The organism is Phenylobacterium sp., assembly GCF_044371015.1.
In the GTDB taxonomy this organism is placed as follows: Bacteria; Pseudomonadota; Alphaproteobacteria; order Caulobacterales; family Caulobacteraceae; genus Phenylobacterium.
Genome location: NZ_JBILUK010000002.1, coordinates 1 through 40,840, shown reverse-complemented (window position 1 = coordinate 40,840; position 40,840 = coordinate 1). Strand labels below are relative to the sequence as shown.

Annotated in this window: 38 protein-coding genes; 15 read left to right on the top strand and 23 right to left on the bottom strand. The window is 68.7% G+C overall.

Annotation, left to right across the window (positions count from 1 at the left end; translation table 11 throughout):
• Both ACIQ3R_RS00465 and ACIQ3R_RS00460 read left to right on the top strand, forming a co-directional pair.
• The coding region (locus ACIQ3R_RS00465; protein WP_397413816.1) for a BamA/TamA family outer membrane protein at nucleotides 1-284 on the top strand (284 nt) is incomplete at its 5' end.
• Nucleotides 285-358: 74 nt separating this feature from the next.
• Nucleotides 359-4,429 carry a translocation/assembly module TamB domain-containing protein gene (locus ACIQ3R_RS00460; RefSeq protein WP_397413814.1) on the top strand — a complete coding sequence of 1,357 codons (4,071 nt, stop codon included), beginning with the start codon at nucleotides 359-361 and terminating at the stop codon, nucleotides 4,427-4,429.
• On the opposite strand, the gene phhA is transcribed toward ACIQ3R_RS00460, so the two are convergent.
• Both phhA and hspQ read right to left on the bottom strand, forming a co-directional pair.
• Entirely contained in the window at nucleotides 4,423-5,256 is an 834-nt protein-coding gene (gene phhA / locus ACIQ3R_RS00455) for a phenylalanine 4-monooxygenase (RefSeq protein ID WP_397413811.1), read from the bottom strand. The genes ACIQ3R_RS00460 and phhA overlap by 7 nt on opposite strands.
• Nucleotides 5,257-5,352: 96 nt before the next feature.
• Entirely contained in the window at nucleotides 5,353-5,682 is a 330-nt protein-coding gene (hspQ, locus tag ACIQ3R_RS00450) for a heat shock protein HspQ (protein ID WP_397413809.1), read from the bottom strand.
• 158 nt (nucleotides 5,683-5,840) lie between these two features.
• Here hspQ and ACIQ3R_RS00445 point away from each other — a divergent pair, with 158 nt between their 5' ends.
• The 5 genes from ACIQ3R_RS00445 (at nucleotide 5,841) to guaA (ending at nucleotide 12,056) form a co-directional block, all read left to right on the top strand.
• On the top strand, nucleotides 5,841-6,920 hold the full coding sequence (locus tag ACIQ3R_RS00445) for a Ppx/GppA phosphatase family protein (RefSeq protein WP_397413807.1): 1,080 nt from the start codon (nucleotides 5,841-5,843) through the stop codon (nucleotides 6,918-6,920).
• A gap of 20 nt (nucleotides 6,921-6,940) precedes the next feature.
• Entirely contained in the window at nucleotides 6,941-7,621 is a 681-nt protein-coding gene (locus ACIQ3R_RS00440) for an RlmE family RNA methyltransferase (protein ID WP_397413818.1), read from the top strand.
• A gap of 119 nt (nucleotides 7,622-7,740) precedes the next feature.
• Entirely contained in the window at nucleotides 7,741-9,204 is a 1,464-nt protein-coding gene (guaB, locus tag ACIQ3R_RS00435) for an IMP dehydrogenase (protein WP_397413805.1), read from the top strand.
• A 15-nt stretch (nucleotides 9,205-9,219) separates the two neighbouring features.
• On the top strand, nucleotides 9,220-10,497 hold the full coding sequence (locus ACIQ3R_RS00430; RefSeq protein ID WP_397413802.1) for an RsmB/NOP family class I SAM-dependent RNA methyltransferase: 1,278 nt from the start codon (nucleotides 9,220-9,222) through the stop codon (nucleotides 10,495-10,497).
• Nucleotides 10,494-12,056, top strand: coding sequence for a glutamine-hydrolyzing GMP synthase (gene guaA / locus ACIQ3R_RS00425; protein ID WP_397413799.1), 1,563 nt, complete (start codon nucleotides 10,494-10,496; stop codon nucleotides 12,054-12,056). The genes ACIQ3R_RS00430 and guaA overlap by 4 nt, the downstream gene beginning before the upstream one ends.
• Nucleotides 12,057-12,091: 35 nt before the next feature.
• Here guaA and ACIQ3R_RS00420 read toward each other — a convergent pair whose 3' ends face one another.
• From ACIQ3R_RS00420 to ACIQ3R_RS00410, 3 genes are all read right to left on the bottom strand, one after another.
• On the bottom strand, nucleotides 12,092-13,561 hold the full coding sequence (locus ACIQ3R_RS00420; RefSeq protein ID WP_397413797.1) for a serine hydrolase domain-containing protein: 1,470 nt from the start codon (nucleotides 13,559-13,561) through the stop codon (nucleotides 12,092-12,094).
• Nucleotides 13,562-13,644: 83 nt separating this feature from the next.
• A complete protein-coding gene (locus ACIQ3R_RS00415; protein WP_397413795.1) occupies nucleotides 13,645-14,139 on the bottom strand; it encodes an MGMT family protein in 495 nt (164 codons plus the stop codon).
• 85 nt (nucleotides 14,140-14,224) lie between these two features.
• Nucleotides 14,225-14,473, bottom strand: coding sequence for a DUF2164 domain-containing protein (locus tag ACIQ3R_RS00410; RefSeq protein WP_397413793.1), 249 nt, complete (start codon nucleotides 14,471-14,473; stop codon nucleotides 14,225-14,227).
• A gap of 12 nt (nucleotides 14,474-14,485) precedes the next feature.
• On the opposite strand from ACIQ3R_RS00410, the gene ACIQ3R_RS00405 reads away from it, so the two are divergent.
• The 7 genes from ACIQ3R_RS00405 to der all read left to right on the top strand — a co-directional run bounded on the left by ACIQ3R_RS00405 (nucleotide 14,486) and on the right by der (nucleotide 20,130).
• Nucleotides 14,486-14,833 carry an ArsC family reductase gene (locus ACIQ3R_RS00405; protein WP_397413791.1) on the top strand — a complete coding sequence of 116 codons (348 nt, stop codon included), beginning with the start codon at nucleotides 14,486-14,488 and terminating at the stop codon, nucleotides 14,831-14,833.
• Nucleotides 14,834-14,954: 121 nt separating this feature from the next.
• The gene (locus tag ACIQ3R_RS00400) at nucleotides 14,955-15,335 is read left to right on the top strand and encodes a DUF6249 domain-containing protein (RefSeq protein ID WP_397413789.1); all 381 of its coding nucleotides are present in this window, start codon (nucleotides 14,955-14,957) and stop codon (nucleotides 15,333-15,335) included.
• Nucleotides 15,336-15,362: 27 nt separating this feature from the next.
• On the top strand, nucleotides 15,363-15,941 hold the full coding sequence (locus ACIQ3R_RS00395; protein ID WP_397413787.1) for an RNA polymerase sigma factor: 579 nt from the start codon (nucleotides 15,363-15,365) through the stop codon (nucleotides 15,939-15,941).
• Nucleotides 15,934-16,308, top strand: coding sequence for a hypothetical protein (locus ACIQ3R_RS00390; RefSeq protein ID WP_397413785.1), 375 nt, complete (start codon nucleotides 15,934-15,936; stop codon nucleotides 16,306-16,308). The genes ACIQ3R_RS00395 and ACIQ3R_RS00390 overlap by 8 nt, the downstream gene beginning before the upstream one ends.
• Nucleotides 16,309-16,431: 123 nt before the next feature.
• A complete protein-coding gene (locus ACIQ3R_RS00385; RefSeq protein WP_397413783.1) occupies nucleotides 16,432-17,184 on the top strand; it encodes a tetratricopeptide repeat protein in 753 nt (250 codons plus the stop codon).
• On the top strand, nucleotides 17,181-18,566 hold the full coding sequence (locus ACIQ3R_RS00380; RefSeq protein WP_397413780.1) for a PQQ-binding-like beta-propeller repeat protein: 1,386 nt from the start codon (nucleotides 17,181-17,183) through the stop codon (nucleotides 18,564-18,566). Before ACIQ3R_RS00385 ends, ACIQ3R_RS00380 begins: the two co-directional genes overlap by 4 nt.
• A gap of 22 nt (nucleotides 18,567-18,588) precedes the next feature.
• The gene (gene der, locus ACIQ3R_RS00375; RefSeq protein WP_397413778.1) at nucleotides 18,589-20,130 is read left to right on the top strand and encodes a ribosome biogenesis GTPase Der; all 1,542 of its coding nucleotides are present in this window, start codon (nucleotides 18,589-18,591) and stop codon (nucleotides 20,128-20,130) included.
• Here der and ACIQ3R_RS00370 read toward each other — a convergent pair.
• The 5 genes from ACIQ3R_RS00370 to radA are packed head-to-tail and all read right to left on the bottom strand — an operon-like array spanning nucleotide 20,078 to nucleotide 25,315.
• Nucleotides 20,078-20,827, bottom strand: a complete 750-nt coding sequence (locus ACIQ3R_RS00370; protein ID WP_397413776.1) for an SDR family NAD(P)-dependent oxidoreductase — start codon at nucleotides 20,825-20,827, stop codon at nucleotides 20,078-20,080. The two genes, der and ACIQ3R_RS00370, sit on opposite strands and share 53 nt — an antisense overlap.
• 10 nt (nucleotides 20,828-20,837) lie before the next feature.
• On the bottom strand, nucleotides 20,838-21,815 hold the full coding sequence (locus tag ACIQ3R_RS00365; RefSeq protein WP_397413774.1) for a bile acid:sodium symporter family protein: 978 nt from the start codon (nucleotides 21,813-21,815) through the stop codon (nucleotides 20,838-20,840).
• A 46-nt stretch (nucleotides 21,816-21,861) separates the two neighbouring features.
• Entirely contained in the window at nucleotides 21,862-23,349 is a 1,488-nt protein-coding gene (purF, locus tag ACIQ3R_RS00360; RefSeq protein WP_397413772.1) for an amidophosphoribosyltransferase, read from the bottom strand.
• The gene (locus tag ACIQ3R_RS00355) at nucleotides 23,346-23,951 is read right to left on the bottom strand and encodes a CvpA family protein (protein ID WP_397413770.1); all 606 of its coding nucleotides are present in this window, start codon (nucleotides 23,949-23,951) and stop codon (nucleotides 23,346-23,348) included. The genes purF and ACIQ3R_RS00355 overlap by 4 nt, the downstream gene beginning before the upstream one ends.
• The gene (gene radA / locus ACIQ3R_RS00350) at nucleotides 23,948-25,315 is read right to left on the bottom strand and encodes a DNA repair protein RadA (RefSeq protein ID WP_397413767.1); all 1,368 of its coding nucleotides are present in this window, start codon (nucleotides 25,313-25,315) and stop codon (nucleotides 23,948-23,950) included. Before radA ends, ACIQ3R_RS00355 begins: the two co-directional genes overlap by 4 nt.
• A 156-nt stretch (nucleotides 25,316-25,471) precedes the next feature.
• Between radA and ACIQ3R_RS00345 the strand changes: the two genes are divergently transcribed.
• Entirely contained in the window at nucleotides 25,472-26,656 is a 1,185-nt protein-coding gene (locus tag ACIQ3R_RS00345; RefSeq protein ID WP_397413765.1) for a Yip1 family protein, read from the top strand.
• Nucleotides 26,657-26,664: 8 nt separating this feature from the next.
• Here ACIQ3R_RS00345 and ACIQ3R_RS00340 read toward each other — a convergent pair whose 3' ends face one another.
• From ACIQ3R_RS00340 to ACIQ3R_RS00280, 13 genes are all read right to left on the bottom strand, one after another.
• Nucleotides 26,665-27,492 carry an FkbM family methyltransferase gene (locus tag ACIQ3R_RS00340; protein WP_397413762.1) on the bottom strand — a complete coding sequence of 276 codons (828 nt, stop codon included), beginning with the start codon at nucleotides 27,490-27,492 and terminating at the stop codon, nucleotides 26,665-26,667.
• Nucleotides 27,493-27,519: 27 nt separating this feature from the next.
• The gene (gene alr / locus ACIQ3R_RS00335; protein WP_397413760.1) at nucleotides 27,520-28,656 is read right to left on the bottom strand and encodes an alanine racemase; all 1,137 of its coding nucleotides are present in this window, start codon (nucleotides 28,654-28,656) and stop codon (nucleotides 27,520-27,522) included.
• Nucleotides 28,628-30,121 carry a replicative DNA helicase gene (locus ACIQ3R_RS00330; protein WP_397413758.1) on the bottom strand — a complete coding sequence of 498 codons (1,494 nt, stop codon included), beginning with the start codon at nucleotides 30,119-30,121 and terminating at the stop codon, nucleotides 28,628-28,630. The genes alr and ACIQ3R_RS00330 overlap by 29 nt, the downstream gene beginning before the upstream one ends.
• 113 nt (nucleotides 30,122-30,234) lie before the next feature.
• The gene (locus tag ACIQ3R_RS00325; protein WP_397413755.1) at nucleotides 30,235-32,709 is read right to left on the bottom strand and encodes a TonB-dependent receptor plug domain-containing protein; all 2,475 of its coding nucleotides are present in this window, start codon (nucleotides 32,707-32,709) and stop codon (nucleotides 30,235-30,237) included.
• 168 nt (nucleotides 32,710-32,877) lie between these two features.
• Nucleotides 32,878-33,462: a 50S ribosomal protein L9 gene (gene rplI, locus ACIQ3R_RS00320; protein ID WP_397413753.1), complete on the bottom strand. Its 585-nt coding sequence runs from the start codon at nucleotides 33,460-33,462 to the stop codon at nucleotides 32,878-32,880.
• A 13-nt stretch (nucleotides 33,463-33,475) separates the two neighbouring features.
• A complete protein-coding gene (gene rpsR, locus ACIQ3R_RS00315) occupies nucleotides 33,476-33,748 on the bottom strand; it encodes a 30S ribosomal protein S18 (protein WP_397413750.1) in 273 nt (90 codons plus the stop codon).
• Nucleotides 33,749-33,766: 18 nt separating this feature from the next.
• Nucleotides 33,767-34,129: a 30S ribosomal protein S6 gene (gene rpsF, locus ACIQ3R_RS00310; protein WP_397413748.1), complete on the bottom strand. Its 363-nt coding sequence runs from the start codon at nucleotides 34,127-34,129 to the stop codon at nucleotides 33,767-33,769.
• A 273-nt stretch (nucleotides 34,130-34,402) separates the two neighbouring features.
• Nucleotides 34,403-34,945, bottom strand: coding sequence for a peroxiredoxin (locus ACIQ3R_RS00305; protein ID WP_397413745.1), 543 nt, complete (start codon nucleotides 34,943-34,945; stop codon nucleotides 34,403-34,405).
• A 68-nt stretch (nucleotides 34,946-35,013) separates the two neighbouring features.
• Nucleotides 35,014-36,006, bottom strand: coding sequence for a DUF4402 domain-containing protein (locus tag ACIQ3R_RS00300; protein WP_397413742.1), 993 nt, complete (start codon nucleotides 36,004-36,006; stop codon nucleotides 35,014-35,016).
• The gene (locus ACIQ3R_RS00295) at nucleotides 36,003-38,714 is read right to left on the bottom strand and encodes a hypothetical protein (RefSeq protein WP_397413740.1); all 2,712 of its coding nucleotides are present in this window, start codon (nucleotides 38,712-38,714) and stop codon (nucleotides 36,003-36,005) included. The genes ACIQ3R_RS00300 and ACIQ3R_RS00295 overlap by 4 nt, the downstream gene beginning before the upstream one ends.
• Nucleotides 38,715-38,739: 25 nt before the next feature.
• On the bottom strand, nucleotides 38,740-39,651 hold the full coding sequence (locus tag ACIQ3R_RS00290) for a hypothetical protein (RefSeq protein WP_397413738.1): 912 nt from the start codon (nucleotides 39,649-39,651) through the stop codon (nucleotides 38,740-38,742).
• Nucleotides 39,651-40,127, bottom strand: coding sequence for a hypothetical protein (locus ACIQ3R_RS00285; RefSeq protein WP_397413736.1), 477 nt, complete (start codon nucleotides 40,125-40,127; stop codon nucleotides 39,651-39,653). The genes ACIQ3R_RS00290 and ACIQ3R_RS00285 overlap by 1 nt, the downstream gene beginning before the upstream one ends.
• A gap of 7 nt (nucleotides 40,128-40,134) precedes the next feature.
• Complete coding sequence (locus tag ACIQ3R_RS00280; protein ID WP_397413733.1) at nucleotides 40,135-40,656, bottom strand: DUF4402 domain-containing protein; 522 nt, start codon at nucleotides 40,654-40,656, stop codon at nucleotides 40,135-40,137.
• Nucleotides 40,657-40,840: the final 184 nt, after the last annotated feature.

Below are 40,840 nucleotides of genomic sequence, written 5' to 3'. Positions count from 1 at the left end.
GGCTCTCCGACAATACGCCCCGGGGCGGAGTCTTCCTGTTCGAGTCCGCCTTCGAGGTCCGGCGCGACCTGACCGAGCGTTGGGGCTTCGCGGCGTTTGTCGACGCCGGGGCCGTGGGCTCCAGCGGTGCGGTGGACTTCGGCGACCTGGCGGTCGGGGCCGGCGTGGGCGTGCGCTATAACCTGGGCTTCGCGCCCATCCGCATCGATGTCGCCACGCCGGTGAAACGGCGGCGCGGCGAGCCCCCCTTCCAGCTCTATCTCAGTATCGGCCAGAGCTTTTGAGCGCGGCGGAGACCAAACCGGCCCCCAGGCCGCCTCGCCGCAGAACCTGGCGATGGATCGGCGTGTGGGTTGCGTTGAGCCTCGCCTTGGCGGGTGTTGGGATCCGGTTCGGCGTGCAACTGCCGCCGGTGCGCAGCGCCATCGAGGCCGGTCTGGACGGTCTGAAGCTGGGGCGGTTTGGGCGGCTTGGCGTCGAAGGTCTGACCGGAGATCCCTGGACCGCGCCTCGGGCGCGTCGTCTGACACTGAGCGACGACAAAGGCGTTTGGGTCGAGGCGCGGGATGTTTCGATGCGCTGGCGGCCACTGGCGTTGCTGGGCCGCCGGTTTGAGGCGGGCCGGATCGAGGCGGCGTCGCTGCGCGTGCTGCGCCGGCCGCAACTGGGACCACGCCGGCCCGGCATCCCGCCGGTCTCGACGCGGATCGGAACCGTGCGGACGACCCTGGTCCTGGAGCCGGCTTTCGCGGTGCGGCGCGGCGTCTATGCGGCCACCGCCAGTTTCGACATCGCGCGGGTCGGCCTCAGATCCGGACAGGTGACGGCGATTAGCCAACTGCATCCGGGGGATCGTCTGGATGTCAGGTTCGCTGTCGGAGGCCCGCGGCCGATGCGCTTGCGCGTCGATGGCCTGGAGGCGCAGGGCGGAGCGATCGCGGGGTCGCTGGGGCTGGCGGCGGATCGGCCGTTCCGGCTGTCCGTGGCCGCGGACGGCGAGCGCGGCGGCGGTCGTTTCCTGGCTCTGGCGACCAGCGGTTCGGCGCGGCCGTTGGACGCATCGGGTCGCTGGACGTCGGCCGGGGGGTCGACCCGGGGCCGGATTGATCTTGCGGCCTCAAGCCACACGGCGCCCTGGGCCGAGCGACTGGGGCCGGAACTGCAGTTTGAAGGGACCGGGCGTCCTGTGGCGGGTGGCGGCTACCGGCTCGTCGGGGTGCTGGCCACGGAAGCGCTGACCGTGCGGCTGGATGGCGAGGGCGATCCCGTGGCCCAACGGACGGGCGCCGGGGGCCTCAGGGTGAGCGCCCGGGCCCCGGCGTTGGCGCGAATCCTCGGTCTGGAAGCCGCGCAGGCCGGACCCGCAGGCTACGATGGGGTTCTGCGGGGCGACGGCCGGAACTGGACACTCGATGGGCGCCTTGCCGCCAATGCGCTGGGGGTGGGCGACGGCTACCGGCTGGCGAGCGCCACAGGGCCGCTGATGCTGGCCTGGCGCGGACGCGAGATGGTCCTCAAGAGCGACCTGACCGGCGCGGGCGGGGCCGGGCAGGGGTTCACGGCGACGCTGCTGGGCGCTGCACCGCGACTGAATGTGGAGGGGGCCAGATCATCGGCCGGGCAGCTGCAGTTGCGCGCGCTGACCTTGGCGGGACGCGGCCTCGAGGTGACGGCGAAGGGCTCGCGCGGCCTGCTCGGCGGGTTCGCCCTGTCCGGCGAGGCGCAGGCGCGTCGGCTGGAGGAGGCGCGGGTCGGGGCCAGCGGCGGGGCGCGGGCGACCTGGCGGGCGGATCAGGCCAGCGCGGGCGCGCCCTGGCGGCTCTCGGTCGAGGCGCGCGGCGAGAATCTGGCGCTGGGCTATGTGGAGCTGGACCGGTTGCTGGGCGCGAGCCCGAGACTCGATCTGGCGGGAACCTGGGGCGCCGGCGCCCTGGCGCTGTCGCGGGCGGATCTGGATGGCGCGGCGCTGGACGCCAGGGGCCAGGGGGGCATGACGCGCGACGGGAGCCTGGCCCTCCGGGCGGACTGGTCGGCGCAAGGGCCGTTCCGCGCGGGGCCGGTGGAGGTGACAGGCGCGGCGCAAGGCGAGGGGAAAATCTCGGGGCCCATCGGTTCACCCAGGGTCGAACTCACGGCGCGGATCGAGGCGCTGGACATTCCGCGGCTCCCGCTGCGCGACGGACGCCTGGCGCTGGTGTTCCAGCGGCAGCCGGACGGTGGGGCGGGTACGGCGAGCCTGGAGGCGCTTAGCGGCTACGGGCCGGCCCGCGGACGCACGGACTTCGCCTTCGCGCGCGGCGGGCTGGATCTGGACGCGCTGGACCTCGATGCGGGGGGCCTCAAGGCCAGGGGCGCTGTCTCCCTGCGGCGCGGCGCGGCGTCGCGCGCCGACCTGACGCTGGATGTGGGACCGGGGGCGTTTCTCGACGCCGGTCGCGCGAACGGGTCACTGCGGATCGTCGATGGCGCCGGTGGGCCGCGCGCCAATCTGGCGCTGACCGCACGCAACGCCCGCTGGGGCGGCCGGGACTTTGTGGTCCGCGCCGCGAGCCTGACGGCCGATGGTCCGATGTCACGACTGCCCTTTGCGCTGTCCGCGCGCGGGGTCTCGCAGCGAGGCCCATGGACGGTGGATGGGGGCGGGACCGCGACTTCCCTCGAGCCCGGCTATCGCATTGGCTTCGACGGCAAGGCGGGGATCGCCGGGCGGCTGCTGGAGACCACGGAGACGGCGACCTTCCGCTTCGGAGGCGAGGACTCCGCCGCGCGCCTTCGCCTGGCCAGCTCCGACGACGCCCGCATCGCGCTGGACTTCGCGCAAAGGGACGGGACGGTGGAGGCGACGGCGTCGGCCGAGCGGTTGAGCCTGACGCTGATCGACCCCGACCTGGACGGCCGCGCCGAAGGGATGCTCGCGCTGCGGGGCGAGGGCGCACGCCTTGAGGGCCGGCTCGACGCGCGCCTGACCAGCGCCCGAGGGCGTGGAACACCTGCCGCGCGTGGCCTCGACGGGTCTGTGCGCGCCACTCTGAGCGATGATCAACTGACAATCTCCGCCCGCACGGTCGATGCGCGGGGCCTGAACGGAGAATTCGATCTGACCCTGCCGACCGAGGCTTCAGCGCAGCCGTTCCGGGTGGCGGTGGCGCGGCAAAGACCCATGCGCGGGACATTCCAGGCCGAGGGCGAGGTGGGGCCGCTGTGGGCGCTCCTGATGGGCGGAGAGCGGACTCTTTCCGGTGCGGTGAGGACGAACGGAACCCTGGCCGGCTCCTTGGCCTCGCCACGCGCTTCGGGGCGGATCGAGGTGGCGCGCGGACGGTTCGACGACGGCGCGACCGGTCTCTCCCTGCGCGATGTGACTCTCAATGCGGTGTTCAGTGAGCACGATCTGCAGGTGCTTGAGGCTTCGGGGGGCGACGGCCGGGGCGGCACGCTCTCCGGGGCGGGCGTGATCGGGCTGGGGCAGGCCGACTCCTCGACCTTCCGGCTGGACCTGGCGGGGTTTCAATTGATCGACAATGAGCAGGCGCGCGCGACGGCCAGCGGACGCCTGACCGCCAGCCGGGTTGCCGAAGGGCAGGTCAAGCTGGCCGGCTCGCTTTCGATCGACCGCGCCGACGTCGCCGCGGAGCCGCCGACTCCCAGCGGGGTCGTGGCGATGGATGTGATCGAGGTGAACCGGCCGGACGACCTCGCCCCGCCGCCCGTGGCGCGCCGCGGTCCGGGCTGGGCGCTGGATGTGAAGCTCTCGGCGCCTCGTCGGGTTTTTCTCAAAGGGCGGGGATTGGACCTGGAGCTGTCGCTCGACGCGCAGGTGGGAGGCGCCACCAACAATCCGCGTCTGACCGGCGTCGCGCGCGTGGTGCGGGGCGACTACGACTTCGCGGGCAAGCGCTTCACCTTCGATGACCGGAGCCTCGTCTATCTTTCGACGCGGCCGGAGGCGATCCGGCTGCAACTGGACGCTCAACGCGACGACCCGACGCTGAACGTGACGGTGCGGATCCGCGGAACGGCGGCGCGGCCGGAGGTGATCCTGACTTCGTCACCCAGCCTGCCCGAGGACGAGATCCTGTCGAAGGTGCTGTTTGAGCGGTCGGCGTCGCAGCTGTCGCCGGTGGAGGCGGCGCAACTGGCGTCGGCGCTATCGTCGCTGGCGGGCGGCGGCGGGCTGGACGTGGTGGGCAATCTGCGCGCCTTCGCCGGGCTGGACCGGCTGGCGTTCGGCGGCGGCGACCAGAGCGGCCTGACAGTTTCCGGCGGTAAGTACCTGACTGATGACGTCTATCTGGAATTGACCGGGGGCGGGCGCGATGGGCCTTCGGCGCAGGTGGAGTGGCGGATCGGCAAGACGCTGTCGATCCTCTCGCGGCTTGCCGGGCAGGCGGGGAACCGGCTCGCGGTGCGGTGGAGACGCGATTACTGAGCGATCTGGAGGACCCGATCCGTGGGTTCGATCGCGCCCAGGCGGAGGTCCGGCAGCAACGCCAGCCGGGCGTAGAGCTGTTCGAAGTCCGCCAGCGTGGCGTCCAACAGGGCCCGGAGCGAAGGCACGGCGAAGTAGACGTCCTGGAAGTCGTCGATCCGGTAGGGGGTGCGCATCACCCGGGCGAGATCAAACCGGAGCCGGAGAGGCTTTGGGCTTTCGAGGGCATATCGGCTCTCGGCGGCGCTGGACGCGATGCCGGCGCCGTAGATGCGCAGGCCGGCGGGGGTTTCGACCAGACCGAACTCGACCGTGTACCAGTAGAGACGGGCCAGGTGGTGCAACTGACCGCGACCGAGGGCCCGCAGACCGCCCTCGCCATAGGCCTGCATGTAGTCGGCGAATACGGGGTCGGTCAGCATCGGCACATGGCCGAACACGTCGTGGAAAACGTCGGGTTCCTGAAGATAATCAAGCTGTTCCGGTTTCCGGATGAAGCGTCCGGCCGGGAAGCGGCGGTTGGCCAGGTGTTCGAAGAACACCGCGTCCGGCACGAGGCCCGGCACGGCGACCACCGTCCAGCCGGTCAGGCGCGAAAGGTCGGCGTTGAGGCGCGCGAAGTCCGGTATGCCCGATCGGTGGAGGTCGAGCGCATCGAGGCCCCGGAGGAAGGGATCGCAGGCGCGACCATCGAGGATTGCGGTCTGGCGCTCATGCAACGTCACCCACACCCGATGCTCTTCGGCGGTGTAACCAGACCAGCCCTGGTCGATGGTCCAGTCGGTGCGCGCACCGTGAGGCGGAACAAGGCTGAAATCGTCGGCCATGCGCAGAATATGACCTTCTGCGCTCGGATTATTCGTTCGATTTTCGTCGTTCAGGCGGTGTCTTGCGGCAAATTCGTGCGCGCTGAGCGCGCCTGCCTAGTGACCGATGCCGCTGCGCAGACGGTACTGGCCCTCGTCGAAGGTCTCGAAGATCAGCGAGGCCTGGGGGTGGCCGACCGGTTGTCCCGTATCGTCGACCAGCAGGTTCTGTTCCGAGACATAGGCGACGTAGGCGCTCTCATCGTTCTCGGCGAGCAGATGGTAGAACGGCTGATCCTTGTGGGGCCGGATGTGCTCAGGGATCGACAGCCAGTATTCCTCGGTGTTGGCGAACACCGGATCGACGTCGAAAATGACGCCGCGGAACGGATAGACCCGGTGGCGCACCACCTGGCCGATCATGAATTTGGCGAGTCGCGTATCCATCGTCGCGAGCTTAGCTCTCTCTCCTGACTGGAAGGTGAACGTAGTGTCGGCGACGCGTCATGCAACCGTCGTCTTTCGGCTGCCCACAACCCTTGCTAAGGTCGCCTCGAAATCAGGCGCCGCCGCCGGCGGGGCCTGCGTAGGACGAGAGTCGGTCCATGAACGAGGCGCCGCGAGCGCCCGGGCTTCCATCGCGAGGCCGGGAGATTGCCCAAGCGGGGGCGTCGGGCGAGCCGCCGTGCTACGCCGCGCTGGACCTTGGGACCAATAACTGTCGCCTTCTGATCGCCACGCCATCGGCCGGCGGCTTCCGTGTCGTGGAGGCCTATTCCCGGATCGTCCGGCTGGGCGAGGGGCTCTCGCAGAGCGGACGGCTGTCGGATGCGGCCATGGATCGGGCGCTGGCGGCGCTGAGGGTCTCCGGTGAAAAGGTGCGCCGCCGCCGCGTGGTGAAGTTCCGCGCGATCGCCACCCAAGCCTGCCGGATGGCGGACAATGGGCAGGCCTTCGTCAATCGGGTGGCCAACGAGACCGGCGTCAAGCTGCAGATCATCTCGCCGCAGGAGGAAGCCAAACTCTCGGTCGCCGGCTGCCTCAACCTGCTGGATCGCCGATTTGATGCGGCGCTGGTGGTGGATGTCGGCGGCGGTTCGACGGAGTTGTCGTGGGTCGATCTGGCCGCGCCGCCGCAGAACGGCGCGCCGCCGCTGAAGGCCTGGCTGTCGGTGCCGTTGGGCGTGGTGACCCTGGCCGAGCGGTTCCCGGAGGGTGACGCTGCGACCGAGACCTGGTTCCGCACCATGGTGGACTATGTGAAGGGCGAGATCGCCGCCTTCACCCGCGCCGATCCGCTGAGGCCGCTGTTCGAGGACGGGCGCGCACATATGGTGGGAACCTCTGGTGCGATCACCAGCCTGGCCGGCGTGCATCTCAAACTGCCGCGCTATGACCGAAACCGGGTGGACGGGATCTGGATGACGCGCGCCCATTGTGACGCGGCGACGGCGGCCCTGCTGGCCCTTGATGCTCGGGGTCGGGCCGACCAGCCCTGCATCGGACCGGACCGGGCGGACCTGGTGCTGGCCGGCGCAGCGATCCTGAGCGCGGTGCAGGAGCAGTGGCCCTGCGAGCGGGTGCGGGTGGCGGATCGGGGTTTGCGCGAGGGCATACTTCTCTCGCTGATGGCCGAACGGAAGAGCGGGCGCCGTCGGCGACGCAGGAGAGGCGGATCGAAGTGACCGAGCCGCCACGCAAGCGCATGGTGAAGCCGCCCACCGGCGGCCTGGAAGGCGGCCGTGGCAAGCCCGCCCGCCTGAAGACCGCCAAGGAGCGCACGCCCAGCCAGCAGGCCTGGCTGGAACGCCAGATCAACGACCCGTTCGCGGCCAAGGCGCGCGCGCTCGGCTATCGCAGCCGCGCGGCGTTCAAGATCACCGAGATCGACGACCGGTTTCACCTGTTCCGCAAGGGCGTGCGGGTGGTCGATCTGGGGCTGGCGCCGGGCGGCTGGACCCAGGTGGCGATCCAGCGCGGCGTGACCGATCTCGTGGGCGTCGACCTGTTGCCCGTCGATCCGCTGCCGCCCGCGCAGATCCTGCAGATGGACTTCACCGATCCGGCCTGCGGGCCGGAGCTGATGGCGCGGCTGGGCGGGCCGGCGGATGTGGTGCTTTCGGACATGGCGCCCAATACGGTGGGCCACCGGGAGACCGACCACCTGCGGATCATCGGCCTTATCGAGGCCGCCGCCGACTTCGCCATCGAGGTGCTGAGGCCCGGCGGGACATTCGTGGCCAAGGCCTTCCAGGGCGGCGGGGCCGACGGTCTGATCGCTCATCTGAAGCAGCACTTCAAAGAGGTGCGCAACATCAAGCCCAAGGCCAGCCGGCAGGACTCCTCGGAACTGTTCCTGGTGGCGACGGGGTTCAAGGGCCGGTAGATCGCCTCTGAGCAGCGCTGCTCGGCCGAATCCCAGCCTGTGACGTCGGCTTAGCGCCATCGCCCCTTGCCGCGCCCCCCGGCGGGCGCCTATACGCGTCCCGCAAAACGGAGAGTCTCATGGAGATTCGCGAAGGGCTCACCTTCGACGATGTTTTGCTCGAACCCGGCCCGTCCGATGTCATGCCGACGCAGGTCGATGTGGCGACCCGGTTCACGCGCGAAATCAGTCTGAACATTCCGCTGGTGTCCGCCGCCATGGACACCGTGACCGAGAGCCGGCTGGCGATCGCCATGGCCCAGTCCGGCGGGATCGGGGTCCTGCACCGCAACCTGACGGTTGAGGAACAGGCCGATCAGGTGCGCGAGGTGAAACGTTACGAAAGCGGGATGGTGATCAACCCGCTGACGATCAATCCGGACACGCCGCTGTCGGAAGTGCTGGCGATCAAGGCGCGGCGAAAGATCTCCGGATTCCCGGTGGTCGACCCCCAGACCGGCCGGCTCTGCGGCATCCTCACCAATCGCGACATGCGTTTTGAAGGGCGTGGAGATATCCCGGCCAAGGCGTTGATGACGCATGAAAACCTGGTGACGGTGAAGGAGGGCGTCAGCCAGTCCGAAGCCCGCGACCTGCTGCGGCGACACAAGATCGAACGGCTGATCGTGGTGGACGACGATTACCGCGCCGTGGGCCTGATCACCGTCAAGGACATGGAAAAGTCCCAGGCCCACCCGAACGCCGCCAAGGACGTCCAGGGCCGGCTGTTGGTGGCGGCGGCCTCGACCGTCGGCGACGCGGGCTATGAGCGCTCGATGGCGCTGGTGGATGCGGGCGTCGACGTGGTGGTGATCGACACCGCCCATGGCCACAACGCCTCGGTCGCCGAGGCGGTGAATCGGGTGAAGCGCGAGACCAACCGGGTGCAGATCGTCGCCGGCAATGTGGCGACCCATGACGGCGCCCGCGCCCTGATCGGGGCCGGCGCCGATGCGGTGAAGGTGGGGATCGGGCCGGGCTCGATCTGCACCACCCGGATCGTGGCCGGGGTGGGCGTGCCGCAGCTGACCGCCATCGCCGATGCCGTGCGCGCGGCCTTGGGCACGGATGTGCCGATCGTCGCGGACGGGGGGATCAAGTACTCCGGCGATCTCGCCAAGGCCCTGGCCATGGGCGCCTCGGTGGCGATGATGGGCGGGGTGTTCGCCGGCGTCGACGAGGCGCCGGGCGAGGTGTTCCTCTATCAGGGGCGGTCGTACAAGTCGTATCGGGGCATGGGCTCGCTCGGCGCCATGGGCCAGGGCTCGGCGGACCGTTACTTCCAGAAGGACGTCACGGACGCGCTGAAGCTGGTGCCCGAGGGCATCGAGGGCCAGGTGCCCTACAAGGGGCCGATCGCGCCGATCCTGCACCAGATGATCGGGGGTCTGCGGGCCGCCATGGGCTATGTGGGCGCCGCCGACCTGAAACAGTTCCGCGAGCGGGCGCGGTTCATCCGCATCACCGGATCGGGCCTGCGCGAGAGCCACGTGCATGACGTGATGATCACCCGGGAAGCGCCGAACTATCCCAGTGCGGTTTGATGTCTGGGCTGTCTGATGCGTGAAGGCGGGCGGCTGGCCGCGGCCATTGAGGTGCTGGGCGAGATCGAGACGCGGCATCGCCCGGCGCGGCTGGCGTTGAAGGCCTGGGGCGAGGCCTCGCGGTTCGCCGGCGCCAAGGACCGGGCTTGGGTGTCGGGCCTGGTGCTGGACGTTCTGCGTCGGCGCCGGTCGCTGGGTTGGCGGATGGGCGCGGAGACGCCGCGCGCGGCGGCCCTGGGCGCGTTGGTGTTTGACTGGGGCTGGTCGGCGGACCGCCTCGCTGAGGCGGCGGGAGAGGCGCCGCACGGGCCGGGCGCCCTGACCGAAGACGAGCGGAAGCGCCTGGAGACGCCGCGCGATCTCTCCGAGGCTCCGGCGTCGGTGCAGGGCGACTATCCAGGTTGGCTGGAGGCCGGATTCGCGCGGGTGTTCGGAGAGGCGGCGGCCGAAGAAGGCGCCGCCCTGGCCGAGCGCGCGCCGGTGGACCTGCGGGTCAACACGCTGAAGACCGATCCGGAGCGGGCGCTGCGGGCGCTGGCGCCGTTTTCGCCCGAGACCTCGCCGCTTTCGCCACTGGCCCTGCGGGTGGCGGCGCCGGCGGCCGCCGAGCGCGCCGGCGCGGTGGAAGCGATCCCGCAGTTCGGCAAGGGCTGGTTCGAAGTGCAGGATCTGGGCTCGCAGGTGGCGGCGCTGGCGGCCGGCGAGGTGAAGGGCAAGCAGGTGCTGGATCTCTGCGCCGGCGGCGGCGGCAAGACGCTGGCGCTGGCGGCGGCCATGGCCAACACCGGCCAGATCTACGCCTATGACAGCGACGCGCGGCGGCTGACCGACACGGTGCGGCGGGCGGAGCGGGCGGGGGTGCGGAACCTGCAGGTCCGGACGCCGCTCAACACCGAACCGCTGGCTGACCTCAGCGGGCGCATGGACGTGGTGTTCCTGGACGCGCCCTGCAGCGGCTCCGGCGCCTGGCGGCGGCACCCGGACACCAAGTGGCGGCTGACGCCCGAGACTCTGGCCCGTCGACAGGCGGACCAGGACCTGGTGCTGGACCAGGGCGCGGGCTTCGTGAAACCGGGCGGCCGGCTTGTCTATGTGACGTGCTCGGTGCTGCCCGAGGAGGATGAGGACCGGGTCGAGGCCTTCCTGGCGCGGAACGCGGACTTCGGCCGGCGGACCGCCTCTGACCGGGCGGAGCACGCCACGTTCCTCACGCCGCTGGGCGACCTGCGCCTGACCCCCCGATCCGCCGGAACCGACGGGTTCTATGTGGCCGTGCTGGAGAAGCTGACATGACCACCGCCGCTCAACATGACCGCGTGCTGATCGTCGATTTCGGCAGCCAGGTGACCCAACTGATCGCGCGGCGGCTGCGCGAGGCGGGCGTCTATTGCGAGATTCATCCCTACGACAAGGTCGAGGCGATGCTGGAGGCCTTCGGGCCGAAGGCGATCATCCTGTCGGGCGGCCCGGCCAGCGTGCATGAGGCCCACAGCCCCTCCGCCCCGCAGAAGGTGTTCGAGCTGGGCGTGCCGGTCCTGGGCATCTGCTACGGCGAGATGACCATGTGCGCCCAGCTGGGCGGAGCGGTGGAGGGCGGCCACGATCGCGAGTTCGGTCGCGCTGAGATCAAGATCGAGCGGGAATCGCCGTTGCTCGAAGGACTGGGCGCGCTCGGTCACACCGAGACCGTCTGGATGAGCCACGGCGACAAGATCACGGCCATCCCGCAGGGCTTCGACGTGGTCGCCACGTCACCCGGCAGCCCCTACGCCGTGATCGCCGACGAGGGTCGCCGCTTCTATGGCATTCAGTTCCATCCCGAGGTGGTTCACACCCCACGCGGGGCCCTGATCCTGCGCAATTTCACCCACCGCATCGCCGGGCTCACAGGCGACTGGACCATGGCCTCCTACCGCCAGGAGCAGGTGCAGAAGATCCGCGCCCAGGTGGGCGACGCCAAGGTGATTTGCGGCCTCTCAGGGGGCGTGGACTCCTCGGTGGCCGCGGTGCTGATCCACGAGGCCATCGGCGAGCAGCTGACCTGCGTGTTCGTCGACACCGGCCTGTTGCGCAAGGACGAGGCGACCCAGGTCGTCACCATGTTCCGAGACCACTACAACATTCCGCTGGTACACGTTGATGCGGGTGACCTTTTCCTGGGCGAGCTGGCCGGCGTCACCGACCCCGAGACCAAGCGCAAGACCATCGGGCGGCTCTTCATCGACGTGTTCGACAAGGAGAGCGCCAAGATCGAGGGCGCCGCCTTCCTGGCGCAGGGCACGCTCTATCCCGACGTGATCGAAAGCGTTTCGCCCACCGGCGGGCCCTCGGCGGTGATCAAGAGCCATCACAATGTGGGCGGCCTGCCGGACTACATGAAGCTGAAGCTGGTCGAGCCGCTGCGCGAACTGTTCAAGGATGAGGTGCGGGCGCTGGGCGTCGAGTTGGGCCTTCCGCCGGCGTTTGTGGGGCGGCATCCGTTCCCGGGCCCAGGGCTGGCGATCCGCATTCCGGGCGAGATCACCCGCGAAAAGGTGGCGGTGCTGCAGCAGGCGGACGCCATCTATCTCGACGAGATCCGCAAGGCGGGACTTTACGACAGCATCTGGCAGGCCTTCGCCGTTCTGCTGCCGGTGAAGACCGTTGGCGTGATGGGCGATGCGCGCACCTATGAGAGTGTTCTGGCGCTCCGCGCCGTGACCTCGACCGATGGGATGACGGCCGACTTCTTCGAGTTCCCCTGGGAGGTCCTGGGCCGCTGCGCCACGCGGATCATCAACGAGGTGCGCGGCGTGAACCGCGTCGTCTACGATGTGACGAGCAAGCCGCCCGGGACGATCGAGTGGGAGTAGGGGCGGCTGACGCGGCCGGCGCTCGACCGTGAGATTCAACGCGTGTCGGGCAAGGTCTTGAGCAGCAGGCCGATCGCCCGATTCAGCGCAGCGTCGGCGCTTCGGGAGCCGGAATAGCGTCCGATGCGGGTGATGACGAGCTGACGGGACGGGATGATGATCGTGTACTGGCCGCCGGCGCCGGCCATGTAGTAGGCGTCGGCCGGCAGGGTGAACGCCCCGTTGGCGGCCAGCCAGAAGAAGCCGCCATAGATCGGGCGTCCATCGGCGACCCAGGCGGGCGCCGGGGTGCTGACGAACTTCGCGAAGCCCTCCGGCAACAGGCGTTTGCCATTCCAGACCCCGTCCGCGAGGTAGAGGTTGCCCAGTCGCGCCCAGTCGCGGGCGCTCAACAGCTCGGCGCCCTGGGTGAGGAAATTGCCGGTCGCGTCGGTCTCCAGCGTCGCGGTGCGAATGCCGAGCGGGTCGAAAAGGGCGCGTTGCGGGTAGCTGTGATAGTCGAGCCCGAGCTTACCGGCTCCCAGCTTCACGAGATAACTGCCCAGTACAGGATCGGTATTGCGATAGCGGCCAATCACGCCCGGCTTCCATTCCGGCTGACGAGCGGCGGCGTAGGCGAAGGCGTCCGGCCCGCCATAATAGTACCAGTGGTCGGCCAACCGACCGTCATCGACCCACTCCGGGTCCTGCTGAGCGCGGATTCTCAGGCCGCTCGACATCTGCATGATGTCTCGGATGCGGATCGCGGCGCGGGGATCGCCCGATCCCTGCCATTCCGGGATCGGGGCCGGCTGGTCCAGCGTGTAGACGCCGCGCTGCATCAGCGTACCCAGCAGCGAAGCCACGATGCTCTTGCCCTTTGACCAGCCTTCCAGCGGCGTCTCCGGCCCGGCGCCCAGCGCATAGCGCTCGCCGATGAGCTGGCCCTTCCAGGTCACGACCACCGCCTGGGTGAAGGCGTCGTCCGGATTAAAGGCCGCGGCGATGGCGGCGTCGAGCTGGCTCCGATCCACGCCGGCGGGTGTGACCGCCACCTCATCGCTGGCGGCTGCGGCGGTAAGCTGGGGCGTCACCAGTTGGGGCGTGAAGCCCAGCGCCGCGCCGCTCTCGGGCAGGATCACGCAGCCCTGACTGCCCACCCGCCGAGCCGTCCGCAGCTTGCCGTCGGGGAGTGAGACGCGGACTTCGTTCTGCGCGCTGTCGATGACGGGGTCCGAGATCTGCACCCGCTCGATGGGCGGGACCAGCGGGTTCCCCTCGCCCTGTGTGTCGCGGGCGAACCTTGGCGACATGCCGCCGATGAAGACGGCCGAACAGACTCTCTGAGCGAAGAGGGCGGCGGCGTGACTGAGCTTGTCGACCGGAGCCGGGATCCAGACGCCGGGAAGCTCGGCGGCCTTGGCGCGTTCGAGCATCGCCCGGCGCTGCGCGGCGGCGTCGGATGTCTGCGCCGAGGCCGGGAAGGCCAGAAGCGCCCCCATCAGGAGCGTCAGGACGCGATGCATGGAAGGTCCCCCGAATCCGATGTTTCATCCTAGGTAGGGGGCGCGGCCTTGTCGCCATCTGGCGGGCGGCGCTTATGGACGGATCAGTCCTCCAGCCCACGTGCGGGTGTCCGCGTTTCGTAATCCAGCACGGCCAGCTGACGTCGGAGCATCGAGACCTTCACGCCGTCGGCGGCCAGCAGCATGGCCTGGCGTTCGACGCCGCCTGGGAGCTTCGGGTTCAGGAAGCCGCCCTTCTTCAACACGCGCCACCAGGGGGTGAGCGTTTCCGGGGCCTGGCCGTGGGCGCGGCGTTCCTCGGCGGCGCGGGCGGACATGTTGGCGAAGATGGCGGTGGAGACCGGGCAGGCCACGGCCACCTGATGACGGCGGGCGAGGGCGGCGCGCAGGTCATCGAGTGTGACAACCTCGCCGGGGCCGATGTTTCGCACCAGGCCGTCGACCTCGGCCGGCGTGGACACCACCATGGCGCCGCCTCCGGCCTCGCGGTAGCCGGGTGCGCCGGGCGGGATCATGTGGACGATGTGGGGCGTCTTGCCGCTGTTGAGGTGGTCGAGCGCCGATTTCGCGCGGGCCATGGTGGAGCCTCCTTTTGCTGAGGGATCCTTGGCATGGGAGGTCTTCGGCCGGAATAAGAGCCGTTTGTTCCGGGTTTGATCCGGCTCAGAGCTTGGCCGGCGCCTCGATCTGGTAGATCGCATCCGTGATCTCTTCCAGTTTGGCCGACAGGATAGCCTGGGCGTCGGCGAGACCCTGGTTGTAGAGATGTGGTCCGAGGGCCTCGATCATGTGGTCGAGGAGGAACTGGGCGTCGAAGCCCCGCACCTCCAGCCCCAGTTCGCGTTCGATATAGGCGCTGAGCGATCGGGCCAGCGCCTCGCGGGTGTCCTTGGGGAGTTCGATCTTGGCCATGGCGGGGGAACGATGACGGCGCGGCTCTATGGCATCAAGGCCTGCGACACGATGAAACGCGCCCGCGACTGGCTGGACGCGCGCGGCGTGGCCTACGAATTCTACGACTACAAGGTCGAGGGCGCGGACCCGGCGAAAGTCGCGGACTGGGTGGAGAAGGCCGGCTGGGAGACGGTGTTGAACCGCAACGGTACGACGTTCCGCAAGCTGCCCGATGCGCGGAAGCAGGGTCTCGACGCCAATTCAGCCATCGCACTGATGGTCGAACAGCCCTCGATGATCCGTCGGCCGGTGCTGGAAGCTGGCGATCGGCTCTTGGTGGGCTTCAAGCCGGACGTTTACGCCGCCGCGTTCGGCTGAGAGTGCGCGCCCGCGGAACATGACGAAGGTTTCATCCGTCGGATCGCATCCGTTTGGCCGGGCCGGCGACTCCTACATCACAAAGGGCCAAGAGCCCGCGCCTTGAAGAGGAACTGACAAGATGGAAATCCTAATCCCGCTGGCGTTTTTCGCCATGATCGCGGCGATCGTGGTGATCCCTTCGTGGCTGAAGAGCCAGGAGCGCCAGAAACTGGTCGAAACCATGCGCATCGCGCTGGAGCGCGGCCAGCCCATGCCGCCGGAGCTGATCGACGCGATGTCGTCGAATGTCCGGGAACCCAAGCTGCCGCCGTCACCGCAACGCGACCTGCGGACCGGGATCATCTGGGTGGGGGTTTCGCTGGGTCTGGTGGCGCTCGGCCTGATCGTGGGCATGGAGGAGCCGGACGCCAGCTATTGGTTCGTGGGCTTCGCCGCGTTCCCCGGATTTGTCGGACTGGCCTATGTGATCCTGGGTTGGCTCAACCGCGGCAAGGCCTGAACCTGGGCGCTGGGGAGTTAAGAGCCCATGCCGGGCGACACCACCACCTACGCCAGCCTGCACGACGTGGAGCTTTGCCGCTTCGCGGTGTCGGGCGAGGGCCGCGCCTTCGGAGAGCTCGTGCGCCGGCACGGCTCGGGCGTGCGAACCCTTCTGCGCAGAATGGGTGCGCAGCCGGCCGAGGCGGACGATGTGGCGCAGGACGCTTTCCTCACCGCCTTTGAACGGATCGCGGAGTTCCGAGGCGAGGGCGCCTTCGCCGGCTGGGTGAAGCGGATCGCTGCCCGACTCTATCTCGGGCGGCTGAAGCGGGATCGACGGCTCAAGGCGCTGGACGACGCCGGGATCGATCTCGAAACGCCCGGCGAAGCCGACGAGCCCGGAGATCGGCTGGATCTGGATGAGGCGCTGAAGGGGCTTTCGACGGCGGAACGGCTCTGTGTGTCGATGTGTTATGGCGCGGGGCTTTCGCACAACGAGGCCGCTGAGGCCTTGAACCTGCCTTTGGGAACGGTCAAATCCCATGTCAAACGTGGTCTGGATAAGCTCAAGGCGCGCCTCTCAAGCGACGGCGCGGCCATGGAGGGAAGCCGCAGCCATGGCTGAGGTCGAATTTGAGCGGCGGCTGGAGCGGCTGTTCGCCGCGGGCTCCGAGCTGGACGACGCCCAGGCGTTCGCTGCGCGTGTGGAGCGCAGGCTGAACCGCGGCTGGACCGCCCGACGCTGGCTGATCGGGGCCGCGGGCATCGCCGGCGGCGTGATCGGCGCGAGCCAACTGGTGTTTTCGAATCTCCCCGGCCGGGTCGAGACGGCGGAGCAATCGGCCCGCGCCCTCGGCGCGGGTCTGGCGCGGGTGAGCCCAAACCCCGATCTGTTGGCGGCGCTTTCCGGCGACTACGGCCTCTGGATGGCCGTCGGCCTGGCGGTGCTGACCTTGGGCTATGCCGTATCGCGGATGATCGACGAGTTTTGAGCGCCGGTCCTCCGGCGGCCAGCTACGTATGACCTTACTCGCATGTGCGGCCTTGAGGGGCGGGGCGGGCCGCTATAGGTTCCGCGCCTTGTTCAGCGACCGGTCGCCGGAGCCCCCAGACACGTGACGGATCTATTCGAAGAGGTCGAGGAGCAGCTCCGCACCGACCGATACAAGCAGCTTGGTCTCCGCGTCCTGCCTTGGGTGGCCGGGATCGCGGGCGCAGCGCTGATCAGCGCCCTCGGCTATTGGGGCTATGACTCCTGGCGGACGACGCAGATTTCTGAAGCCTCCGAACGTTACGCCTCGGCGATCGACGCCTTTGCGGGTGGTGACCGGGAGGGCGCGCGGAAGCTGTGGACCGAGGTCTCGCAGAGCCGGGCTCCGGCCTACAAGGCGCTCTCGTTGATGCACCTGGGCGCCTACTCGCTCAACGCCAACAACGTCACCGAAGCCGTCCGACAGTTCGACGCCGCGGCCGAGGCCGCGCCCGATCCGCTGATCGGCGACGCGGCTCGCCTCAAATCCGCCTTCGCGCTCCTCGACACGGCCTCCTTCAGTGCGATGGAGGCCCGGTTGAAGCCGCTGATGGAAGAGGGACGTCCCTATCGCCTCCAGGCGCGCGAGGCGCTGGCCTACGCCAAGCTGAACGCCGGGGATCTCAAGGGCGCGCGCGGCGACTTCGTGCTGCTGACCCAGGCGCTGGACGCGGGCGAAGGCCTGCAATCCCGGGCTCGCGCGGCCATGGGACTGATCGACTCCGGTACGGCCAAGGCGCTGCCGCAGGTGGTGAAGGCCGCGGCCGCTCTGCCGCCGCCGATGATGATGCCTCCCGGCGCACAATCGATTCCGCCGCAGGCCGGCGCGCCGCAATGACCCGGCGCATCGCGTCCTTGGCGGTAATGACCGCAGCCGCGCTGGCGCTGGGCGCCTGCTCGACCATCAATCGCTTGAATCCGTTCGACAACAACGACGGCCCCGCCGAGACCGCCGGTGAGGGTGAACGGATTTCGATCATTCCGCCGGACCAGATCCTGGAACCCACCGCAGCGCTGAAGGACGTCGATTTCTCGATTCCCCAGGCGGTGACGGTGGCCGCGTGGCCGCTCCCGGGCGGAACGCCCGAACAGTCGCTGGGCCATGTGGCTGCGGGCGCCAATCTTTCGATCGCCTGGCGGCGCAGTTTCGGGGCCGGCGACAGCCGCGGTCGCTATGTGACGGCGCCGCCGGTCGCCGCGGACGGCAAGGTCTTTCTGATGGACGCCGACGCCCGCGTGGTGGCGCTCGACGCCCGCACCGGGAGCCAGGTCTGGCGCACCGGCATCAATCCCGGCGACAACCGGCGGGACCGGCTGGCGTTCGGCGGCGGCGTGGCCTTCTCGGACGGCAAGCTCTACGTGTCGTCGGGTTTCCGCGAGATGCTGCAGCTTGACGCGGGCACGGGCGCGATCGGCTGGCGGGCCAGGACGCCTGAAGCCATCCACGGGGCGCCGACGGTGGCGGCCGGCCGGGCGATGGCGATTTCGCTCGACAACACGCTGCTGACTTTTGACACGGCGACGGGCGCGCCCTCTTGGACCTATCAGGCGCTGGCCGAGTCCGCGCGGATTCTGTCGGCCTCGAGCCCGGCGGTGTCGGGAGACACCGTGGTCGCGGCGTTTGGCTCCGGCGAACTGGTCGCGCTGCGGGCCGCCAACGGCAACGATCTGTGGAACGAGGCGCTTTCGCGCGCAAGCCGCACCAGTGCGCTCTCGGAGATCCGCGACATTCCGGGTCGGCCGGTGATCTATCAGGGCGACGTGTTCGCCGTGAGCCATTCGGGCGTTTTTTCGGCGACCGACCTGCGCACCGGTCAGGCGCGCTGGAGTCTGCCGGTGGTGGGCGTGACCTCGCCGTGGCCGGCGGGGGATGTGGTCTATGCAGTCTCCAAGACCGGCGAGGTGATCTGCGCCAGCCGTGAGAACGGGCAGATCTACTGGATTCGCAACCTCAACGAGGGCTTCAAGGCCAAGCGGGTCGGCGGCGTGTTCGGCATCGGCGGGCAACGCCAGACGCGTCCGATCTGGTCGGGTCCGCTGCTGGCCAATGATCGCCTGCTCATCGTGGGGCAGACCGGCTATCTCGTGGCTCTGAACGCCAAGACGGGCGCCGTCGAGCGTCGGATCGATATCAAGGCGCCGGCGACCATCGCGCCGATCGCGATGGGCGACACCGTCTATGTGGTGACCCAGGACGCCGATCTGATCGCGATCCGCTGATCCCTGCTGTAAAGACCCACCCATGGCGTTGAAACTCGCGATCGTGGGTCGTCCCAATGTGGGCAAGTCCACCCTGTTCAACAGGCTGGCGGGTAAGCGCCTGGCGATCGTCGACGATCAGCCGGGCGTGACACGGGACCGTCGATTCGGAACCGGACGGCTGGGCGATCTGGATCTGGAACTGATCGACACCGCAGGCTTCGAGGATGTCACAGACGAGAGCCTGGAAGCGCGTATGCGCGCCCAGACCGAGCTGGCGGTCGACGAGGCCGACATCGCCCTGTTCGTGATCGACGCCCGGGAAGGCGTGACGCCGGGCGACGAGATCTTCGCCGATGTGCTGCGACGCAAGGGCAAACCGGTCGTCGTTGCGGCCAACAAGAGCGAGAGCAAGGCTTCCGAGTCGGGCGTGCTGGAAGCGTTCGGTCTGGGATTGGGTGAGCCGATCCCGATCTCGGCTGAACATGGCGAGGGCATGGCCGACCTGTACGCCGCTGTCGCCGCCCTGGCGCCGGACCCGGACGATGAGGATGATGAGGCTGCGGCCGGCAAGCCGATCAGTATAGCCATCGTCGGTCGACCCAACGCGGGGAAGTCCACACTGGTCAATGCGCTGATCGGCGAGGACCGGTTGCTGGTCGGGCCGGAAGCCGGGATCACGCGCGACGCCATCCCGGTGGACTGGACCTGGGATGACCGGGCGATCCGGCTGGTCGATACCGCCGGCCTGCGGCGCAAGGCCAAGGTCCAGGAGAAGCTGGAGAAACTCTCCACCGGCGATTCAATTCGCGCGATCACGTTCGCCGAGGTCGTGATCCTGGTGATGGACGCAACCCACCCCTTCGAGATCCAGGACCTGCAGATCGCCGATCTTGTCGAGCGGGAAGGCCGTGCGCTGGTCTATGTGCTGGCCAAGTGGGACCTGGTCGAAGATCCCCAGACGCGGCTGCCGGAACTGATCGAGCAGGCGCACCGGCTGCTGCCACAGCTCAAGGGCTCGCCGGTGGTGGCGCTGTCGGCGGAAACGGGCCGCGGTCTGGACCGACTGATGCCGTCGGTCCTGAAAGCGCACGGTGACTGGTCGACCAAGGTCAAGACGCGGGACCTGAACGACTGGCTGCAGATGGCGGTCGCCCGCCACCCGCCGCCTGCGGTGAACGGCCGGCGCGTGAAGCCCAAGTACATGGCCCAGACCAAGGCGAGGCCGCCGACGTTCGTGCTGTTCGCCAGTCGGGCGGACCAGCTTCCGGACCACTACAAGCGCTATCTTGTGAACTCGATCCGCGAGAGCTTCGACCTGCCCGGGGTGCCGATCCGGCTGACGGTGCGGTCGAACAAGAACCCCTATTCTGATGGTGAAACGGCGCCGGCGCCTCGGGCCTATCGTCCGCCGCGTTCGGCTTCGCGCCCGGCCGGCAGCAAGCCGGATGACTCCAAGCCGGCGTCGCGGCCCAAGAAGCCGAAGGCGGGGAATCCGCGCGGCAGGGCGGCGAAGCTGGCCCGCCCTGGGGTCAAGCCGAAGCGCGCGTCGCGGCCCTCTTCCAGTCCTCGAAAACCACGCTAGCGGTCGGCAGGCCCAGGTCGGCCTGGGCGAGTTCGACAATCAGCGGGCCGATCTCTGAGGGATCGGGAAGTTGGGCGGGATCCTCGCCCGGCATGGCCTCGGCGCGCATGCGCGTGCGCATGACGCTCGGGTCGAGCAGCACCGCGCGCACGTGGGTTTGTTCCAGTTCGTCGGCCCAGGTGCGCACCAGGTGCTCCAGGCCCGCCTTTGTGACGCCGTAGGGGCCCCAGAAGGCCTTGGGTCGGCTGGCGCGGCCACTGGTCAGGAAGATCGCCCGAGGGGCGGCGGCCGCCCTCAGCAGCGGCTCCATCGCGCGGATCAGTCGATAGCTGGCGGTGAGGTTCACCGCCACCACCCGGTCCCAGTGGCTGGGTTCGATGTGAAACACCGGGGTAATCGGGCCGAGTATCGCGGCGGCGTGGACCAGGATGTCGAGGCGGCCGAACCGCTGATGGAGCGCCAGGCCCAACTGGTCAAAGCCGTCGGGTTCGGCGATGTCCATAGGAACCAGGGTGGCGGGCGCGTGTCCGGCGCGGCGGAGTTCGTCGTCCAGCGCCTCGAGCGCCCCCTGGGTGCGGGCGACCGCCACAATGTGTGCGCCGGCCTCGGCCATCGAAAGGGCGGCGGCGCGGCCGATACCTCGGCTGGCGCCCGTGACAAGGGCGATGCGGTCGGAGAGCGGGCGGTCTGCGGACATGGCGGGGTCTCTAGCCGCTTTGATCGGCCATGTCAGGGCGTGCGGCGTAGCGTTGGGCGATGTAGGCGCAGGCCATCAGTTGCATCTGATGGAAGACCAGAAGCGGGATCAGCGCCACGCCTGCGACCGCGGCGGGGAACAACGCGGCCGCCATGGGCGCGCCGCTGGCCAACGACTTTTTCGAGCCGCAGAAGATGATGGCGATCTGGTCGGGCGTCGAGAAGCGGAGCGCCCGGGCGACGAACCACGTGAGCGCCAGCATCGCCGCCAGCAGCACCGCGCAAAGCAGCAGCAGCCGCACGAGATCGAGAGGGCCGAGCCGGGTCCAGACGCCTTCCACTACCGCGCCGGAGAACGCCACGAACACCACCAGCAGGATCGTCCCGCGATCAAAGCGGCTCAGGATCGCGTTGCGCCGCGCCACGAAGTCGCCGATCCAGGGGCGCAGCGCCTGGCCTGCGACGAAAGGCGCCAGGATCTGCAGGACGATGGCGAGAACGCCGGCGGCCGAGACCCCGCCCTGCGCATGCAGCAACAGGCCCGCCAGCAGCGGCGTTGCGAAAACCCCAAGGAGATTGGACGCCGAGGCCGCCGCCACGCCGGCTGCGACGTTCCCCCGCGCGATGCCGATGAACGCGATGGAGCTCTGGATCGTCGACGGCAGGCAGCCCAGGAAGATCAGGCCGGCTGCGAGCTCGGGCGGCGTGATCGCGGCCGGCAGCGAGGCCAGACTCAGCGCCAGCAAGGGAAAGGCCGCAAAGGTCGCGCCCAGGACGACAAGGTGGAGCCGCCAGTGCATCAGGCCGCCGATGACCGCCTCGCGGGACAGGCGCGCGCCGTGCAGGAAGAACACCGCACCGATGGCCACCTTGGTGACCAGGCCCAGCCAGACCGCTGCATCATCCCGCGCCGGCAGCACCGTCGCCAGCGCCGCGACCAGCAGGATCAGGACCAGATAGCCGTCGATCTTCAGGCCGAAGACCTTCACCCGAGCCCTCTCCCTCTCGCTTCAGGAGAGGGGTGGGGGAGGGCCGTCATGCATCCACCAGGAACGACAACTGACGCTCGACCAGTTCATTGCGGCCGAGCGCGATCTCGCGGTCGAGGAGGCGGGTGGGGTAGTCGCCGGTGAAATAGTGGTCGGTGTACTGGGGCGCGGCCGGATCGCGCACAGCGTCCATCGCCCAATAGAGGCCGTCGACCGACAGATAGCCCATCGAGTCCACGTTGAGGATGCGGGCGATCTCTTCGACGGAGTGGTTGGCGGCCAGCAGCTTGTCCCGATCGGGCATGTCGATCCCGTAGTAGTCCGGCCACTGGATCGGAGGCGAAGCGGATCTGAGATGCACCTCGGCGGCGCCCGCCTCACGGACCATGCGCACGACGCGGATCGAGTTGGTGCCGCGCACGATGCTGTCGTCCACCAGGAGGACGCGCTTGCCCGCCAGCACGGCCCGGTTGGGCGAGAGCTTCATGCGGACGCCAAGCTCGCGCTCGCCCTGGGTGGGCTGGATGAAGGTGCGGCCGACATAGTGGTTGCGGATGATGCCCATCTCGAAGGGAAGGCCGGCCTCCTGGGCGAAGCCGAGCGCCGCGGGGACGCCGGAGTCGGGCACCGGCACAACCACGTCGACGTCGGCGGGCGTTTCCATGGCCAGCCGGCGGCCCATGCGCTTGCGCACATCGTAGACCGAGCGACCGTTCACCACCGAGTCGGGGCGCGCGAAGTAGACGTATTCGAAGATGCAGGGCCGGGCGCGCTGGGCGGGGAAGGGGCGGAAGCTGCGTAAGCCCTTCTCGTCGGCCACCACCATCTCGCCGTGCTCGATGTCGCGCACGAAGGTGGCGCCGACCATGTCGAGCGCGCAGGTCTCTGAGGCGAAGACCGGCTTGCCGTTCAGGTCGCCGAGCACCAGGGGCCGGATGCCCAGAGGATCGCGGACGCCGACCAGCTTCTTGTTGGTCATGGCGACCAGGGCATAGCCGCCCTCGATCTGCTGCAACGCCTCTGTGAACCGATCCAGGAAGCGCGGCCGCCGGGAGCGGGCGATCAGATGCAGGATCGCTTCGGAATCGGAGGTCGACTGGAAGATCGCGCCCTCTTGGACCAGCTGCTCGCGCAGGGTCAGGAAGTTGGTCAGGTTGCCGTTATGGGCGAGCGCAATTCCGCCGGCCTCAAGATCGGCGAACATCGGCTGGACGTTGCGCAGGAAGCTGCCGCCGGCGGTGGAGTAGCGGGTGTGGCCGATGGCCGTGCGGCCGGGAAGCCGCTTGTTGAGGTCGCCCCCGCCGAAGGCGTCGCCGACATATCCCATGTGGCGCTCAGTGTGGAACCGCTGTCCGTCGAAGGCGGCTATGCCGCAGGCCTCCTGGCCGCGATGCTGCAACGCGTGGAGGCCGAGCGCCGTGACGCCTGAGGCCTCAGCGGTATCATAGACCCCGAAGACGCCGCACTCGAGCCGAGGCGTATCATCGTCCGGGTCGCGGTGCGGCGCGGACCAACGCTCGTGCGGCAGGCTCATCGGTTAGGCTCCGAAGGCTTGGGTCGGGAGGATTGAGGCGCCTCGTACCCCTCTGTCGTGGTTCTGTCACCTGAGGCCTCGTCAAAGGCGCGATCTATTGTCGGGCGGAGGCGGTCCAGCGCCTCGAAGCCGTGCGGCATCACATGGAGAATCAGCCGGCCCATATTTCCGGCGGCGGGCCAGGTGACTGCGCCGGTGATCCAACGGGGCCGCATATCGACCGGCGTGATCGCCGTGAACAGCAGGTAGAGCGCGCCCAGGACGATCATCCCGCGCCCGAGCCCGATCAGCAGGCCGAGGGACCGATCCAGGAACCCCAGCAGTTCGGCGGCGCGCATCTGGCGGGTGATTCCCGCGCCGATCAGCCGCAGCGCCACGAACGCCACAAGGAAGACGCCGATCAGCGTCACCGTGGTCGCGAGCCAGTCCGGGCGGACAGCTTCGCCGAGCAGGGGCCGGAAGGCCGGCAGGCCCATCACCGCCAACACCGCCGCGCCGATCAGCGCCACCAGGGCGAACACCTCGCGCGCGGCGCCACGGACAAATCCGACAGCGCCGGAAATGCCGAGCAGGGCCAGCACAAGCAGGTCGAACTGACTCACGGCCAGTCCGCGTGTTCGATGCGCTGGATCGCGTCGACCAGACGGCTGGCGCTGGTCACCTTGAGGCCCGGGGTCTGGACCTCGGTCTGCGGGGCGAGCGCGCGGCGGAATCCCAGCTTGGCGGCTTCCTTCAGGCGGGCGTCGATGCGGCTCACCGGGCGGACTTCGCCGGAAAGGCTGATCTCGCCGAACACCACGCAATCCTGGGGCAGGGCCTGGTCGAAGGCCGAGGAGGCCAGCGCGGCGGCGGCGGCGAGATCGGCGGCCGGTTCGGTGATGCGCAGCCCGCCTGCCACGTTGAGATAGACGTCGCGGTCGCCGAACGAGAGCCCGCAGCGGGCCTCCAGCACCGCCAGGATCATGGCCAGGCGACCCGAGTCCCAGCCCACGACGGCGCGGCGAGGATTGCCATAGGCCGACGGCGCGACCAGGGCCTGGATTTCGACCAGCACCGGTCGAGAGCCCTCGAGGCCGGCGAACACCGCCGCGCCGGCCGCCCGCTCGCCCGAGGTGTTGAGAAACAGCGCCGACGGGTTCTTGACCTCGGCGAGGCCTGCATCGCCCATCTCGAAAACGCCGATCTCGTCGGTGGCGCCAAAACGGTTCTTGGCGCCGCGCAGGATGCGGAACGGGTAGCCGCGCTCACCCTCGAAGGCGAACACGGCGTCGACCATGTGCTCGATGACTCGCGGCCCGGCGATTGCGCCGTCCTTTGTGACGTGACCCACCAAGACGATCGAGACACCCCGCGACTTTGCGAGGCGCGTGAGTTCGCCGGCGGCGGCGCGGACCTGGGTGACCGAACCTGGACCGGCCTCGTGCGCGTCGCTCCAGAGAGTCTGGATCGAGTCGATCACCGCGAAGTCAAAGGGCTCCGCCTTCAAGCCCTCGAGGATCGTGCGGAGCGAGGTCTCGGCGGCCAGCTTCAGGGGCGCGTCGGCCAGGCCCATGCGCTGGGCGCGGGCGCGGACCTGCTCCACCGCTTCTTCGCCGGAGATGTAGGCGCAGCGTGCGCCGGCGCGCGCGGCGCTGGCGGCGACCTGCAGCAGCAGAGTGGATTTGCCGACGCCGGGGTCGCCGCCCACCAGGATGGCGGATCCGGGCGCGACGCCGCCGCCACAGACCCGGTCCCATTCGCCGAGGCCGGTGACCAGTCGGGGCGGAGAGGGGGTCTGGGTGTCGAGTCCCTCGAAGGCCAGCCTGGACTTGCGCGCCGCCGAGGCGGGCTTCAGGGCGCCGGGCGGGCGGCTGGTGATTTCCTCGACCAGCGTGTTCCAGGCGCCGCAGGCCGGGCACTGGCCGCCCCAGCGCGTCTGCACAGCCCCGCAGGACTGGCAGACATATTGGGCGCCGTCGCGGGCCATGCGTACTCCTGATTCGGGTGTGCGTCGGCAGTGTAGCGGATGCTGAGGAAGCCCCCTCAGTCGCTTTGCGACAGATCGCCCCGACGAGAGCGGTGGGGGGGTTCCGAGGACCGGGCGACCCTGTAAGGTTCCCCTTAGGAACCCCGGAGCATCGCCATGAGCATCATCGAGCCAGGTTCGGCGTCGGCTGGCCTGATCGCCCGCGTCAGGGGTCTGCTGACCCGACCCGATGAGACCTGGGAGGTGATCGCTGACGAACCCGCCACCGAAGGCGGCCTGTTCCGGAGTTACGTGATCCCCCTGGTCGCAATACCTGCCGTTGCGTCGTCCGTCGGCCTCGCCGTGTTTGGGGTGGGCGGGTTTGGGGTTTCTTTCCGGCCGTCTCCTCTATGGGTCGCCGTGTCAGGCGTGCTGGGCTTCGCGCTGAGCCTCTTGATGGTCTGGCTGAGCGCACGGGTCATCAGGGCGCTGGCCCCGAATTTCGGCGGTGCGGCCGACCCGGTCCGGGCGGCCAAGGTCGCGGCCTATTCGCCAACGGCCTATTGGGTTCTGGGGATCGTGACACTGTTTCCCATGCTGGCCGTTCTGGCGCTGCTGGGCGCGATCTGGAGCTTGTTTCTGCTGCACAAGGGGCTGGGCCGGCTGATGGGCGCGCCGCCCGAACGGGCGTTGGCCTACACCGCCGCCGTCGCGGTTGTGATGTTCATCCTGGGCCTGTTGGCTGGAGGCGTCGCCGGAGCGGTGACATCAACGGGCGTGATGTCCGGCGCGGTTCCCGGGGTTGGCGGCAAGGTTGAGATTGCGGGCCAGGGCTCGGTGGACCTGGGCGAACTGCAGTCGGCGGCGGAGAAGGCGGCGGCGGCGGCCAGGGCGGTGCAGTCGGGCGAGGGCCCGCCGCCGACCTCCACCGAGGCCCTGCAGGCCATGCTTCCGGCCGTGGTGGGCGGATTTACACGTGAGAGCGTGAAGACCGGCTCCGGCGGGGTGGCGGGCTTCGAAGGCTCGCAGGCCGAGGGGGTCTATACGCGCGGCGCAGCGCGGTTGACGCTCTCGGTCACCGATGTGGGCGCGGCGGGCGCCCTGGCCGGACTGGCCGGCGCCTTTGACGCCCGAAAGACCGAGGAGACGGCCACCGGCTATGAGAAGGTCGGGGTGATTGAAGGGCGCCTGACCCAGGAAACCTATGATCGCGCCGCGCGGCGCGGCGAGTACGGCGTGATGATTGGCGAACGCTTCATGGTCCAGGCTGAAGGCGACGGTGTCGGCATGGATGAACTGAAGGCCGCCGTCGGCGCGGTGGACGCCCGCAAGCTGGAGGCCATAGCCGAGGCTGAGCGCTGAAAGACGCCTCAACTCATCCCGTAGCGCGCCAGATAGGGATAGTCTGAGGCCGCGCCGGGACGGGGCGTATCGGGGGAGTGGATTTCCGGCAGGTTCCAGCTGTTCTCCACACCGGCCGGCAGCGCCACGACGTTGGCGTCGCCCTTGCCGAGGGTCGGCGTCTTGCGACCCTTCAGCGCCCGCGAGGTTGCGAAGGGGGCGAAGAACCAGTGGACCCGGTAGTCGGCTTCGAGCAACAGCCGGACGACTTCGCGCGCGGTCTCAGGGTGGTTCACGGCGGCCTCGACCAGCCAGATCGGCCGGGTCTCCTGCATCAGGCGGGGCGCGCCCTTGAGGGCCTCGGCGTCATAGCCCTCGATGTCGATCTTGATCAGGCGGGTATCGGCGGGCGCGATGTCGTCGAGCGTCATGCGCAGGATGGGCGCGGTCTCGAAGTCGGTGGTGTTGAGGCTCAGGGTGCCGAAGTTGCGTTTCAGACCCAGGGGCGGATTTGGAAAGCGAACCAGACCGCGTTCCGCGGCGATCGCAGCCTGGATGATCTCGACATTGGTCAGCCGGTTGTTCATGGCGTTCGCGCCGTAGATCGCCGCGATGCCCCGGTGCGCCTCGACACCCAGGACGCGCCAGTTGGGCCTGGCGGCGGCGAAGGGAAGGCTGACCGAGCCGATGTTGGCGCCGGCGTCGATCAGGGTCCCGGTCTCGGCGGTGGCGTGCTCGATCAGGAAGTCGCTGATCACGGCGGCGAACTCGCCGTAAAGCGCGAGCGATTCGCCGATCGCGCTGTCACCCTCGGGGAACAGGAAGTCGAGCCCGTAGGCCCTCGTGCGGTCGAGCATCTGGCGGAAGTCTCCTCGGCGCGCGGTCTACCGGGAACTGCGCGTCCTGTCATCGCCACCGAGATACACGCGCTCGGCGCGCGTGCTGAGTCTGACCAGCACTTCGTGGGCCACCGTCCCCGCAGCCTCCGCGAGGTCATCCAGAAGCGCGTTGGCGCCGAGGAGTTCGACCGGATCGCCGATCCTGAGCGCAGCGTCGCCGATCTCGATGGCCGAGAGGTCCATGTTGATGACCAGCAGCCGCCGCGGGGCGCCGGCTGCGAAAGCGTGCGCCTTGCCCATCGCCGCACGGATCAGGCCATCGGCATAGCCGGCCGCGACGATCGCGATGCGCATGGGCCGATCAGCGGTGAAGGTGGACCCGTAGCCGAGCCGGTCACCAGCTTCGAGCGCCCTCAAGTCCAGGATCGGGGCCTCGAGCGTCGCCACGGAGCGCAGGCGCGGGTCGGGCCGTTCCTCCGGCCCGCCGCCGAACAGGCTGATGCCGGCGCGGACCATGTCGTAGCGATACTCCGCCCCAAGGAAGGTGCCGGCCGAGGCGGCAAGGCTGGCGCGGGCTTCAGGGAACAGGGTCCGGACCTTGCGGAAGCAGGCCAGTTGGGCGGGGTTGCGGCCCTCGGCCGGGTCGGTGGCCGATCCGAGATGACTGAGCAGGAGGTCGACATCGAGGCGCCGGCCGCGCGAAGGCGCTTCCGTCAGAGCGCGCGCTTCGTCGAGCGAGAGTCCCTGGCGGTTCATGCCTGTGTCGACCTGCAGGGCGACGGGACCGAGGCCGCCCGCCGCCTGAAGCGCGAGGGCGGCGTGGGCCTGGGGAAGGCTGCTGATCACCGGACGCAGGCGCGCGGCGGCGAAACGGGCGCCGGTTCCGGCGGCAAGCCCATCCAGCACCAGAATGTCGGCGTCGCGGTTAGGAAGCTCCGCGCGCAGGTCTTCGCCTTCCGAAAGGCGGGCGACGAAGAAGCTACGGGTCCCTTCGGCGTGGAGGCGTCGAGCGATGGCGCCGGCGCCCAGACCGTAGCCATCGGCCTTGATGACGGCGGCGACCTCCGCGCCCGGGGCCGCGTCGGCGATGATCGCGCGATTGTGGGCGAGCGCGTTGAGATCGATTGTGAGACGCGCGCGGTCAGGCGGCGGCTTACCGGGGCTCGTAGCGGCCGGGGTCACGGGCGAGGTTGCCGAACTTGGTGAGGTCCTCGTTGAACGACAGCCTCACCGTACCGATGGGACCGTGGCGCTGCTTGCCGATGATGATCTCGGCCAGGCCCTTCACGGCGTCCATCTGCTCCTGCCACTTGAAATGCTCCTCGGAGCCTTCGCGCGGCTCCAGGCGGGAGAGGTAGTAGCTCTCGCGGTAGATGAACATCACCATGTCGGCGTCCTGTTCGATCGAACCGGACTCTCTGAGGTCGGCGAGCTGGGGCTTCTTGTCTTCGCGGTTCTCGACCTGGCGGGAGAGCTGGGCGAGGGCGATGACCGGAATCGCCAGCTCCTTGGCCAGCGCCTTCAGGCCCTGGGTTATGGCGCTGACTTCCTGGACCCGGTTGTCTGAGCGGGTTCCGGCGCCGAGCGTGATCAGCTGGAGATAGTCGATGATCAGCAGGTCGAGGCCGACGGTGCGCTTGAGGCGTCGGGCCCGGGCGGTGAGTTTGGCGAGCGTGATGCCGCCGGTGTCGTCGATATAGAAAGGCGCGTCCTGAATCTCGATGGCCGCATCCCGCACGCGGCCAAACTCCATGGCGTCGATCTCGCCTTTGCGCAGCCGGTCCCCTGAAACGCCCGAAACCTCGGCCAACAAACGCATGGCCAGCTGGTCGGCGCTCATTTCGAGCGAGAAGAAGGCCACGACGCCGCCCCTGACCGTCTTCTTCGCGCCGTTGGGCTGGACCTCATAGGCGTAGTTGCGGGCCGCATCGAAGCCGATGTTGGCGGCCAGCGAGCTCTTCCCCATCGAGGGGCGGGCAGCGATGATCACCAGGTCGGAGGGGTGCAGACCGCCGATCTTCTGATCGAGGTCGATCAGGCCGGTGGAGAGGCCGGCGAGGCCGCCGTCGCGGCTGTGGGCCTCGGCGGCCATGGCCACGGCGCCGCGGAGCGCGTCGGCGAAATTGACGAACCCCTGGGAGACGCCGCCGGTCTCGGCGAGCGCGTAGAGCTGCTGTTCGGCGGCTTCAATCTGCTCGCGGGCGTCGAGCTCGTTGTCGCCGTGATGCGCCGTGGCGGTGATCTCGCCGCCGATGCGAATGAGGTCCCGGCGGAGCGCGAGGTCGTAGATGGCGCGGCCGTAGTCCGGGGCGTTGGCGGCCGGGGGCGCGCGGTTCACCAGATCGGCGAGGTAGCGGAGGCCGCCAAGCTCCTCGAAGGCCGGATCACGCAGGAACTGTTCGGCCAGGAGGATCGGATCGGCCAGCTGACCTTTGCGGATCAGAGCTTCGATGGCGCCGTAGAGTCGCTGATGGAACGGCTCGTGGAAGTGTCGCGCCTGGAGGTTGTCGCTCAGCCGTTCGAAGGCGGCATTGTCATAGAGGATCGCCCCGATCAGCGCCTGCTCCGCCTCAAGACTGGCGGGGACGGTCTGGACGACATCGTCATTTGAGGGGGGGCGCAGGTCGAGCGCCGGAACGAGGGCCATGGCCACTCGATAGCCGAGGGCGAGCGCCTACGGGAACGCGACAAATCGGCCCCGGCGCGGCCGTCCACATATGATTCGCATCGCTGTGGACAAGCCGCGCCGGAAGCGCGGGGTCAGAAGTTCACCGACACACGGCCGTAGACGTAACGGCCCGAACGGCCGAACGGCGAGTAGTTCGAGAACGGCGTGTTCGAGGTGGTGTTGAGGGACGGCGGGGTGCGCGTGGGGTACTCGTCGAGGATATTGTCGGCGCCGACCGACACCCGCACCTTTTCGGTCACGTTCCAGCGACCCTCCAGGTCGAGCACGACCCGGGGTTTCATCACCAGGTCGAGCGCCGCCGTCGTGCCAGGGCTCAGCACCTCGCCGTAGCGGGTGGCGCGGAAGGTGGCGCCGAAAGCGCCCATCGACCAGTCGACCGAGCCGGTGAACTTGGAGTCAGGCGTGCCCTCCTCGAAGGTCAGGACGTTCACCCGATCAAACAGGATCGGTGAGGGGCTGAGGGCCGCCAGCTGAGCGGTGACCGGCACCTTGGTCACTTCGGTCTGGTTGAAGTTGGCCGCGAGCGTGAAATTGAACGCGCCCATCTCGTCGGTGGTCAGCTTGTAGTTGGCGACGATGTCAACGCCCTGGGTCTCGGTGTCGACGCCGTTGATGAAGAAGCGACCACCACCCACGCCGATGAAGCCGCGCGAGGTCAGGAAGTTGCGTACGGCGGCAGAGGTCAGGTTCTCGGACAGAACGATCCGGTCCTCGACCTCGATCCGATAGGCGTCGACGGTGATGTTGACATCACCCAGACGGAGCACGGCGCCGACCGCGAAGTTGAGGGACTCTTCAGCGTCGAGCGGCTGGGAGCCCAGGGCCGATGCGATCGGGCTGGCCGCCGGGAAGGTCGTGATCTCGAACGGAACGCCATTGATGAAGTTCGTCGAGGTGGTGGTGAAGAACTGCTGCTGGAGCGAGGGGGCCCGGAAGCCGTTCTGCACCGAGGCGCGGAGCGCGAAGCTCTCATTGACGTCATAGCGCAGCGCCAGCTTGCCGGTGACCGTCTCGCCGAAGTCCGAGTAGTGCTCGGCGCGCACGGCGGCGGAGGCCAGGAGCTGGTCGGTCAGGTTGGCTTCGATATCGAGGTAGCCGCCCACTGAGGTACGGCCTTCATCGACCTCATTCTCGGGCCGAAAGCCCGGGAACACCTGGGCGCCCGACGGGGTCGGCGCGTTGTTCAGGAGCACGCCGCCGTTCCGGTAGGAATCCGCTTCACCGGCGAAGATGCGGTAGTTCTCGCGGCGGACTTCGACGCCGAGGGCCACATTCAGGGGCGAAGCAAGGCCAGCGTCGAACTGGCGCACGCCGGAGATATTGCCGACAGTCTGCTCGTACTCAAAGCCGCCCGCTTCGAACACCGTCTTGCTGCCAGGACCGATGGAGCGGTTGAGCGTGTTGCGGATGGTGAAGTCCATCTTGTTGGAGCCGTAGACAAGCGAGGCGTCAAAGTCCCACTCGCCAGCCTGCCACTTCACGCCGCCACCGGCGCCGAAGTCTTCGACGGTCGGATTGATCAGCGGCAGGAAGCCGTTCGGATAGATGGAAGTGATGTTGCGATCATCCAGCGCGCGGCGGAAGAAGCCGGCCGAGAGCGAGTCGCGGTTCTGGTAGCTCGCCCAGCCGTAAAGGCTGGTGGTTTCAGAGAGGTCGTAGCCGGCGTTGGCGAACAGGGTCCACTGCTCGATCTCGGGCTCGCCGTACCAGGCGTTGTAGCGGTCGAACGCGGCTTCGCGCGGGTCGAAGGCGCCGTTCACCAGGGCGTACTGCTGACGCCAGTCGGGCGCGGTGCGGATCGTCTTGTTCTGGTCGAGGAACTCGGCCGCGACGGTCAGGAAGCCTTCCGAACCCAGGGGCAGGCCCACCCAGCCCGAGAGGTTGATCGTCTCGCCGTCGGTGCGGTCGTACTTGGCCTTGTCCGCCACGGTCCAGTTGGCGCCGGCCGGCGGCGCCTGGACGAGGGTGTCCACCGAGGTGACGCGCGCGCCGTAGGTCGCGGTGAGGTTGCCGCCCTCAGAGGCTTCGCGCAGGCGCAGGTTCAGCACCCCGGCGATGGCGTCAGAGCCGTACTGCGCCGAGGCGCCGTCGCGCAGCACTTCAATCGACTGCACGATGCCGGCGGGAATGGTGTTGAGATCGACCGCCGATGAGCCGCGGCCGATGGTGCCGTTCACGTTGACCAGCGATGCCGAGTGGCGGCGCTTGGAGTTGACCAGGACGAGGGTCTGATCGGGCGAGAGACCGCGCAGGGTGGCCGGGCGGATCGTGTCGGTGCCGTCGGCGAGGCCAGGGCGGGGGAAGTTGAAGGAGGGCAGGGATACGGCGAGCGCCTGATTGAGCTCGGTCACGCCGACCTTGTTGAGCGCGTCCTGGCCGATGACGTCGACCGGAGCCAGCGATTCAAGTCGCGTGCGGCCCTCGGTGCGGGTGCCTGTCACGACCACTTCCTCGACTTCCGAGGTTGCGGATGTCTGGGCGAACGCGGGCTGAGCGAACAGGCTCGCGGCGGACGCCGCGGCGAAAAGGATGGCGCGATAGGTCATGGAGGTCCTCTGGGAACGGCCGGTTGGATCGCGGCCTTCACGTTGATTAAGCAAAGGTAGGGGTTCGCCAGACGTTGTTCTATGACATATCGGCAACACCCGAACGCGAAACGGCGCGAGGATCTCTCCTCGCGCCGCCGCAGATTTCCGTAGGTCTTGCGCCGGGGCCTAGGCCTCGCCGAACTCCTGCGCCATCTGACCCGCGCCGCCTTCGAGAAGGTCGGCGGCGGCCTGGTCGGCGGCGAGACGCTCTTCTTCGAACTGGGCGTTGATCACGTTCTCGCCGCGCGCCTGACGCTCAGCTTCGTCCTGACTGCGGGCGATGTTGAGCGTGATGGTCACCGCGACTTCGGCATGGAGGCGCACCTTAACCTCGTGCAGGCCGAGCGTCTTGATCGGCTTGTCCAGCACGACCATGGCGCGTTCGATCTTGCCGCCTTCGGCGTTGACCGCGTCGGCCACGTCGCGACCGGTGACCGAGCCGTAGAGCTGACCGCTCTCGCCCGCCTGGCGGATCATGACGTAGGACGAGCCGTCGAGCTTTTCGCCCGCCTTGCCGGCAGCGTCCTTGGCCCGCGCGTTGCGCGCCTCGATATCGGCCTTCTGGGCCTCAAAGATCTTGAGGCTGGCCGCGTTGGCCCGCAGCGCCTTCTGCCGGGGCAGCAGGTAGTTGCGCGCATACCCGTCCTTGACGGTGATCACGTCGCCCAGGCCGCCACGGCCTTCGACGCGTTCGAGCAGAATGACTTTCATCTGTGCGGCTCCCTTACTTCACGACGTAGGGGAGCAGCGCCAGGAAGCGGGCGCGCTTGATGGCCTTGGCCAGTTCACGCTGCTTCTTGGCCGACACCGCGGTGATGCGCGAGGGCACGATCTTGCCGCGCTCGGAAACGTACCGCTGCAGGAGCTTGACGTCCTTGTAGTCGATCTTCGGGGCCTGGGCGCCGGAGAACGGGCACACCTTGCGGCGGCGGAAGAACGGACGGCGGGCGCCGCCGGCCGCGGATGCGGCGGGCGCGATGGAGGTTTCGTCAGTCATGGCGTGAGCCTCCCTTCCTTAAAACTGAGGAACATCGTCGCGGCGTTCGCGGTCGCGATCGCGGCGGGCGAGAACGGGCGAAAGCTCGAGATCGAGCTCATCCACGCGCACGGTCATGTAGCGCAGCACGTCTTCGTTGATGCTGAGCTGGCGCTCCATTTCCTTGACGATGCCGGCCGGAGCGTCGATCGCCAGGAGGGAGTAGTGACCCTTGCGGTTCTTTTTGATGCGGTAGGTGAGGTTGCGAAGGCCCCAGTACTCGATCTTGGCGACGGCGCCGCCGCCTTCCTCGATGAGGACCTTGAGTTGATCGTTGAGGGCTTCGGCCTGTTGCGGCGAGATGTCCTGCCGCGAGATCACGACGTGCTCGTAGAGCGCCATGGTTTCCTTCTTCCGTTGTGGAAGGCGGCGCGACCGGTGGCGGAAGTCCGCCGGCCACGATGGATCCCGACCGCGAACGATTTCGCGAGGACCGCCCTCCGTGAGGAGGCGCGCTTCTAGGGGAAACGTCCTGCCTCGGCAAGGGGAAACACGTCACAGGCGCTAAAGCGGAGCGCCACCATCCAGGCAATCAAGGCGCCGTAACCGCAATCAAGACCATCCTATGCGGACGAGTCGCGATCTTGGTCTTTCTGGCCCCCCTGCCGTGCCGACCTACTTCTTCGCCTTCCAGGCCTTCACCGCGCCCAGGGTCTCGGCGACATGCTGGGTGGGGTCCATCTTGGAATAGGAATGCACGACCGTGCCGTCGGGCGCGATGACGAAGGAGGTGCGGTCCGACCACTCCGGCTTCATCGGCAGGACCGCGTCGAACTGGCGAGCGATCTTGGCGCCCGGATCAGCCGCCACCGGGAACTTGCCCGAGCACTTTTCGGTGTCCGCCGAGAAGGCGGCCAGGCGATCCAGGTTGCCGGAGGTGACGCCGATCACCGTCGCGCCCTGGGCGCGGAAGTCGGCGGTGGCGTCGGCGAACAGCTTGGCCTCCAGGTTGCAGCCCTTGGTGTCGGCCGCCGGGAAGAAGTAGAGTACGACGGGCCCTTTCTTGCGGGCGTCGGCGAGCGAGAAGTTGATCGGCTGGCCCGCCTGATAGCCCTGAGCCGTAAAGTCCGGCGCCTTGGAACCGGCCTTCAGACCGGCGAAGGCAGGGCTTGCGACGGCGACGATCGCGGCGGCGGCGAGCAGGGTGAGACGCGACATTGGGGGCGGATCCTTAGCGGGGTTCAGTGGGTCAGTAGATACGGCCCCTGGGCCGCTGCGCAAGGCCCTCAGTTGTAGTCGACGCTGAGGGTCAGCACCCCGGAATAGGCGCCGGAAGGCGTGGTGGGCGTGAGAGTGACAGATCCACCGATATTGAAGCCGTAGGTTCCGGCGGCGCCGACGGCGCCGGAGAGGCGGGGCGTAGCCACGGCGGTGTGAGTGACGTTGACCGCCAGCGTCGCCGGACCGCTCAGGTTGAAGCTGGCGGGGATGGAGATGGAAACCACCTGTCCGCCTTCGCCGGTGACGGTGAAGGCGGCGCGGGTCGGGGCGGGCGTGGGAAATCCGAACCCGCTGCCGCTGACCGTCCGCACGCCGGTCGAGGCGTTGAGCGTGACGATGCTCTGGCCGGTCGTGGGGAGTTGAATGCGGCCGAAGTCAAGGTCGGCTGTCTTGCCGACCGCCAGCCCGCGAAACGCCTGGACCCGCCCTCGATCGGTGTCTCCGCCCATCGAGAGCCCGCCCTGATCAAGGGCGTAGACGAAGAACGCGTTCTCGCCGGGGCCGCTGGCCAAGCCGGAATCGTCACCCGCGACCGCGAAATCGGCGCCGACGAAGAAGGTCTTGGACTGGTTGTCGCCGATGGGCCCGATGGTGAAGTTGAGCGGACTGGTTCCTGACGACGGGCCGATCTGAACAGCCGTTCCCATGGCCACGGAGAAGTTGCGCAGGGCTCGCGCCCGGCCGGTGATCAGGCCGATCACGCCGGCCTGGATCGGCACATTGTTGTCCCGGCACGCGCCATCGTCCACGCGGGAGGGGCGGCAGGTCACGGTCACGAGCGCCCGCACCGCACCCGCCGCGATCCGGCGACCGGTCCCGCTAACGACGGAAACCGCGCCGGTGGACGGGTTGATGCGGAACACCGTGTCGCCGCTGGGCGCGGCGGCCACCGAGCCGAGATCGAGGGGATTTCCGACATTCACCGTGTAGGTGGCGGCGAGTGCGGGGGCTCCGGCCAGCAAAGCCACGGCCGCGCCGATGATCTGGGTGCGGATCATCGCTGCGCGCCTCCAATGGCGGCCACGACCGCGACAGTCGCGGGTTCGAAACGGACCCTCAAGCGTACATCCGGCGGGTGATCGCCGCCGGCGCGGATCACCACTTCGGGAGCGTCCACGGCCTGCATGCGCAGGCGTTCGGCCTGCCGCGGGTCGATCATGATCCGCCATGCGCCCAACGGCACGCCGTCGAAGACCGCGGTTCCATCGAACTCGGTGGTGGTCTCAAGGGGCGTGTTGGCGGCCGGGCCGGTCAGCAGAACCCGCACGGAGGCCAGTCCGACGACCCGACCGTCGTCGCGCTGGAGTTCCACCTTGACCACGACGCCGCCGGTCGGGCGGAGGGGATAGTCGACGCGGATGGTCCGACCGGGACGGGGCTTGACCTCGACCCGGGTCGGCGGGGCCGAGACCTCGCCGTCAAGCTGATCAAGGCCGACGTCCAGTCGGGCCCGGGGGCCGGCGCCCAGACCAGTCAGCAGCAGGCGTCCGTCGCCGTTGGTGACTGCGCCGCGGGTCGCCCCGCCGTCGACGCCGACGTCGGCCGCAGCCACTTCGCTGTCCTGGCGCAGGCCGTCGCCGTTCTCGTCCATGAAGGCGCTGAACAGCACGGAGCCGCTGGCGCCGGGCCCGGACCGCATCAGGTCGTAGCGCCGCCGTTCGGGATCGAAGCCGAGCCCGAAGGTCCACTGCGCCGCTAAGCGCCAGTCGTCCTGGGCGTTGTCGTACTGGCCGGTGAAGGCCCAGTCGCCCTGGCGGGTGGCCCAGACGGCGGAGAGGGCCAGATTCCAGCCATCCAGGTCGTCGAGCGGCTGGCCCAGGCCGAGGCGGAGCGACCAGTCGTCGGAGAGCCGGCGATCGACCGAGACGGCGAGGAAGCGCGCCTTCACCTCGGGGAGAAGTTCGTAGTCAAAGGTGGCGCGGAGTTGCAGTCCGGCGATGTCGAAACTGGAGGCGGCGATGTAGCCCTTCAGGGTCTCTACCGGGCGGGCGGGCCGATAGGCCTGGCGCTGGTACTCGAGGCCCGCGGACATCAGCACGCGGCCGACGCTGGATGAGGCGCGGACCCCGGAGAGCAGATCGTAGCGGTGGCCGGCGTATTCGTTTCGCAGCGTGCGCATCGATACCGGGATGATCCGACCGCGCAGGTTCACGCTGGAATCGACCGTCAGCTCCGAGCGGCGGCGGAGCGCAAAGAGCGGGTTGAAGCCGAGATTGTTCTCATCGACGAAGCGATCGCGGTACTCGGCGTGACGCAGCACATAGGACGCCTCGCCCACCCGGCCGGCGAGCGCGGCGGAGGCGCCTTCGCCGCCGCGGCCGTCGCGGCCGATGTCGACCTGAGTCGCGATCCCGAACAGGGTCGTGCGCGCCCCGGCGCTCACATAGGTCAGGCCTCCGCCCCGCACCTGGGGCACGCGCGCAAGGCCCGCTGAGACGGTCAGGAGGTCGGTCAGGCCGTAGTTCAGGTTGGCCGTGGCGCGGACGCCGCCGTTGGCGAAGATTGTGGGATCGCCGATCACCTGATCGCCGCGCAGGCGAAACAGCGGCGTGTTCTGTTCAACCACGCCCATGGTCAACTGAGACTCGCCGCGTCGCAGCAGGGCCGCGCCGACATTCACCACCTGCACCTCTTCCGTCCGCTCTCCGCGCGGTCCGTAGGTGATGACCCGGAGCACGTTGAGACCGGGGGAGAGCGGGATGTCGAGGAACTCGAAGCGACCATTGATCGCCCGATTGGTGCTGCCCCGGAGGACGTCGTTGATGAACAACTCGACCTCGAACCCGGGCGGGAGCTCGCCGCGCAGATCGATCTGGTTGAAGACGCTGGTCTGCTCCAGCGGCGCGGTCGACACGGTGAAGCCGCGTCCGGCGATGCTGCGCGGGCCCATGCTGAGGGCCGGGGCGTAGGTGTCGCCGAGGGTGACCTCGCGCGCCTTGAGGGGGCCGAGCAGGGCGCCTTCGAGAGATCGACGCTGGAGCATCATTCGCGCGTTGTTGGCGCGCCCCTCCTCATCGGAGTTCATATAGGCCTGGAGGTTGGACCAGAGCAGGTCGCCGGCCAGCCTGATATCGTAGCGGAACGTGCGGCCGGCCGCGCCCCTCTGGGTTCCTGCGTCCAGGATGATGTCAACGCCCGGCGGGCTGAACGCGGTGTAGGGATCGTCGACCGCCAGTACAGGCTCGTCGATGCCGGCCAGTCCGCCCAGCCCCCGACGGCTTGCCGCGCGGCCGAGGCGCGCCTGTACCGGGAAGGGCTCGGTGGTCGTCATGCGTAGCACGAGTTCGTCGTCAGCGACCACCAGTCGCACGCCCAGGAGGCGCGAGATGAGCGAGGCCCTGAGATAGATGTCGGTCTGGCTGACGGCCCAGTCGTTCGGGCTCACGGCGAAGGCCTCTCCGCCGGCGCGCGCCTGGCCCGAGGCGAGATCGACCGCCACCGTACGCCGCGCCGCGCCCAGCCGACCGGTCACCCGCCGTTCCGCCGGAAAGACATCTATATCGGCCTCAAGGAGCGCGGCCATCTCGCCCAACGGGATCAAAGGATCGGTCGGTTCGCCATAGGCGCCGATCCCGTCCGACAGGGTGAGGTCGTCGAGGGTGATCGAAAACAGCAGCAGGCCGGCGGGGTCGAGCGTCGTCTGGACCTGCGACGCCGGCCCTGGCTCCGCGCGCGCGACGGCGCCGGGCGCCAGCAACAGGCCCAAGATTAAAGCCGCGAGGGCCCTCCGGTCAAAAGGCCGCTTTCGCAAGGACCTTCCCCGGTGACATATCGTCGTCCGTGAAGGTCACCTCCAGCCGTTCGCCGGGATTCGGCGCACGGGTAAGCGGGATCCTGACGGCGCGGCGGGCGACCTCTGGATATACGCCCACGCCGCGCGCCAATCCCAATGGCTCAGCCCCCTGGCGGGCGCCGGCGACGTGAATTTCAAGATTGCCGTAGAGCGATCCTGGGCCCTCGCGCACGATTTCGAAGGCCGCGACCGCGACGCGGCGGGCCGACGACCGGCCGTCGGCGGGAATGTCCACCATCTCCAGGCGTGGCGTGGTGAGCGTGGCCCGCGCTTCGGTCGGCGACGACCGGACAATCACCGGGATCGAGACGCCATAAACAGCGGAAATCTGGAAGCTGAGCCCTGCGGCTGTCGCGCCGGAAGCGGCGGCTTCGGCCGTGGCGCCGGAGTCCCGAGGCGGCAGGGTGGTGACCGTCAGGTGGGTGCGATGTTCGTCGCCGACCCCTTCCGGGAGATTGGAGAGTCGCACGCGTACGGTTTGCGGCCGACCGGGGATAAGCGTCGTCCGCCGGGGTGAGACCTGGACCAGATCGCGCGCTGACTTGAGCGCCGCGACGGCGGTTCGAACATCTTCGCGGGTCGCCGCCTCCTCAATCGTCGAGATCTGACCATCGGGAAGCATGACCCGATCAACCAGCGCGACGTCGACCGTGACAGGTTCGGTCCCCTGGTTGAGCAGGATGACCGTGGCGTTGCGGCGCGCGCGATCCAGCGACACCCGGCGCGGCGAGATGTTCAGGAAGGCGCCGGTCGCGGCGGCGTCGGGCGCGACGGCAGGCTGCGCAGGCAGAGTCGGCGGCGCGCCGATAGCCAGCGCAAACGCCAGGGCCCCGATCAGGCGACGAGACATCAGTTGTACTGGACCAGAACGACGAGCGAGTCGTTGGACATCAAGAGCGGGCGTTCGAAGCCGACGCCGATGCTGGCCGCCGAACCGCCCGCCAGGGCTCCGCCCATGAAGCTTGAGGGCGCGCGCCCGTACTCCGCCATACGGGTGCGGACCAGCAGCGCGCCGGTGCGACCCTCGCGGGTGACGTCGAACGCGCCGGGCGCGGTGACGGGCTCGCCGGTTTCGTCTTCCCGTCGAACCACGAGGCGACCGTTGGTCGGCATCATCATGCCCATGCTCATCGAAGGGATCGGCGCGGCGAACTGGGCCCCGCCCGCCTCGGCTCGCACGCTGGGCATTGCGGTCTGCCAGACCATGCGCACCATCATCGGCTCGACGATGGTGGCGCGCGCTTCCACCGACGCCTCGATCGCGGCGGCGGGGCTTGCGGCCCCGGCGGCCAGGGCCAGGGCGGCGAAGGCGAAGCGCGCGGTCATTCGGTCCCTAGTTGAAGTTGATCGTCAGGCTCAGCGTGCCGCTGTAGGCCTGGATCGTGGTGGTGGGCGTGATGTCGAACCTGCCGCCCACGAAGAGGTCGTCCTGACCGCTCGCGGGGAGGGTGTTGAGCGTTCCCGATGAGGCGACCGGGCTTTCGGCGGCTATGGCCGACAGATTGCCCGACGAGTTGGTGAAGGTGAGGGTGTTGGTCTGGACCGAATAGGTCTGACCATTGGAGCCGGTGATCCGGAACTGGGCGGCGCGGGCCTGGCCCGAGGTCGGGATGAACGCGTTGCCGCCGGAGACTGTCGGGGTCGCCGCGCCAGATGCCGCCGAGGCGACAACGATCGTGCTTGTTCCGGTGGTCGGCCGCGCGATGGAGCCGAATTCCAGCGTGCGCTGGGCCAGGACCTGGTTGGCCGAAACAATGTTGGCCGCTGCGGTGGTCGTGCCGTTGACCGGCGCAGCCATGGCCGGTGCGCCGGAGAGGGCGAGGGCGGAGGCGATCAGTGCGATACGCAGCTTCATGAGACACCTTTCGGGTGCGAGGTCGGGTTTAGCTTGATCCGGCGCCGAAGGGCGATCCCTGAAGTTTCCCCTGTCGGGGGAATTCTGGGCGTCGTGGGCACCGTGGGTTGTATCTTGTTGATTTGCCGTCAGTTCATCGAGTCGACGGCTATGTCCGCCCCCCCCTGAGTGTCAAGAAATGGGA

What these genes read in the sequence shown, in the direction of transcription:
- phhA (WP_397413811.1), bottom strand. Translation starts at nt 5,256, where the DNA reads ATGGCCGACGATTTCAGCCTTGTTCCGCCTCACGGTGCGCGCACCGAC.
- hspQ (WP_397413809.1), bottom strand. Translation starts at nt 5,682, where the DNA reads ATGGATACGCGACTCGCCAAATTCATGATCGGCCAGGTGGTGCGCCAC.
- ACIQ3R_RS00445 (WP_397413807.1), top strand. Translation starts at nt 5,841, where the DNA reads ATGAACGAGGCGCCGCGAGCGCCCGGGCTTCCATCGCGAGGCCGGGAG.
- ACIQ3R_RS00440 (WP_397413818.1), top strand. Translation starts at nt 6,941, where the DNA reads ATGGTGAAGCCGCCCACCGGCGGCCTGGAAGGCGGCCGTGGCAAGCCC.
- guaB (WP_397413805.1), top strand. Translation starts at nt 7,741, where the DNA reads ATGGAGATTCGCGAAGGGCTCACCTTCGACGATGTTTTGCTCGAACCC.
- ACIQ3R_RS00430 (WP_397413802.1), top strand. Translation starts at nt 9,220, where the DNA reads ATGCGTGAAGGCGGGCGGCTGGCCGCGGCCATTGAGGTGCTGGGCGAG.
- guaA (WP_397413799.1), top strand. Translation starts at nt 10,494, where the DNA reads ATGACCACCGCCGCTCAACATGACCGCGTGCTGATCGTCGATTTCGGC.
- ACIQ3R_RS00420 (WP_397413797.1), bottom strand. Translation starts at nt 13,561, where the DNA reads ATGCATCGCGTCCTGACGCTCCTGATGGGGGCGCTTCTGGCCTTCCCG.
- ACIQ3R_RS00415 (WP_397413795.1), bottom strand. Translation starts at nt 14,139, where the DNA reads ATGGCCCGCGCGAAATCGGCGCTCGACCACCTCAACAGCGGCAAGACG.
- ACIQ3R_RS00410 (WP_397413793.1), bottom strand. Translation starts at nt 14,473, where the DNA reads ATGGCCAAGATCGAACTCCCCAAGGACACCCGCGAGGCGCTGGCCCGA.
- ACIQ3R_RS00405 (WP_397413791.1), top strand. Translation starts at nt 14,486, where the DNA reads ATGACGGCGCGGCTCTATGGCATCAAGGCCTGCGACACGATGAAACGC.
- ACIQ3R_RS00400 (WP_397413789.1), top strand. Translation starts at nt 14,955, where the DNA reads ATGGAAATCCTAATCCCGCTGGCGTTTTTCGCCATGATCGCGGCGATC.
- ACIQ3R_RS00395 (WP_397413787.1), top strand. Translation starts at nt 15,363, where the DNA reads ATGCCGGGCGACACCACCACCTACGCCAGCCTGCACGACGTGGAGCTT.
- ACIQ3R_RS00390 (WP_397413785.1), top strand. Translation starts at nt 15,934, where the DNA reads ATGGCTGAGGTCGAATTTGAGCGGCGGCTGGAGCGGCTGTTCGCCGCG.
- ACIQ3R_RS00380 (WP_397413780.1), top strand. Translation starts at nt 17,181, where the DNA reads ATGACCCGGCGCATCGCGTCCTTGGCGGTAATGACCGCAGCCGCGCTG.
- der (WP_397413778.1), top strand. Translation starts at nt 18,589, where the DNA reads ATGGCGTTGAAACTCGCGATCGTGGGTCGTCCCAATGTGGGCAAGTCC.
- ACIQ3R_RS00370 (WP_397413776.1), bottom strand. Translation starts at nt 20,827, where the DNA reads ATGTCCGCAGACCGCCCGCTCTCCGACCGCATCGCCCTTGTCACGGGC.
- purF (WP_397413772.1), bottom strand. Translation starts at nt 23,349, where the DNA reads ATGAGCCTGCCGCACGAGCGTTGGTCCGCGCCGCACCGCGACCCGGAC.
- radA (WP_397413767.1), bottom strand. Translation starts at nt 25,315, where the DNA reads ATGGCCCGCGACGGCGCCCAATATGTCTGCCAGTCCTGCGGGGCTGTG.
- ACIQ3R_RS00345 (WP_397413765.1), top strand. Translation starts at nt 25,472, where the DNA reads ATGAGCATCATCGAGCCAGGTTCGGCGTCGGCTGGCCTGATCGCCCGC.
- ACIQ3R_RS00340 (WP_397413762.1), bottom strand. Translation starts at nt 27,492, where the DNA reads ATGCTCGACCGCACGAGGGCCTACGGGCTCGACTTCCTGTTCCCCGAG.
- ACIQ3R_RS00330 (WP_397413758.1), bottom strand. Translation starts at nt 30,121, where the DNA reads ATGGCCCTCGTTCCGGCGCTCGACCTGCGCCCCCCCTCAAATGACGAT.
- ACIQ3R_RS00325 (WP_397413755.1), bottom strand. Translation starts at nt 32,709, where the DNA reads ATGACCTATCGCGCCATCCTTTTCGCCGCGGCGTCCGCCGCGAGCCTG.
- rplI (WP_397413753.1), bottom strand. Translation starts at nt 33,462, where the DNA reads ATGAAAGTCATTCTGCTCGAACGCGTCGAAGGCCGTGGCGGCCTGGGC.
- rpsR (WP_397413750.1), bottom strand. Translation starts at nt 33,748, where the DNA reads ATGACTGACGAAACCTCCATCGCGCCCGCCGCATCCGCGGCCGGCGGC.
- rpsF (WP_397413748.1), bottom strand. Translation starts at nt 34,129, where the DNA reads ATGGCGCTCTACGAGCACGTCGTGATCTCGCGGCAGGACATCTCGCCG.
- ACIQ3R_RS00305 (WP_397413745.1), bottom strand. Translation starts at nt 34,945, where the DNA reads ATGTCGCGTCTCACCCTGCTCGCCGCCGCCGCGATCGTCGCCGTCGCA.
- ACIQ3R_RS00300 (WP_397413742.1), bottom strand. Translation starts at nt 36,006, where the DNA reads ATGATCCGCACCCAGATCATCGGCGCGGCCGTGGCTTTGCTGGCCGGA.
- ACIQ3R_RS00290 (WP_397413738.1), bottom strand. Translation starts at nt 39,651, where the DNA reads ATGTCTCGTCGCCTGATCGGGGCCCTGGCGTTTGCGCTGGCTATCGGC.
- ACIQ3R_RS00285 (WP_397413736.1), bottom strand. Translation starts at nt 40,127, where the DNA reads ATGACCGCGCGCTTCGCCTTCGCCGCCCTGGCCCTGGCCGCCGGGGCC.
- ACIQ3R_RS00280 (WP_397413733.1), bottom strand. Translation starts at nt 40,656, where the DNA reads ATGAAGCTGCGTATCGCACTGATCGCCTCCGCCCTCGCCCTCTCCGGC.